At 63.4% G+C, this 57,671-nt stretch carries 43 protein-coding genes, 8 pseudogenes and 1 other annotated feature; of the genes and pseudogenes, 31 read left to right on the top strand and 20 right to left on the bottom strand.

Going from position 1 to position 57,671, the window contains the following annotated elements:
• Positions 1 to 256: 256 nt before the first annotated feature.
• From DKT77_RS19150 to tnpB, 17 genes are all read left to right on the top strand, one after another.
• Positions 257 to 826: a Pvc16 family protein gene (locus tag DKT77_RS19150; protein ID WP_238548036.1), complete on the top strand. Its 570-nt coding sequence runs from the start codon at positions 257 to 259 to the stop codon at positions 824 to 826.
• Positions 823 to 1,569, top strand: coding sequence for a hypothetical protein (locus DKT77_RS19145; RefSeq protein ID WP_109813249.1), 747 nt, complete (start codon positions 823 to 825; stop codon positions 1,567 to 1,569). The genes DKT77_RS19150 and DKT77_RS19145 overlap by 4 nt, the downstream gene beginning before the upstream one ends.
• 75 nt (positions 1,570 to 1,644) lie before the next feature.
• On the top strand, positions 1,645 to 3,114 hold the full coding sequence (locus DKT77_RS19140; RefSeq protein WP_109813248.1) for a phage tail sheath family protein: 1,470 nt from the start codon (positions 1,645 to 1,647) through the stop codon (positions 3,112 to 3,114).
• 20 nt (positions 3,115 to 3,134) lie between these two features.
• Complete coding sequence (locus DKT77_RS19135; RefSeq protein ID WP_109813247.1) at positions 3,135 to 3,566, top strand: phage tail protein; 432 nt, start codon at positions 3,135 to 3,137, stop codon at positions 3,564 to 3,566.
• Positions 3,566 to 4,015, top strand: a complete 450-nt coding sequence (locus DKT77_RS19130) for a phage tail protein (protein ID WP_109813246.1) — start codon at positions 3,566 to 3,568, stop codon at positions 4,013 to 4,015. The genes DKT77_RS19135 and DKT77_RS19130 overlap by 1 nt, the downstream gene beginning before the upstream one ends.
• Positions 4,015 to 4,176, top strand: a complete 162-nt coding sequence (locus DKT77_RS21245; protein ID WP_238548035.1) for a DUF5908 family protein — start codon at positions 4,015 to 4,017, stop codon at positions 4,174 to 4,176. The genes DKT77_RS19130 and DKT77_RS21245 overlap by 1 nt, the downstream gene beginning before the upstream one ends.
• 1 nt (position 4,177) lies before the next feature.
• Positions 4,178 to 4,849, top strand: coding sequence for a CIS tube protein (locus DKT77_RS19125; RefSeq protein WP_109813245.1), 672 nt, complete (start codon positions 4,178 to 4,180; stop codon positions 4,847 to 4,849).
• 1 nt (position 4,850) lies between these two features.
• Complete coding sequence (locus tag DKT77_RS19120) at positions 4,851 to 6,539, top strand: phage baseplate assembly protein V (RefSeq protein WP_109813244.1); 1,689 nt, start codon at positions 4,851 to 4,853, stop codon at positions 6,537 to 6,539.
• Between the two features lie 30 nt (positions 6,540 to 6,569).
• Positions 6,570 to 6,857 carry a PAAR domain-containing protein gene (locus DKT77_RS19115; RefSeq protein ID WP_109813243.1) on the top strand — a complete coding sequence of 96 codons (288 nt, stop codon included), beginning with the start codon at positions 6,570 to 6,572 and terminating at the stop codon, positions 6,855 to 6,857.
• A gap of 5 nt (positions 6,858 to 6,862) precedes the next feature.
• The gene (locus DKT77_RS19110; protein WP_109813242.1) at positions 6,863 to 7,279 is read left to right on the top strand and encodes a GPW/gp25 family protein; all 417 of its coding nucleotides are present in this window, start codon (positions 6,863 to 6,865) and stop codon (positions 7,277 to 7,279) included.
• Complete coding sequence (locus DKT77_RS19105; RefSeq protein ID WP_109813241.1) at positions 7,279 to 10,923, top strand: baseplate J/gp47 family protein; 3,645 nt, start codon at positions 7,279 to 7,281, stop codon at positions 10,921 to 10,923. The genes DKT77_RS19110 and DKT77_RS19105 overlap by 1 nt, the downstream gene beginning before the upstream one ends.
• Complete coding sequence (locus tag DKT77_RS19100) at positions 10,920 to 13,955, top strand: hypothetical protein (RefSeq protein WP_146205048.1); 3,036 nt, start codon at positions 10,920 to 10,922, stop codon at positions 13,953 to 13,955. Before DKT77_RS19105 ends, DKT77_RS19100 begins: the two co-directional genes overlap by 4 nt.
• An 11-nt stretch (positions 13,956 to 13,966) precedes the next feature.
• The gene (locus DKT77_RS19095) at positions 13,967 to 17,350 is read left to right on the top strand and encodes a carboxypeptidase-like regulatory domain-containing protein (protein ID WP_109813239.1); all 3,384 of its coding nucleotides are present in this window, start codon (positions 13,967 to 13,969) and stop codon (positions 17,348 to 17,350) included.
• A 4-nt stretch (positions 17,351 to 17,354) separates the two neighbouring features.
• Positions 17,355 to 18,701 carry a contractile injection system tape measure protein gene (locus tag DKT77_RS19090; RefSeq protein ID WP_109813238.1) on the top strand — a complete coding sequence of 449 codons (1,347 nt, stop codon included), beginning with the start codon at positions 17,355 to 17,357 and terminating at the stop codon, positions 18,699 to 18,701.
• The gene (locus tag DKT77_RS19085; protein WP_238548034.1) at positions 18,638 to 23,830 is read left to right on the top strand and encodes an eCIS core domain-containing protein; all 5,193 of its coding nucleotides are present in this window, start codon (positions 18,638 to 18,640) and stop codon (positions 23,828 to 23,830) included. The genes DKT77_RS19090 and DKT77_RS19085 overlap by 64 nt, the downstream gene beginning before the upstream one ends.
• Positions 23,827 to 25,206 carry an ATP-binding protein gene (locus DKT77_RS19080; protein ID WP_238548033.1) on the top strand — a complete coding sequence of 460 codons (1,380 nt, stop codon included), beginning with the start codon at positions 23,827 to 23,829 and terminating at the stop codon, positions 25,204 to 25,206. Before DKT77_RS19085 ends, DKT77_RS19080 begins: the two co-directional genes overlap by 4 nt.
• A gap of 269 nt (positions 25,207 to 25,475) precedes the next feature.
• Positions 25,476 to 26,084, top strand: coding sequence for an IS66 family insertion sequence element accessory protein TnpB (gene tnpB, locus DKT77_RS19075; RefSeq protein WP_109813235.1), 609 nt, complete (start codon positions 25,476 to 25,478; stop codon positions 26,082 to 26,084).
• Positions 26,085 to 26,337: 253 nt separating this feature from the next.
• On the opposite strand, the gene DKT77_RS19070 is transcribed toward tnpB, so the two are convergent.
• The 6 genes from DKT77_RS19070 to phbB all read right to left on the bottom strand — a co-directional run bounded on the left by DKT77_RS19070 (position 26,338) and on the right by phbB (position 34,706).
• Positions 26,338 to 27,354 carry a TauD/TfdA dioxygenase family protein gene (locus DKT77_RS19070; protein ID WP_109813234.1) on the bottom strand — a complete coding sequence of 339 codons (1,017 nt, stop codon included), beginning with the start codon at positions 27,352 to 27,354 and terminating at the stop codon, positions 26,338 to 26,340.
• A gap of 881 nt (positions 27,355 to 28,235) precedes the next feature.
• Complete coding sequence (locus DKT77_RS21240) at positions 28,236 to 28,742, bottom strand: transposase (protein WP_238548032.1); 507 nt, start codon at positions 28,740 to 28,742, stop codon at positions 28,236 to 28,238.
• A gap of 265 nt (positions 28,743 to 29,007) precedes the next feature.
• Positions 29,008 to 30,786 carry a PHA/PHB synthase family protein gene (locus DKT77_RS19060; protein ID WP_238548031.1) on the bottom strand — a complete coding sequence of 593 codons (1,779 nt, stop codon included), beginning with the start codon at positions 30,784 to 30,786 and terminating at the stop codon, positions 29,008 to 29,010.
• A gap of 71 nt (positions 30,787 to 30,857) precedes the next feature.
• Positions 30,858 to 32,039 carry a beta-ketothiolase BktB gene (gene bktB, locus DKT77_RS19055; protein WP_109813232.1) on the bottom strand — a complete coding sequence of 394 codons (1,182 nt, stop codon included), beginning with the start codon at positions 32,037 to 32,039 and terminating at the stop codon, positions 30,858 to 30,860.
• 21 nt (positions 32,040 to 32,060) lie between these two features.
• A complete protein-coding gene (locus tag DKT77_RS19050; protein ID WP_109813231.1) occupies positions 32,061 to 33,956 on the bottom strand; it encodes a propionyl-CoA synthetase in 1,896 nt (631 codons plus the stop codon).
• A 24-nt stretch (positions 33,957 to 33,980) separates the two neighbouring features.
• On the bottom strand, positions 33,981 to 34,706 hold the full coding sequence (gene phbB, locus DKT77_RS19045; protein ID WP_109813268.1) for an acetoacetyl-CoA reductase: 726 nt from the start codon (positions 34,704 to 34,706) through the stop codon (positions 33,981 to 33,983).
• A gap of 145 nt (positions 34,707 to 34,851) precedes the next feature.
• Here phbB and DKT77_RS19040 point away from each other — a divergent pair, with 145 nt between their 5' ends.
• The 5 genes and pseudogenes from DKT77_RS19040 to DKT77_RS21590 all read left to right on the top strand — a co-directional run.
• Complete coding sequence (locus DKT77_RS19040) at positions 34,852 to 36,276, top strand: helix-turn-helix domain-containing protein (protein ID WP_109813230.1); 1,425 nt, start codon at positions 34,852 to 34,854, stop codon at positions 36,274 to 36,276.
• Positions 36,277 to 36,875: 599 nt separating this feature from the next.
• Positions 36,876 to 37,228, top strand: a pseudogene (locus DKT77_RS19035) (transposase); the annotation flags it as partial.
• A 50-nt stretch (positions 37,229 to 37,278) separates the two neighbouring features.
• A pseudogene (locus DKT77_RS19030) lies at positions 37,279 to 38,513 on the top strand (IS3 family transposase).
• Positions 37,566 to 37,682: a sequence feature (AL1L pseudoknot), on the top strand. It overlaps the preceding pseudogene by 117 nt.
• A gap of 44 nt (positions 38,514 to 38,557) precedes the next feature.
• Positions 38,558 to 39,334, top strand: a pseudogene (locus DKT77_RS19025) (IS3 family transposase); the annotation flags it as partial.
• Between the two features lie 41 nt (positions 39,335 to 39,375).
• A pseudogene (locus DKT77_RS21590) lies at positions 39,376 to 39,516 on the top strand (IS3 family transposase); the annotation flags it as partial.
• A gap of 412 nt (positions 39,517 to 39,928) precedes the next feature.
• On the opposite strand, the gene DKT77_RS19010 reads toward DKT77_RS21590, so the two are convergent.
• The 6 genes from DKT77_RS19010 to DKT77_RS18985 all read right to left on the bottom strand — a co-directional run bounded on the left by DKT77_RS19010 (position 39,929) and on the right by DKT77_RS18985 (position 43,242).
• Positions 39,929 to 40,462 carry a hypothetical protein gene (locus tag DKT77_RS19010; protein WP_109813228.1) on the bottom strand — a complete coding sequence of 178 codons (534 nt, stop codon included), beginning with the start codon at positions 40,460 to 40,462 and terminating at the stop codon, positions 39,929 to 39,931.
• Positions 40,463 to 40,535: 73 nt separating this feature from the next.
• Positions 40,536 to 40,673 carry a hypothetical protein gene (locus tag DKT77_RS21235; protein ID WP_238548030.1) on the bottom strand — a complete coding sequence of 46 codons (138 nt, stop codon included), beginning with the start codon at positions 40,671 to 40,673 and terminating at the stop codon, positions 40,536 to 40,538.
• Positions 40,674 to 40,805: 132 nt separating this feature from the next.
• On the bottom strand, positions 40,806 to 41,558 hold the full coding sequence (locus DKT77_RS19000; protein ID WP_238548029.1) for a transglutaminase-like domain-containing protein: 753 nt from the start codon (positions 41,556 to 41,558) through the stop codon (positions 40,806 to 40,808).
• A gap of 85 nt (positions 41,559 to 41,643) precedes the next feature.
• Entirely contained in the window at positions 41,644 to 42,492 is an 849-nt protein-coding gene (locus DKT77_RS20760) for a hypothetical protein (protein ID WP_146205047.1), read from the bottom strand.
• Between the two features lie 52 nt (positions 42,493 to 42,544).
• A complete protein-coding gene (locus DKT77_RS18990) occupies positions 42,545 to 42,931 on the bottom strand; it encodes a hypothetical protein (RefSeq protein ID WP_109813225.1) in 387 nt (128 codons plus the stop codon).
• Positions 42,928 to 43,242, bottom strand: a complete 315-nt coding sequence (locus DKT77_RS18985) for a hypothetical protein (protein ID WP_109813224.1) — start codon at positions 43,240 to 43,242, stop codon at positions 42,928 to 42,930. The genes DKT77_RS18990 and DKT77_RS18985 overlap by 4 nt, the downstream gene beginning before the upstream one ends.
• A 272-nt stretch (positions 43,243 to 43,514) precedes the next feature.
• Here DKT77_RS18985 and DKT77_RS18980 point away from each other — a divergent pair, with 272 nt between their 5' ends.
• The 3 genes from DKT77_RS18980 (at position 43,515) to DKT77_RS18970 (ending at position 44,748) form a co-directional block, all read left to right on the top strand.
• Positions 43,515 to 43,940 carry a hypothetical protein gene (locus DKT77_RS18980; RefSeq protein ID WP_109813223.1) on the top strand — a complete coding sequence of 142 codons (426 nt, stop codon included), beginning with the start codon at positions 43,515 to 43,517 and terminating at the stop codon, positions 43,938 to 43,940.
• On the top strand, positions 43,937 to 44,350 hold the full coding sequence (locus DKT77_RS18975; protein ID WP_238548028.1) for a hypothetical protein: 414 nt from the start codon (positions 43,937 to 43,939) through the stop codon (positions 44,348 to 44,350). Before DKT77_RS18980 ends, DKT77_RS18975 begins: the two co-directional genes overlap by 4 nt.
• 209 nt (positions 44,351 to 44,559) lie before the next feature.
• Entirely contained in the window at positions 44,560 to 44,748 is a 189-nt protein-coding gene (locus tag DKT77_RS18970; RefSeq protein WP_109813222.1) for a hypothetical protein, read from the top strand.
• Between the two features lie 58 nt (positions 44,749 to 44,806).
• Here the strand turns inward: DKT77_RS18970 and DKT77_RS18965 are convergent, their stop codons facing one another.
• Positions 44,807 to 45,541, bottom strand: a complete 735-nt coding sequence (locus DKT77_RS18965) for a Crp/Fnr family transcriptional regulator (protein ID WP_109813221.1) — start codon at positions 45,539 to 45,541, stop codon at positions 44,807 to 44,809.
• Positions 45,542 to 45,930: 389 nt separating this feature from the next.
• Positions 45,931 to 47,136: pseudogene (locus tag DKT77_RS18955) on the bottom strand (IS3 family transposase); the annotation flags it as partial.
• A gap of 137 nt (positions 47,137 to 47,273) precedes the next feature.
• Here DKT77_RS18955 and DKT77_RS21230 point away from each other — a divergent pair.
• Positions 47,274 to 47,390: pseudogene (locus DKT77_RS21230) on the top strand (DUF3489 domain-containing protein); the annotation flags it as partial.
• A gap of 540 nt (positions 47,391 to 47,930) precedes the next feature.
• Here the strand turns inward: DKT77_RS21230 and DKT77_RS18940 are convergent.
• The 3 genes from DKT77_RS18940 to DKT77_RS18930 form a co-directional block, all read right to left on the bottom strand.
• A complete protein-coding gene (locus DKT77_RS18940; protein ID WP_109813218.1) occupies positions 47,931 to 48,671 on the bottom strand; it encodes a CAP domain-containing protein in 741 nt (246 codons plus the stop codon).
• A gap of 478 nt (positions 48,672 to 49,149) precedes the next feature.
• Positions 49,150 to 49,587: a hypothetical protein gene (locus DKT77_RS18935; protein ID WP_146205046.1), complete on the bottom strand. Its 438-nt coding sequence runs from the start codon at positions 49,585 to 49,587 to the stop codon at positions 49,150 to 49,152.
• Between the two features lie 77 nt (positions 49,588 to 49,664).
• The gene (locus DKT77_RS18930; RefSeq protein WP_109813216.1) at positions 49,665 to 49,877 is read right to left on the bottom strand and encodes a hypothetical protein; all 213 of its coding nucleotides are present in this window, start codon (positions 49,875 to 49,877) and stop codon (positions 49,665 to 49,667) included.
• On the opposite strand from DKT77_RS18930, the gene DKT77_RS18925 reads away from it, so the two are divergent.
• Together DKT77_RS18925 and DKT77_RS21585 are read left to right on the top strand one after the other, a co-directional pair.
• A complete protein-coding gene (locus DKT77_RS18925; protein WP_109813215.1) occupies positions 49,876 to 51,459 on the top strand; it encodes a fused MFS/spermidine synthase in 1,584 nt (527 codons plus the stop codon). The genes DKT77_RS18930 and DKT77_RS18925 overlap by 2 nt on opposite strands.
• A 43-nt stretch (positions 51,460 to 51,502) precedes the next feature.
• Positions 51,503 to 51,628, top strand: a pseudogene (locus DKT77_RS21585) (IS6 family transposase); the annotation flags it as partial.
• Between the two features lie 144 nt (positions 51,629 to 51,772).
• Here the strand turns inward: DKT77_RS21585 and DKT77_RS18915 are convergent.
• The 3 genes from DKT77_RS18915 to DKT77_RS18905 form a co-directional block, all read right to left on the bottom strand.
• Entirely contained in the window at positions 51,773 to 53,233 is a 1,461-nt protein-coding gene (locus DKT77_RS18915; protein WP_109813214.1) for an alanine/glycine:cation symporter family protein, read from the bottom strand.
• 218 nt (positions 53,234 to 53,451) lie between these two features.
• Positions 53,452 to 54,135, bottom strand: a complete 684-nt coding sequence (locus DKT77_RS18910; RefSeq protein ID WP_109813213.1) for a UPF0149 family protein — start codon at positions 54,133 to 54,135, stop codon at positions 53,452 to 53,454.
• Positions 54,136 to 54,239: 104 nt separating this feature from the next.
• Positions 54,240 to 54,995 (bottom strand): DUF938 domain-containing protein, encoded by a 756-nt coding sequence (locus DKT77_RS18905; RefSeq protein WP_238548027.1) that lies wholly within the window; start codon positions 54,993 to 54,995, stop codon positions 54,240 to 54,242.
• Positions 54,996 to 55,414: 419 nt separating this feature from the next.
• On the opposite strand from DKT77_RS18905, the pseudogene DKT77_RS18900 reads away from it, so the two are divergent.
• The 3 genes and pseudogenes from DKT77_RS18900 to DKT77_RS18895 all read left to right on the top strand — a co-directional run.
• Positions 55,415 to 56,449, top strand: a pseudogene (locus DKT77_RS18900) (IS110 family RNA-guided transposase).
• A gap of 269 nt (positions 56,450 to 56,718) precedes the next feature.
• Positions 56,719 to 56,847 (top strand): transposase, encoded by a 129-nt coding sequence (locus tag DKT77_RS20755; RefSeq protein ID WP_146205045.1) that lies wholly within the window; start codon positions 56,719 to 56,721, stop codon positions 56,845 to 56,847.
• Positions 56,844 to 57,671 (top strand): IS3 family transposase (locus DKT77_RS18895; RefSeq protein WP_109813263.1); only part of this gene is annotated, 828 nt, incomplete at its 3' end. The genes DKT77_RS20755 and DKT77_RS18895, both read left to right, overlap by 4 nt.

Raw genomic sequence — 57,671 nt, 5'->3', positions numbered from 1 at the left:
GTCACTCCATGCAGGTGGAAGACCTGCATTGCCAGGTCAACGCCTATGATCGAGACCTCCTCAAAGGCCAATTCTTCATGATTGGGTCCGGATCAATCTGGCACAAGTGCCAGCAGGAGGGGCTACCCAACCTGTCATCAACGCCGCTGCACCTCGCGACATGATTGTTTTCCGAATCGGTTTACGCTGCTACGCTTGATTCGCGGTTAACGAATGCTTTTAGTCCCATAACATCCTGCGACAACAGGCATTTAATGTGATTCATGAGGCGATCTCTTATGTGCGTCGCGAGGTTCGTGACCGTCTGGCACTAGCCGACACGGACGTCATAATCGAGAGCGCGCGTGTCCTGACCCAACGCAACCAGGCGCAGGGCGTGTCGATCACATTGGTCAATGTCGAAGAGGAAATCGCGCTGCGAAACGAGCCCGCGACGGAGCGGGTGGCCGGCGTTCTGAGGCGGCGGGAGCCACCCGTCGCACTGAATCTTTACCTGCTTTTTGCCTTCGAGTTCCAGGCCTACGAAACCAGCCTCGCGCGGCTCTCGGAGGTGATCGGGATATTCCAGTCCCAGCGCGCATTCACTCCCGCGACAGCCTCGGGCGGCAACCCGCTGCCACCGGGAATCGAGGGTCTGATCTTCGAGATGCACAATATGAACTTCGAGGCGCTGAACAATCTGTGGGGCGTGATGGGCGGCGCATATCACCCATCAGTCGTCTACAAGATGCGGTTGCTGCGCATCCAGTCGGATGCCGGGGCCGATGCGCCGGAGGTAACCGCGCTACGGCTCGAGACGGGGCTGACACGGAGGGTAGGTTCGTGACCCTTTCGGTGAGTTGGCACCCGTTCGTGACCGTGTGTTTCGAAGACGCGGTCGGCAACCTGCTCACCGGTCTCACGGCGTCTCCCTTGCCCGGCACGCGCGAACGTCTGGCGCGCCATGCGCTCACATTTCGGGACTGGCCCGACCGTTTCACGCTCTATTCCCGGCGTTACGATGCGCGGCCGGATCCGCTGAAAGGGCCGATCTCGGTGCGCACCCGCTTCGCTTTCGCGCTCAATCCCGTAAGCGCCGAGTTTTCCCGCCTGTTCGAGCCCGATTTCGATGCAGCGCGTGGTCCCGTCCTCTACGTGTCGAACCTGACGTCGGCTGGCGGCATCCGCGCCAGCGGCACGGCGCTGCAACAGGGCGCCGCAGTGACTGCGGGCGATGCGGTTACCCTTGCGGGCCAAACCGCGACGATAGGTGTCGATCTGGGCGGCGGGGCGCCCGATGCGGTCGAGGCGCAGATGGTTCCGGGCGGCGCGGTCATCGACCGGATGGACGTCGCAGCGGAACCCGGCGCTGCAGAGGCGACCATCACCCTGACACTCGAGCACGCTGCCACGCCGCGTCTGCGCGCGGTATCCGATCCCGCTGGATCGCTCGACCGCGGCATTTACGCCGATGCAGAAATACTCGCGCGCGCACCGCGTGGCATCGTCGAACTCTTCTGGGAGACGCGCCAGGAGGCCGTCCCCGCACCGGATGGCGTGGTTTACCGCGTCGTCTTCGACCGGCGCTGAGCGCCACCCAGCCCGGTGCGCCCGCACCGGCCAAGCAACGGCCCCCGCGCGGGTCTTGGAAAAAGGGAGTGAGCGATGTTTTCCGTGCCCGGCGTCATAATCCAGGAGCGCAGTACAATTCCACCCGCGGTGGCCTCGGTTGCCACGGCGATCCCGGTCTTCATCGGTCGTACGCCGGTGGGGCCCGTGAACGAGGCGACCCGCATCACGACAATGCTGGAATACGAACAGACCTTCGGCAAGGCACCGATCCAGCCCATTGTCCTGACGGCTTTGAAACGAGTGGCGCAGGGGACGAACGCGCTCCTCGGGGTCGACATCGCACTGAATGCGCCCCTCGATCCGCTGCCGGTCGAGATGATGCACTACGCCCTGACCGCTTTTTACGACAATGGCGGCGGAACCTGCTGGATCTACTCGACAGGGAACACGGCACCGACACAGGCAGAGTTCATCGCCGCGATCAACGCCATGTCGGCGGTGGACGAACCCACCCTGATCGTCTGCCCCGAGGCGTCGCGGCTCGCCGCGGGCCAGACAGAGGCGGTGATCCAACAGGGTCTGATCTCGGGGCTTGATACCAAGGACCGCTTCATGATCGGCGACGTGCCGGGCGGCTATCCCGACGGATCGCCTTCCTTCGGCGCCCATGCGGGCCGGTACGTGAACTCCAGCAACATCGGTACATTCCGCGGTAATCTCTCGCCGACCGACCCAAAGGCGCTGCAATACGGGGCCTGCTACTGGCCCTACCTGCGCACCAACATCCCCTGGCGTACCAATGAGTCGCAGATCACTCTCGCTACAGCAGAGCAGCAGGTTATCCCCGCAGACGGCGCCGCGCCCGGCGCCCCCACGGATATAGCCGGTATCGCAGCAGACGCGCCCATCAACCACAGCACCGTACGCGATGACGAAACGGCGATCTACAACGCCGCAAAGGCCTTCGTCTCGGGTCTCTTCGTCACGCTCCCGCCCTCACCCTTCGTTGCAGGCGCCTACGCCACGATCGATGCCAACAAGGGTGTGCATTTCGCACCGGCCAATATCGGGCTGAACCGGGTTATCGGCCCGGCCGTGCGGGTCTCGGATTCGATCAACGCCGATTTCAATGTGGACCCGACCTCCGGCAAGTCGATCAACGTCATCCGGGCCTTCACCGGGCGCGGCACATTGGTCTGGGGCGCACGCACGCTCGCGGGCAACGACAACGAGTATCGCTACATTCCGGTGCGACGGCTGATGCTGATGATCGAGGAATCGATAGAGAAAGCCACGAATCAGTTCGTTTTCGCGCCGAACGATCGCACCACCTGGGTGCGGTTGCAGACGATGATCGAGAATTTTCTTTTCACCCAGTGGCGCATCGGCGCGCTGCAGGGCGAGAAGACCGAGCATGCCTACCAGGTGCTCGTGGGACTCGGCGTCACGATGACTGCTGACGACATCCTCAACGGGATCCTCCGCGTCGTGGTACGCGTGGCACCCGTGCGTCCCGCCGAGTTCATCGAGATCACCTTCGAGCAGATGCTGCCCTCCTCCTGAGCGGCTGAAAGGACCACGACATGGAACAGTTTCCCCTTCCCAAATACCATTTCATGGTCGAGGCGGGCATGGACCGCATCGGCTTCACCGAGGCTTCCGGTCTCGATATCGAGACCGAGATCATCGAGTATCGGGACGGTGCCGATCGCAACTACGTCAAGCAGAAGATCCCAGGGCTGAAAAAGACAGCCAACGTCGTGCTAAAGCGCGGCATGATGAAGGCGGACAACGCCTTTTTCGAATGGGCGAGCCAGGTCTACTACAACAAGGCCGAGCGGCGCGACGTGACGGTCTCGCTCCTTGACGAGACGCACCAGCCGGTGGTGGTTTGGAAACTGCGCGATGCGTGGCCCGCCAAGATCACCTCCACAGATCTGAAGGCCGACGGCAACGAGATCGCGATCGAGACCCTCGAACTCGCCCACGAGGGCATCACAATCGAGGCGGCTTGATGGCACTTGAGACGCCTCCTCTCGCTTTCCACTTCTCCGTGGGCTTCGCGCTTGACGGAGCAGCGGAAGGCGACATGCGCTTCCAGGAGGTTTCCGGCCTCGACATGGAACGCGAGGTCGAGACCCTTGCCGAAGGGGGCGAGAACCGCTTCCAGCACCGTCTGCCGGGGCGCGGGCGTCAGCAGAACCTCTTGCTCAAGCGCGGCTACGTGCCCGAAGGGGGTCTGAAGGACTGGCTGGAGGATACGCTGCAGGCAAGCTTCGACCTCTCGATCCGGCCCGTTGACGTGACAGTTCACCTGCTCGACGCCGCACATGAACCGCTATCGAGTTGGGTCGCCTCGCGTGCCTGGCCGGTGAAGTGGTCGGTGGGCGCTTTCAATGCCGAGACCAGCGCGCTCGCCATCGAGACGCTGGAACTCAGCTACCGCGACCTGAGGAGAGTCTGATGCCGCTCGTCATTTCCGAAATCGTAATCCGCGGCGAGATCGGCGCCCCCCGCGAGGTCCCGGCCCAGTCCGAGGCCGAGCGCCGCGCCGAGCGCGCGCGTCTCGTGGAGGAGGCTGTCGACGAGGTCATGCGCGCGCTCAGACGCCGGGAGGAGCCCTGAGATGCTCACCAAGCTCACCATACTGCCGTTCGAGCACTCCGAAACCTTCCAGATCGAGAAGCCTGCCGGCCCGCCCTTCGAGGTGCAGTTCAACCCTGAAAGCTACACCGACGAGACCAAGATCGAACTCGCGCCAACCGAACCTGCCCATGGTGACGTTGGACAGGAGGCGAAGTTCAAGTCGATCCAACCCAAGACCTATGCCTTCAAGCTCATGATGGATGGCACCGGCTATTCCGAAGGCTACGAAGGCAAGAACTCGGTCACCGAACAACTCGAGGCGTTCCGCAAGACCACGGGCTTCTCGGGCAACACCCACCGCCCGCGCTTCCTGATGCTGGTCTGGGGAAAGCTCTCGGCCGTGTGCGTACTCGAAAGCTTTACCATCACCTACACGCTTTTTGCCTCCGACGGTCTGCCGCTGCGGGCCACGGTCGACGCCACCTTCAAGGAGCACAAGGACCCGAAGACGTCGGAGCGTGAGAAGAACCTTTCCTCACCGGATATCGACCATGTGCGTGTGGCCCTTGCGGGTGACCGCCTGCCCTCGATGGTTTTCGACGTCTATCGTTCAACCCGCTACACCGTCGACGTGGCGCGCGCCAACGGTCTCGACACCATCCGGCGCGTCGACGAGGGGCGTGCCGTCGTATTGCCGCCGTTGGGAGGGTAGAATGCCGGACGGGCGCGTGATCTCGACCGGTTTCGTCCGGCTCGGCCTCACCTCGAACGGGAGCGCCGTCGACGGAACGGTGAAGGTGCTGAGCGTCAGCACGCTGCGCATGCTCGACCGGGTCCCACGCGCCCAGATCACGATCCAGGATGGCGACCCGGCGACACAGGACTTCCCGGTAAGCGCGTCGGAGACCTTCGCGCCGGGGGCAAAGATCGAGGTGCTTACAGGCTACGGCGACGGCGACGCCAAAGTCTTTTCGGGCATCGTCACGCGCCAGCGGCTGACCGCGGGGCGCGGCGGCGACACGTTGCTGGTTATCGAGCTGAAGGATCCCGTCGTGGCCTCCACGGTGGCGCGCGTAAGCCGCGTGTCGGTGGACAGCACAGATGCCGACGCGATCCGCGCCGCGCTCGAGGCGCCAGGCGTCACGGTCGAGATGGAGGATGGCGAGACGCAGGCCCAGATCGTGCAGGCCCAGGCGACGGGCTGGGATTTCGCGCTTGCCCGGGCCCGCGCGATGGGCCTCGTCATCGATTGCGACGGGGGCACCATCTCGATCAGAAGGCTCGACCTGTCGCAGGCACCAAGCGCGACGCTGGAATTCGGTCAGGGCATCTTTCGCTTCGACATCGAACTCGACGCAGAGGCCCCGCTCGCAGAGGCTGTCGTGACGGGCTGGAGTCCCGCTGACCAGGAGACGGTGAGCGCAGAGGCCACGGACCCATCGACGGCGGTTGACGGCCTCGCCGATGTGCTGGGCGGCAGGGATGCAGTGCATGACGCGGGCGGGCGCAGCGCGGCGGCGCTTGACATGCAGGTCGGCGCGCGGCTGACGCGTCACGCTCAGGCCGGGCTGCGCGGGACGGTGGAGGTCCAGGGCCGCGCCGATATAGCACCGGGTGCGGTGGTCTCGCTCAAGGGGTTCGGTCGCCGTTTCGAGACGCAGGTTCTGGTGGGGGGCGTGCGGCATGAGATTGGGCGGGGCGACTGGCTGACGACACTGGAACTCGGCCTTCCGCTGCCCTCCGCAGCTGCGACGCCGCAGGCCGCTGCAATCCCGCCGATTGCGGGGCTGCAACTCGCCACCGTCGAGGGGCTGACCGATGGCGAAGGGGAAGACGCGATCACGGTCACGCTTCATGTCGCGCCGGACACGCCTCTGCGCGCGCGCCTCGCGACCCTTGAGGCGGGTGACGGCCGCGGGCTCGTGATGCGCCCCTCGATTGGAGACGAGGTTGTCGTGGGCTTTCTGGGGGACGATCCGCGCGATCCGGTGGTTCTGGGGGCGCTTCATTCATCAGCCCATCCTGCCCCGGTGCCCGGCGACGACGAGAACGCGGTGAAAGCCTACGTTTCCCAAAAGGAGTCCCGGCTGGAATTCAACGATGCGCGGCCGGCGATTACGCTCTCGACCGCAGGCGGCGCTTCGCTGGTGCTGGACGACGACGCGGGCAAGGTGATCCTCACCGATCAGAACGGCAACGAGATAGAATTGTCCGCGAGCGGCATCTCCATCGCGGCGGGCAAGGCGTTAAAGCTTGATGCCGGGACCGATCTCGAGGGCAAGGCAGGTACGAACCTCGGCATGGAGGCCGGCGGACAGGCCGCCGTTTCGGGCAGCGCGGGGGCCAGTTTCGAAAGCAGCGCGATCTGCGTCGTGAAGGGCGCGCTGGTGCAGATCAATTGACGGAAAGAGAGAACGAGGGAGGAAGAGGCGATGCCACCGGCGGCGAGACTGGGCGATTTTCATGCCTGCCCGATGACTACCGGACTGGTGCCCCACGTGGGCGGGCCGGTCATGGGTACGGCGGCTACCGTAATGATCGAGGGGGCACCCGCAGCCACGGTGGGTGACACCGCGGTCTGCGTTGGCCCGCCCGACACGTTGCTGGCAGGGTCCGGCACGGTGCGGGTCGGCGGCAAACCCGCCGTTCGGATGGGCGACAGCACGGCGCACGGCGGAACGATCGCCCTTGGCGCCATGACCGTCCTGATCGGGGACTGAGGGCCATGGCGGCCGAGGATCGCTTCATCGGGCGCGGCTGGAGCTTCCCGCCGCGTTTCGAAGCGTCAGGCAGCGGTCCGGCGGCGCGCGGCGCGGTGGTAATGGCCGAAGGGATCGAGGACATCCGCGAGGCGCTGCGGGTTCTCGTCTCGACGGCGCTGGGTGAACGGCTGATGCGGCCGGAATTTGGCTGCTCGCTCCACGAGCGGGTCTTCCACCCCATGAACGCCTCGATGCTGAGCTATGTCGAGGCGCTGGTTCGCGGTGCGATCCTGTACCACGAACCGCGCATAGACGCCGAGCGTGTCGAGGTAACGGCACGTGTCGACGGTGTGCTCGACATCCATGTGGACTTTTCGGTGCGGGGCGCGAACTCGCGCTTCAACCTGGTCTTCCCGTACTATCTCGAGGCGCGTGCCTGATGGCCGGGCGCTGCAATACGCGCTCGCCGCTCACCCGCGCGGGCACGACGCAGGGCGGACGCGATGCAGCGGAGCTCGACCCAGGTTTCTTCGGTATCGACGAACGCGAGACGCCCGATCTGATCCTCACTGCCGCGCGGCTCTCACAGGAGGTTATTCGCTACGGCGAGATCGGCGGCGACGCGGGCGACTGGCAGCCCTTCTTCACCACGGACGCGGCGGCAGCCCTGTCCGCGCTCGCGCGCCTGCCGGTGACCGAGGCGCGCGCCGCTTTCGCCGATCTGCAGGAGTTCCTTACAAGCGATCCCGACCGCCCGCCCGCCGAGATGGAAAGCCAGCTTCGCATACTTTTTCACCTGCCCGTCGGCCTCGTTGCGGCCTTCGGCACGGCTCTTTCCCGGCTGGCGCGGGACCACCCGCTGCGGGGCCGCCTTGAAGCCCTCGTGGCAGCAGAAATGGGCGGGCCGCTTGACACGCTCGTGGCCTTCTACAAGGGAGCGATCGGAGCAGGCCTGCCTTTTGCGGCGGACACGGCGGTCGACCCTGGCGATCTCGGCACCGGGGCTCCCGGCGACGCACGCCCACCGCTCTCGCGCACGGTCGCTGCGCTGGTCGTTGGCGCGGGCCCGCTGACCACAAGACCCCTGCCCGCCAGTGTCACCGCACCCCTCGGCACCCCCGACTGGGCGGGCTTTACCGTCGACGTCACAGGCGATGCAGCGCCTTGGCAGCAGGCAGCCTCGCTTTACGGGCAGGTCTACGACGTGCTGACCTACAACCTGCTGGTGGATGATCTCGAGCGCCTCTTCCGCGCTGTCGAGCGCGCCGCGATCGCAGCTACGAGCGCGCTCGAAACGCGGCTTGCGGGTGCGATCCCGGCTGGCGAGGAGCCAACGCCTGACTATGCCCTGTTTCTTGCCTTCCTCGCCATGCTCGACCCGGCCCGCGAGGCACTGAACGGTTTGACAGGGCGGCATCTCGACTTCTACCTGCGCGACGTGCTGCGCCTTGCTCCCCGACCCGCCGCACCTCAATCGGTCATCGTCCATCCCGAACTCGCGCGCGGGACCAACGCGCATCTTCTGGGCACAGGCACCGCGCTCAAGGCCGGCAAGGATGCGAGCGGTGCGGAGGCGCTGTTTGCGACGACCGACGATCTTGTTGTGAATCGCGGACAGCTGACCGATCTTCGCGCTGTGCGGCTGCACCGGACGGTTCAAGGCGGCTCAAGTTATGATACCGCCTTCGCGGCGGCTGTCGTGAACAGCCTAGATGGACTGGGCGCGGAGCTTCCCGACGCGACGACCGGCTGGCGGCCCTTCGGCCCCCGACCCTGGCGCGCCGACGGCACGCCCGCCCTGCCCTTCGCGCGTGTGGGCTTCGCCGTGGCCGACCGGCGTCTCTTCTGCCGGGAGGGAACGCGTTCGATCCGGCTAAACTTGCAATTCGACACGCCGGTGGGCGGCGGGCTTCGGGCGGCGATACGAGTCCGCCTGACCGGCCCCGAGGGGTGGTTCGAGACTGCCGCGACCCTTAAGACCTTTTTCAGCGTTCCCCGATACGGGCAGCTTTGGTTCACGCTCGATGGCGACGCACCCGAGATCGTGCCGTTCGATCCCGCGCTCCATTCCGAGGCCGAAGGCGCGGGTTACGCGCCGGGCCTGCCAGTGGCCGAGTACCGCTTCGATTTCGACGGAGAGACCGACCAGACCGCCTGCGCCTTCGCACGCCTGCGCGCCGCGCGCGTCGAAACCGTCAACCTGCGCGTCAGCGCAAGCGGGCTGCGACGCTTCACAGCCCAAAGCGACGACGGCACGCTCGACCTGTCGAAGCCGAGCCCGGCTTTTGGTGCGCGTCCCAAGGGCGGGGCGGCTCTGATCCTCGGCTCCGCCGAAATATTCGCGAAGCCGCTCGACCGGCTCTACGTCCGGCCCGAATGGCAGGAGACCTATTCCTCGGGAGCCTGGTTTCTCGGTGCGCCGGCTTCCGACTACACTGCCGACGTCGCCTATCTGAAAGGGGGCGCATGGGCGGGCGCGTCCGCGCAGGCGAACCTGCGGATCACCGCAACCACCCCGACGCGGCGGCGTCTCGCAGATATCGACATTGCCCCTGGCGACGGGCCGATGATGCTTGAGGATCCGCCCTTCCGGCCCGACAGCCGCGCAGGCTACCTGAGGCTCAAGCTGCGCAACGGCTTTGGTCATGAACGCCACATGTCCGAGCAGACCCGCGCTATGGTGTCGATGGCGAACCCCTGGAGCGCGGCATTCATAGAGAACGGGGCCTTCAACTACCGTGAGGAACCCGACGGGTCGAAGCTGCCGCGCGACCCGTTCACACCGACATTGACCGCGCTGACGCTTTCCTACCGCACGCAAGCGGGCCCGCCCGCGACCTTCTACCATGTGTGTCCCTACGGTGTTGCCGCGCGCGCATCGGAGGACTCGCCCTTGCTGCCGCCCCTCGACCATGAGGCTGCTCTTTATCTCGGCATCGACGGCTTCGAGGCCCCCGCGCGACTGACGCTGCACGTGCAGGTGGCAAGCGGCACGGGGGATCCGCTTCTGAGCCTGCCGGTGCTGGCGGTGCACGCACTGGCCGGCGACGATTGGGTCGCGCTCGCCCCGCAGGCGGTAGACGACAAGACCGGCGGCTTCGCGGCGTCGGCGATCATGGGACTCGCGGTGCCGCGCGAAGCCAACCGCGACCATTCAGTGCTGCCCGGCGGCCGTCACTGGCTGCGCCTTTCAGTGCCGGACCGAGCTGCTGCGCTGAACGATATCCTGTCGATCACCGCGCAGGCAGTGCGGGCCACGCATCTGACACCGGAGGCCGACCCGATCTTCGCCGCCTCCCCACTGCCACCGGGAACGATCAAGAAGCTTGCGAGCCCCGATCCGGCGATCAAGGGCGCGGCACAGCCCTACGCAGGCTTCGGCGGGCGCGCGGAGGAGGGCACCGCAGCCTTCCGCCGCCGCGCCGCCGAGCGGCTGCGGCACAAGGATCGTGCCTCGACCATGTGGGATTACGAGCGGTTGGTGCTCGAGGCCATTCCGGGCATCTACCGCGTGAAATGTCTTCACCATACCGAGTTCCAGCGCGAGGCCGGTGCGGTCGTGGCCGAGAACGAACTCAAACCCGGTGGTGTGGTTGTCGTGACGGTGCCTTGGACTGTCGGTCGGCCGCATCTCGATCCGCTCCGGCCCTTCACAGATCAGGCGACGCTTGGGCAGGTCGACAAGCTTCTTCGGTCTCGCGTCTCGCCGTTCGTGCGGCTGGAAATCGCCAATCCCCGCTTCGAAGAGGTGCGTATGACTTTCGACGTGGCGTTCCACGACGATGTGGCCGACGTGGCCTTCTACCTCGCCGAAGTTGACCGTGCGGTCACGGAATTCCTCGCGCCCTGGTCCAGCGGGTCAGGCGCGGACATCACTTTCGGCGGCACACTCAGGAAGTCGAGCGTGATCGATTTCGTCGAAGAGTTGCCCTACGTCGACTACCTGCAGAACGTTACGATGGCCCACCGCCCCGACGCGAGCATGCCCTGGGCGCCCATGGACCTTGAGACCGTGACGGCGACCACGGCCCGCTCGATCCTCGTCTCCGCCGCAAAGCATGTCATAGCTGAGGTGGGCACATGAGGGATTCCTTGATCCCGACTGTGCTGCCGCGCGAAGCCGATCTTCCTGTGGAGATGGATTACGAAGCCCTGCGCGCAATCGGCATGGAGCGCATACGCGCCATCGCGGGCCGGGTCTGGACCGATCACAACGCCACCGATCCCGGCATCACGCTGCTCGAGGCGCTGGCCTACGCCATCAGCGATCTCGGCTACCGCACCGGCCTTCCGACGGTCGACCTGCTCACGCGGCCCGATGGCACCATCGGCCCCGCAGCTGAGACCGGGCTCCATCCGCCGCACGAAGCGCTGCCCTGCGCGCCGCTCACAGTGGCGGACTGGCGGATGCTGATGGCCCGCGTCGCCGATGTGCGCAACGCTTGGCTCGACCCGATGCAGGACCCGGCGCGTCCCACCGCCTACCGCCTCTCGGAGGTGCCGATCTACGCCGATTGCCGCCATGGCGAACTCACCGAGGCAGCGGACGTGGACGGCCACCCGACCCATCCCGTGCGCCTGTCAGGTCTTTATCGGTTGCGCGTGGCACTGGAACGCGACCCGGTGCTGGGCACGCTCGACGAGACCGGGCTCGACCACCGCTTCTCCGCTGGGCCGCTCAAGGGTGCATCGGTGCACATCTCGTCGGAGCCGGAGGTGCTGGCCGCACTCGGCACGGGCGCGGCGGCGACGGGGCTAGACGGTTCGCCCGTAGTCGAAGGCACGGGGCCCTTCACGGTCCGCGCGCGCCTTTCTCGAGAGGGCGGCGGCACGATCGACCTCGACCCACTCCGCGTCACGGTGACCAACGACCGCCCGCGCCCCACCGCCGATCCCTTGGTGATCGACGCGGCGACGCTCGCCGCGGCGCTTGGCGCGCCCGACCCGGGACTGATGCGTTTCTGGGACAAACAGCGCCGTCGCCGCGCCGCGCTCGACCGGGTGGCCAGCGTCTTTCACGCCAACCGCGCGCTCTGCGAGGACGCGCTCGACATCGACACCGTCGCCGCCTTCCGCGTTGGCGTCTGCGCCGATATAGACCTTGCTCCCGATGCAGATATCGAGCGCGTGCAGGCTCAGATCGCCCATGCCATCGAACTCTATTTGTCGCCGCCACTGGCTTGGCGAAGTCTTGCGGACCTTTTGGACGAAGGCCGTCCCGCCGACGAGATCTACAACGGACCTTACGTCGATTACGGTTTCACTTACGGCGGCGCACCGGTTTTCACCAAGCACGGCTTCCTCACTGCTGAGGAGCTTGCCGCGAGCGACCTCAGGACTGAGGTTCACAGCTCCGACGTGATCAATCTCGTGGCGGATCTCGACGGCGTGCGCGGGATCCGCGACCTTACCTTGCGCGCCTATGACGCCGAGGGCCGCGCGGTGGGGCCGACGCAGCGCTGGACCCTACCAGTGCCGCCGGGGCACCAGCCGGTACTCTACCTAGCGGGCACGAAACTGGTCCTCTACAAGGACGATCTGCCTTACCGCGCCCAGAGCCTCGAGTTCCGCCGTACGCTGACCCATCTGCGCGAGATGGCCGATGCGGCACTCTACGTGCCGCAGGAAGAGGTGATCCCCGTTCCCATCGGACGCTACCGCAACCCCGGTGCCGCCTACTCGGTTCAGAACGATCTGCCGCAGACCTACGGGATCGGGCCCGCGGGCCTGCCCCCTACCGCGCCGCCAGAACGGATCGGACAGGCGCGTCAGCTCAAGGGTTGGCTCGCCCATCTCGACTGGCTGATCGCCGACTATGCGGGTCAACTAGGCGCCGCGCGCCGCCTTCTTTCACCAGATCCCGCCCTCGCACAGAGCTACTTCCCCGGCTTGAGCACTGACGCGGAAGGAACGCTCGGCGAGTACGAAACCGAATTCTTCCGCGATCCCGCGCGCCTTGCGGATCCGCTCGAATGCGCCCGCCTCGCCGAGACCGAGGAAACCTTCCTCGATCGCCGCTCCCGTGCGCTCGACCATCTGCTCGCCCGTTTTAGCGAACGCTTCACGGATTATGCGCTGATGAGTTTCGATCTTGACGGTGGCAGCCTGATGACAGCGCGCGAGGTGATCGAGGACAAGGCGGCCTTCCTGGCCGAAGCGCCGCGACTGGGCCGCGAGCGGAGCGCGGGGTTCGACTACCGTCCAGAGGACCCTGCGCGCATCTGGGACACCCGCAACGTGCCCGGCCTGCAGGCGCGTGTGGCCCGGCTGCTCGGCATCGCCGATCCGACCCGCCGCGACCTGCATTGCGCCGCGTTGTTCGGAGAGCTTTTCGAATATTTCTCTTCGGGCGGCACCCGTGTGCGCATCCGCGATGGCGCCGACAAACCGCTTTTCGTGTCGGACGAAGTGTTTGGGGGCGTGCCCGCCGCGCGCGAGGCAGCGCGCCCCATCTTCGAGACCTTTCGGCGCGCAGAAACCTTCGTTGTCGCAGAGGAGGCGCCAGGGGCCTTCTCGCTGACGCTGCGTGCCGGGAGCGGCGCCAAGCTGCGCCACCGCACGACCTTCGCGACCCGGCTCGAGGCCACGCGGCGGGCTCGGGAACTCGTCGCGCGGCACGACACGCTCCTCCACACGCTCTGCGACGATGAAGGGCTTCATGTCATAGAGCATGTCCTGCTGCGCCCCCGTGCCCCGGAGGACCGGCTTATGCAGGTCTGCCTGCCCGAGGATTGCGCCTTTTGCGGCGAAGAAGACCCGTATTCCTTCCGCGTCCATATCATACTGCCGTACTGGCCCAGCCGCTTCCGCGATCCGGGGTTTCGCAGCTACGCCGAGCGGTTGATCCGCGAAGAGACGCCTGCCCATATCCACCCACGCATTTGCTGGGTCAGCGACGCCGACATGCGCGCGCTCGACCGGGCGTGGCGCGGCTGGCTGGAGACCCAGGCCGATGCCGCGGCGAGCGAAGAGGCGCGTGTCGAAGCGCTGTCCCGGCTGATCGGCGTGCTGGAGGGCCTGAGCACCGTGAACCCCGCAGCGGTGCTGCACGATTGCGACGAGGGCGATGCGGGCCCGATCATACGCCTTGGCGCGACCAATCTCGGCCTGTTCTAGGAGGAGCTGCCATGTCTCTCGACCATTTCCCGGTATTCCAGGATAATCAGGCCCTCACCGCGCGCCACCTCAACGATCTTCGCGCCTTCCTCGACACCGAGGACCGGCTGACCAGGCGCGCGCTGGTAGGCATAGGCGTCATGTGCGGCTTCGGGATCGACGTGGACCAAGCCGGGCGTGTGCATATAGGTCGGGGGGTCGCGGTCACCTCGCACGGGATGGTGATCGCCCAAGCAGCCACCGTCTGCGACCGGGTGCGCCCCTACGAACTGCCCCTGCCCGAAAGCACCGATGCCACACCCGCCGATATTGAGGCCGCACGCTACCCTTACCTTTTCGACGAGGAAGGGCAGGTCGAAACCTGGGAAATGATCCCGACCGACACGGTGATCCCCGAGGACGAGCTGACGCCAGACGCGCTCAGCTCCGAGTTCCTGAGCGACAAGACGGTGATGCTGTTTCTGGAGATGACCGAGCGGTCGCTCCGCAACTGCGACATCAACGACTGCTCGGACCGGGGCGCCGAGATGCAACTGGTGCTGCGCCGCCTGCTGGTGCGCCGCAGTCACGCCGACGCAATGGTGGCCGATGCCGCGCACGGCCCCGCAGATCCCGCGACACATCAAGGCCACGCCCTGCCCTTCCTGCGTATCGAGGACATCGGATTTGCCCGCCTCGGGATCGGCAGCTACCCGGTACTCTTCGCACGGCTACTGCAGATTTTCTTCCGCGCCTCGACGCAGGTACCGGGCGCCCTGCGCGAGCTCTGGGCCGCGTACAGGCACCTATTGCGCGAAGATTTTCCCGCGGCCGACTTCCCGGATACGAACGGGCCGTTCCCGGACGACTATTTCGGGAACTTCTGGGGCAATGTTGCGGCCGAGCCATTCCTCGCGCTATCGGCCTATCACTACCTGCTCGATCTTGCAGCAAGCTATAACGAGGTGGTCGCCGCGGCACGCGCGTTCGACGCCGCTTGCCTGCCCCGCGCGGCCCGCTTTCCGCGCCATGTGCTGCTGGGTGACGCCGACCCCGCACCCAGACCGGCGTCCGAAGTCGTCGGCGCGCCATCGGATTTCGCCAGCTACGACCCGCTGGCTGCCAATGGCGGGTTCGGTCCGATGCCGCGCCCCGACCGGCGGCGCACGGGCTGGACGGCTGCAGCACACGGCCCGGAGCTTGCCGATCTGCGCGCGGCGTTCTACCGCCTGACGCTTCTGGCGCAACGCTTCCAGCTGCGGGGCCTCGTGGGCCGCGAGATCCGCATCATGCCCAGCCGATACGATACGGCGCCCCTCGGCGCGCGTGCGATCCCGCACTACTATGCCTTCGCGACCGGCGACGATCTGCACCGCGCCTGGAATCCTGCCAAAACCCGGGGCGGACTTCTGAACACCGTCTATGCCTACCAATACAGCCCCCGAACGGGCGCGCATCCGCTCCTCTTCCGCCTCGACGACCAGGAATTCTACGCGGTCGCAGGCCATGTCGGACGGCGGCTCGATACCGCCATTGCCGAGCTTGTCGAGACCAAACGTGTGCTCGGTCTCGATTTCGCCATCGAGCCGGTCTGGACAGGCCTTTCCATTGCCGGGCGCGGGCAGCAAATGGACGCCGCTTCGGCCCGGGTCGCCCTAGGGGCCATGCAACGGCTGATCCTGTGCCGCATGGGCGATTTCGAGGTGGTGATCCTCGGTCTTCTGGCTGCACTCGTGGCCTTTCTCGTGGCAATCCTGCGCGCCATCGGCCAGCAGGCCACGGCCGACCACACCGTGCCCCCCATGGCGACCATGGGCATGGCCTCCGTCGCAATGGTCGATTATGGGCCCGGTGAAGCCAGCGTGAGCAGCAGTAGCACCGCGCGGGTCTTCGCAACGGCCGACGGCGGGCCGGAACTCGCCGCGGGCGATATCGAGAACATTCTGCGCATGGCCCGTACCGACAGCCTGCGCTCCGCCGAGGCTCCGGAACTCGCCCGCATCGCCCCCGAGGAGCGGATCGCGGTGAAGGAGAAATCGGCCGAACTGATGCTGCGCCTGCGCCGCGACGGGCTGACAAAGGGACAGGCGGCAATCGTCACGATCCCCGCAGACGCCGCCGCGAAGGGCGAGGCCACCATCGCCGGCCTCTATGGCAAGATCGCCGCCGCACCGGGCGACGGCAATCTCTACGAGAAGGTCCGCGCCGAGGTCGCCAGCATCGACCTGCCGGAGGGCACCGACCGCGAGGCGGCTGCGGCGCGCGTCTACAAGGCCGTGGCGCTCACCGAAGCCACCGAAGAGCTGATGGCGGCGAGCGCAGTCTCCTCGCTGCAAGAGTTCGACATTCAGGGCTTCGACGCGAAGATGGCGCAATTTTCCGACCGCTTCGACGATTACGCCGTGAATGCCCCCGTCGATCCCGGGGCGGTGGGCCAGAAGACCGCCGGCGACAACCTGATGATGAAGGACTACTCGAGCGCGGTACGCGCACAAGCCACGGCGCTTTCGGGCGCGGGGCTTATGGGCGAGTTGATGCGCCGGATGCGCGCCATTTTCGAGGACCTGACGCTCTCGGGCTACGCACAGCGCCACCCCGGGCTCGAACATCGCGGCGGCGTGCCGAAAGGCGGCACGCTTGTCTTGATCTACGCGCTGCGCAGCGACCTCGAGCAGCTTGGCGCGCTCGCCGACACGGAGCTCAAGGCGCTTGCCCGGGCGATGGACTTGCCGCTCGGCGGCGCCAGCCTTGCCGAGGCGGCCAAGCGCATGGTTGAAACGGCGGGCGGCACCACCGACGACCCGCTGTCGCAGTTCGTGGTTCTGGGCGACCTCTGCCTGCCGTCGAAATGCTGCGACGCTGATTGCTCAGATCTCGCCTTCGGCGAACGCCTGCGCGGGAAGCTCTTCGATCTCGACACGCCCGGCCCTATGGCCGTGCCGCCGCTGACTGCGCCATTTGGCGTGCCTGAGCCGCCTGAAGGAGACGAGGAACCGCCTCTCGCATCGGCCGAGGCCTACGCGAAGGGCCCGAGCCTCACCGCCCTTGGCATCCTCGGCGCCGGAATGCAGACTGGCCATACGCCAATCCTCTCGCAGCCACAGGCGATGGTCTACAGGTCCGCGGCGCAGCCAATCTCACCCGACCTCGCGGGCGGCAGCGGCATCCTCGCAGGCGATGTCTCGGGCTTTGGGCCGCTGGCGCATGTCAATATCGAGAACGCCACTGTCTTCGCTACCAACCGCGACACGGGCGAGACGGTCGTCATCCCGGCACCCGGCGGCTCCTTCGCCGCGCGCCTACCCGCAGGCAGCTACGAGGTGACGGTGGAGGCTGACGGCTATTCGCCTGCCGAGAGCGAAACGATTGACGTCGGCCGCACCGAGGTGGTGCTCCGGATGAAGCGGGACGCGTAGCGCAATGGCGGAAAGCGGCAGCGGCGGTTTCTCGGGCTCGGGGCGCAACCTCCACCGCGTGCGCCGTCTTTCCATCGCCCTCACCGGACCCGAAGAAGCCGCCCTGCTCGAGGCACGGGCATATCTCGCCGCCGAGGCAGAGCGGCTCGAAGAGGCCTTCGCGCCAGTTTTCGACGCCCATGCGCCCCCGCACGACTTGATCCGTCTTGAGCGACTTGAGATTGAACTCGCATCCGACGCGGCGCTCGATGCAACGAGCCTCGCCGCGGCCCTTGATCGGGCTCTTGCGCGCGCGCTGCCTGAGCACAAGCGCTTCGACGCGGACGCTTCTGGCGCACGCGCGCCTTCACGGGGCGACCCGGCGGGATGGCTCGCCGAGGCGCTGGCCTTTTTCCTGCAACGGGGCGTTTTTCCATGGTGGGCACCCGCTGCGCGGATCGCGGAGATTGACGCGGCACTCGCGGAACTGACCGACGCCGAAATCGCCACAGTTGCACGGCACCTTGCGCCGGTACTGCTGGCGGCGCCGGCGGCGACACGATTTCTGCTCCAGGTCGCACCCGCCGCGGCGCGCCGCATCGCCATCGCCCTGCCCCGTGCCGGCGGGGGTTCGGTTCCAGCGTCCGCCTGGCCCACCTTGTCCGACTGGCGCGCCGCGGCCCTCGCCCCTGCCAGGGGCGAGGCGAGCATCGGGCCTCGCGAGGCGCTCGTGGCGATGATCCGCCGCGCCGCCGGAGCGGCCACGACCCCACCGAATGATGAGATGAACAACGTGGTCACTGACACGCGACAGCCTCACGCGAGGCCCCTCGTCGAAACCGTCGAGGACTGGCCGACTCCAGGTGAGGACGCGGGGCCCCTCGCGATTCCCCATGCGGGCGTCGTGCTGGCCGGTCCCTTCCTGCCCGCGCTCTTCGACCGGCTGGACCTGCTCGCCGACCGAACATTCCGCGACATCGCGGCTGCAGAACGCGCCGGGGCGATCATCGCCGCGCTGGCGGGCGGCCCGCCGAACGACGAGCCGTCCATGGCGCTCGCCAAGCTGATGACGGGCCGACCGCTCGAGGCGCCCCAGCCTCGCGTCATCAATACCACCGAGGCCGAAAAGCAGGCCGTCGACACCTTGCTCGCATCAATGGTCGGGCACTGGACCGCGCTCGGCCATGCAACGCCAGACGGTTTGCGCGAGACCTTCTTGCGCCGCCCCGGTCATCTGATCCTTGGAGCAAACGCGGACCGCCTCAAGATCGAGCCGCGCGGTACCGACGTGCTGCTCGATCGGCTGCCTTGGCCGCTTTCACCGCTGCGCCTGCCGTGGATGGCGCAGCCCCTGGTCGTGGACTGGCGCTGATGGCCTTGCGCGCGCCGAAACGGGCGGTGAAAGCGGCCACGGCTCCCGAAACAGGTCGCACGCGGCCCTTCTTCACGCCCACACCCGTGCAGGCCCGGCTGCGCGTCGGTCGTCCAGGAGACCGTTTCGAAACAGAGGCCGACCACGCTGCCGATGCGGTCGTTCACGGGCGTGGCCCGCTCTCAACCAGTCCCGTCGCCGCGCAGCTGACGCCGACAGAGGGGCTTGGGGCGCAGCGTACGCCAATGGACGAGGAAGTGCAGAAGGCGGGCACAGAAGAAGAGGAGGTTCAAACGCACGAAGGGGAGGAAGCTCAGGCGAAGGCCGACAAGCAGTACGTGCAGGCAGCGGAGGAGGAAGAGGCGCAGACCAAGGCGGAGGAGGATGAGGTTCAGGCAGCGGGAGAAGACGAGGCACAGACAAAGAGCGAGTTGGATGAAGTTCAACCCGTCGAGGAGCAAGAGGCCGTGCAGGCGCGGGGCCCGTCGGCTGCGCCGGGTGATCCGGACCGGGTGTCACGCGGGCTGCGCGCCGGACGCGGCCAAGGCAGCCCCCTGCCGGACGACGTTCGCGCGCGGATGGAGGCGCGGTTCGGTGCCGGGCTATCAGGCGTGCGCGTGCATACCGACGCGCTCGCGGTGCAACTGACCCGCGCGCTGAACGCGCAGGCCTTCGCCAACGGGCACGACATCTATTTCAACGAGGGGCGCTATGCGCCCGGCACACCCGACGGTGACCATCTCCTCGCGCATGAACTCGCCCATACCGTCCAGCAGGGCGCGACGGAGGTCGACACGGTGCGGCTCTCCCCCGAGACGGACGAGAAACTGACGATGCACGTTCGCCCCGAAGCGCTGCAGGCCATCGCGCTTGCGCGCGGCGAGATCGGCAAGGTGAACTCGAAGCTCATGGGTGCGAATGGAGAGCGCATCGGCGCCGACCGTTTGCTCGAATATTTCCGCACCGCCTTCGGCGGCGACACGATACATCCGCAGATCGTCCGCCGGATCACCATGGTCGAGAAGCCTGGCAAGGCGCAGAAGGAGGACGCCCTGCCTCATTGGTGCGGAATTTTCACTTGGTGGGCGCTCAAGACCGCGGGTGTGCCGCTGCCCGACTGGACGATCGGAATGAACATCCTCGACTCCGTCGAGGCCCGCCCGCCCGGCACCCTGCCGAGGAAGGGCGACATCGCATGGCGCACAAAGAACCAGCATTTCGCGCTGGTCTCCGGGGTGGACGCAGGCGACGTGGCTGCAGGCACCCCTGTCAGCGACACGCGGATCGCCACGGTCAACGGCAACACGGCCGGCGCGGACAATCTCGGCGGGCAGATTCAGGAAATCTGGGGGCCGGTCTCGGAGTGGCACGTCTTTTTCGACCCGATGGCCAAGCTGCCAATGCCCGATGTCGCGCTTGTCGAGACCTCGCTCGACCCACTCGAGATTGGCCCCGTCGCCGAAGAGGGCGCGGCAGCCACTGCACCTGAACCACTCGAACAGACCGGGGCACCCCAAACTGCCGCCGACGCGCTGCCGGTTCCTGCAGAGAAGGCCCCCGACGACGAAGTTGGCCTCATGGTGCCATCCGAACCTGCCATGCCGCCACCGCCCGCCCCCGACAAAATAGCAGCCCCCGATCTCTCGGGCGGGTCCGAGGCGGCGGTTACGGCGATGGCGAGCGCCGCACCCGCCGCCATGGTGGAGACCGCGACGCAGGGCTTCGGCGCCACGATCACTCAACGGCTCGGGTCGGAACAGAAGGCCGCCGCCGACAACGCCCCCGAGATTGCCGTGCAATCAGGCGGTGCGCTCGACCTTACGACAACCTCGCCCGAGCGGATCGGCAAGGCCCGCGCCGAGATCGGCGACGGGGTGAAGGGCGAGAGACCCCGCGACCTCACGCCCACGCCGCAGGAGAACCGCGCCCCGGCGCCGTCGACCGCCGAAGGTCGCCGCGAGATGGACCACCAGCCCGAGGGCGGGTTCCTTGCATGGCTGCGCGGTGCGATCCGGGGCCTCATACGCGGCATCCGCACCACCGATGATGGGGTGAACACCTCCGCCGGTCCGCGCGAGCGGGTGGCCCTGGAAGGCGACGCCGACACCGGTCGGCTCGCGCGGCAGCAGGGCGAGGCGCAAAGCCAGATGCGGCAGGAGCGTGATCGCCGCTCGGCGGCCTTCCGCAGCCATCCGGGCCAGTCGAACGTGCAACCCCGACAGTTGGACGAGCGACGCCGCCCGACCCTTCGCCAGGCCCCCGAAACGACGCCGGAGGAGGTCACGCCTTCCGAAGAAGCGACGGGCTACCGCGATGCACGGCTCGGAGACACCGTCCGGCCGCTCGCCGAGAAGAAGGTCGCCGAGCAGATCGATGCGAGCGGCAGGGCCGCCGCCGAGAAGGCCCGCGCTGCCGCGAGCACCCGCGACACCGAGCGAGACGCCAAGGTCGCCGCCGCCCGGTCGGAGGCTGCCGAAGCGAGCCGCAGCGCCGATGCCAACCAGACCCGTATCGTAAACGCGGGCCGCGCCGATATCGCCGCCAAGCAGGGCAAGGCGATCGGTGACGCCCACGCGCAGGTCGCTGCCTTTTCCGAGGACGCCACGAAAGAGCAGACGGCCAAGCGCAATGCGATCGGCGACCATGTGCGCACCGAGGAGGGCAAGGCACACAAGAAACTCGACGACGCGGAGACGGAGGCCGCAAACAAGAAACGCGAGAAGGAGAAGGAGGCGGGCGAGAAGAAGAAGAAGCTCGAAGAGGACCAGAAGAAAGACAGCTGGTGGAGCCGCGCGGCCAATGCCGTCAAACGTGCCGTGAAGGCCGTGACCGAGGCAATCGACGCCGTCTTCACGGCCCTGCGCAACGCGGTCAAGACTATCATCGAGGCCGCCAAGAACGCCGCCATCGGGCTCATCAACGCCGCGCGAAACTGGGTCGTGGCCCGTCTCAACGATTTCCGGGACTGGGCGAAAGCTCAGGTCGACACTTATCTGCGCGACCGTTTCCCGGGCCTCGCCGACGCGCTCGACGGTGCCATCGACACCGTGGTCGACACCGCCATCGCAGGTGTCAACGCCGTGGCCGACGCCGCGGTCGCGGTGGTCGAACGCGTGGCCGGTGCGCTTGCCGCGGCGCTCGACCGCATTCTCGGAGCCTTCCAGACCGCGCTGACGGCCGCGGTCGGCGTATTGGGCGCGGTGCTGACGGGGGACTTCGCGGGGGCGCTCCGCATCGCGATCCAGGCGGGCTGCGATATCGCGGGGGTCGACTCGGGGCCGATCTTCCGCTTCATCGACCGGGCGGGCGGGAAAATCATGGCGATCCTGAAGGACCTGCCGGGCTTCTTCTCGAACCTCGTAACCGCCGTCGGGCGCGGCATCCGCAAGTTCGGCACCAATATCCTGCAGCACTTGCAGACCGGTCTCATCGGATGGCTGACCGGCGCGCTCGGCGGGGCGGGCATCACGCTGCCCCAGAATTTCGACCTCAAGGGCATCTTCGGGCTTGTGACGCGGGTGCTCGGCCTCACCTACGAGAATGTCAAGGCACGCGTGGTCCGCAAGTTTCCCGCAGCGGAAGGGATCTTCACACGCATCGAGCAGGGCATGGAAATCATCGGCCGCATCCGCCGCGAAGGGCTTTCGGCGATCTGGGACATGGTGCACGAACGGCTGAACAATCTTTACGAGATGGTCATCGGCACGATCCGCAACTGGGTGGTGTTCAAGGTGATCAAGGCGGGCATCCTTTGGCTGATCTCGCTGCTGAACCCCGCCTCGATGCTGGCCCGCGCGCTCAAGCTGATGTTCGACCTCGTGATGTGGCTGGTGCAGCGGTTCGCCCAGATCCGCGATTTCGTGATGTCTGTCTACGGAGCGGTGACCAACATTGCGGCAGGTATGCTCGACCCCGCCGCGAAGGCGGTGGAGAACGCGCTGGTCCGCTCCTTGCCGGTGGTGATCTCGCTCATCGCCAGCGTGCTGGGCCTCGGCGGCATCTCGGCGGCGATACAGCGCGTCGTGCAGCGGGTCACCGCGCCCATCAACCGCGCCATCGACTGGGTGATCGACCGCGTCGTCGCCTTCGCCCGCAGACTGGTCAAGGGCCTCAAGAAGGGCGCGCGGAAGGTGCGCGACAAGGTTGCCGCTCTTCTCTGGCCCAAGAAGCGCTTCAGGGTGAACGGCGAAAGCCACAGCCTGGAATTCAGGAAGGACGGCACACCGATGATGCGTTCCTCGCCGAAGGACGTGAAGGCGGTCATCAAGGCGTGGAAGGATTCCTACAGGAACGGCGTCCCGGCGGACAAGCGGCGCGACCAAAGCGACGCCGAGGCGTCGCTCGCGCGGCTTGCGGCCATCTCCGGGGAAATCAAGAAGCTCGAACTCAAGAGCGAGAAGGTTCCTGCCACGCGGATGCGTGCCCTGATCGATGCACAACTCGACATGTCCGAAAAACTCAAGAAGCTGATCGGCTATGACACCGTCGCCGCAAGAGCCATCGCGGCAGGAGAAAAACGGTTCCTGATGGAAGGCCGCGTCGGCACCTACGAGTCGATGCTCAAGATGAAAGGGGACGCGCTGACCCCGGATCACCAGCCCCAGAACACCGCGATTCAATGGCTTTCCAAGCGGACCTATTTCAAGAAGGCCCCGCGCAAGATGATGATCGAGAGGGCCAAGAACCGGACTGCCAAGGGATACGCGATCAATCTCAGCCACCGCCGCCACGTCGCAGGCCGCACTTACGGCAAATCACCCGACGACATGATTGCGCGGGTAAAAGGGGTCGAAGCCAATTTCGCGGGCCAGAAGAACGCCGCCCGCAACGATACCGGCCTGACGTCGCGCGAACGCGCCGAACGGCTGGTTCAGATCGACCGGCACATGCGAGTTCAGGCCGTGGATCACCTGCAGATCGAATTGCGGGCCGATGTCGCCAGGATGAACGAAGTCGTCGCGCTGCCGATCACGCACAAGGCCTATTCCGATCTGCCGCCCCTTTTCGAGAAACTGCCGTCGGCCGAGGCAGAAAAGGCGACCAAGACTCTGTCCAACCAGATCCGCGCGCGGATCAAATCGGGTCAGGCCCTGATCGCGCGCCAACCCATGCGGGAGCTCAGGGAATGAAGGACCAGGCCTCCATCTCCACCGCGCCGAACCTAGACGCCGGGCTCGACTTCCTCGCGCGGCTCGTCTCGGCGCGCGTGGCCGAGACCGAAGGGCGCGATCCGGGCGAGCTTCCTTTGCCCCAACTCTTCGATGACGGCACGCCGCTCGCCGCGCTCTGCCAACAGCACGGCGTGGGGTTTGACACCTTCACAGTGCTGATGCTCGCCCTCGCCCCACATCTGCGGCCCCAACTACTATCGGATGCGTTTGCCGCGGCGATCGCGCGGCCCGGCGACTTCCCCCAGATGGGCGGGCGGCGCCATGCCGAGAGCCGCGCCATGCTGCCCACAGGCGAAACGGCGGCCTTCCTGCTGGCAGGAGACGATATCGCAGCAAGGGCGGACCTGCACCGCCTCTTCGAGCCCGACCACTGGCTCGCGGCCGAGGACCTCGTTTCGCTTGAGGAGCCCGCGCCGGGTGCGCCGCGGCTGTCGGGCACGCTGGAGCTGAGTGGCTCCGCCTTTGATCGGCTTGTGCTCGGGCGCAGCGCAGCCCCTCGCTTTTCTGCCCGCTTTCCGGCGCGCCGGGTCACCACGCGGCTCGGCTGGGAAGACCTGGTGCTGGCGGACCCTACGCGGGCGGGACTAGATGCGCTCGACCGCTGGCTCAGGCACCGCGCCGCGCTCGACGGCGCGGCCGCAGCGGGGCGGCACCTGCGCCCAGGCTTCCGCGCGTTATTTCACGGCCCCCCCGGTACGGGCAAGACGCTCTCGGCGGGGCTTCTGGGGCAGAAGGCCGGGCTCGAGGTCTACCGTGTCGATCTCTCCCTCGTGGTGTCGAAGTATATCGGCGAGACGGAGAAGAACCTCGGCACACTCTTCGCGACCGCCCGCGCCCGCGACTGGGTTCTGTTCTTCGACGAGGCCGACGCGCTGTTCGGCAAGCGCACCGCCGTCACCGACGCCCACGACCGCTATGCCAACCAGGAGGTGAGCTACCTGCTGAGTCGCGTCGAGGACTACGACGGGCTCGTCATTCTCTGTTCGAACCTGCGCAGCAATATCGACGACGCGTTTCTTGGCCGCTTCGATGCCATCGTCGCCTTCACACCGCCGGGCGTGTCCGAGCGCGCCGCAATCTGGGCAGGCGCCCTGCCCGACGTCCCGGCCCCGGCCGATCCCGCAGCTTTCTCCGCCGCCATGGCCCGTTTCGAGCTTTCGGGCCGGGCCATCGTCGGAGCGGTGCGTCATGCGACCGCGCGCGCTCTCGACGCGAGCCGGGCGACACTCACCTATACCGACGCCGCAGCGGGCGTGGCTCACGAGCTGGAGAAGGAGGGGCGCATCTTCCGCAACCTCGTCGAGCCCGAAATCGCCGCCGAAACCGCCGACTGACCCAAGCGTCAGATCATCGCGTGGAGTCAGCCCGTCAGGTCATCCTGCACCTTGCCAATGAAATCGCGGGCGGCGACCTGTGCGCCCAAAATTGAGCATTGGCCTGCGGGAGCCGTCACCGTGGACGCGGCAGGCTGGTATTCGGCCCAAGCGCGTAGAGGATAGCTGCCCACTTCTCGCGCAAGTAAAGCGAGGCCAGGCCGCCACCCGATTGTGAGACGCCGGTTCTGCGATTTCATTCCCGGCAACAGGCACGGCGTGGTTTCCCAATGAACGCACATTCGAAAGTTCTCTCGAACGAGCGCGCGACGCAGCGAAGGAACCAGAAGTCACCGGATGAGCTGAAGGCGGAAAACGTCGCTGAGACGCTCGGCCCAGGCGCGACTGAGAGCGCGGTGGCCACGCGGTATGGGCTTCTGCCCAACCAAATTTCGGTCTGGGGGCAGATGGCGCGGGACGGTAGGCTTGTGCATCCAGCCCCCAAGGACGCGGTGGAGTTCGTGTCGCTGATGGTTGCGCCGCCACAGTCGACCGCCGCCTCTTGTCCAGGCGCCAGCGCCAGGATCGCGGTGGGCATTGTCACGGTGCGGCTCGAGCCCGGCGCCCTCGGCAAAACGGATCGCCGCGGTGGTGCGGACGCTGGTAGGATACTCTCTGACCAGCTGGGAGTCCTGACCGCGACAATGCACACGGGTTTCTGCAACGGCCTCGACGGCCTCGACGCGTTGGTGCAGTCGGTGCTGAAGGAGTATCCCTTCGCAGGGGCCGTCTTTGTCTTCCGTTCGAACCGGGCGGACAGGCTCAGGCTGATGTTCTTGAACAATGAGTCAGTGCGGCGCAATTTATTGAGTGGATGGCCCCTTGGTGGGTTGGTCTGACAGCAGCCAATGTGGCAAATCGCGATGCCGGGATCGGAAGCCATCCACTCCATCAATGGCGTTCGCTTGCCCAGTCATTAACCGCTCCAACGCCCTCGGCACAGCCGAAGACCGTCTGCGTGGCATAACTTCAGAAGGTTAGCGGCAATATCCTCTCTGGCCGAAATTTCGCCCCAACGCCCATCCAAACTTGACTCGCTGATCTCATCCACTTTGTCGCGCTACACCGCGCGGGACCATTCCCGTCCCCTTATCAGTTTCGCATGGGAATGCCTTCATCCCAGCGAAAGCCAACCCCTCCTCCCTGCCAAACCCCTTCGCCGACCGGGTTTGGGCCATCGATGTTCACATGCATCGGCAAGCCGAAGGAAGGGGCAAGGTCCCGAACTCCCTTCACGGTGCTGCGGTGCATGATCCGCAGCCCTTGTTTCTCCGCCGGAATGTGCGCCTCTGGGGCTGCCCTGTGCGCAACGGCCAGATTGTCGATAAAGACGCAGTCGTTCTCCTGATATTCGTAAGCCACCGCATATCCGTTCGTCAGGCCGGCATTCAGGACATCGTTATAATCATGGCACAGCTGTTTCAGTTCCTCGGCCTGCAGCAAGCGGAAGCCATCACGGTCGGGCAGTTTTTCGAGAACTGCGCCGGTCATGCCCAGATGCAGCCAGATGCATTTCTGCCCGGAAACCGAGTGCTCGTGCACCAGCGGATGGACGACACCGGAAGCGGAGTTCACGGACGACAGGCGGGTCCAGCGTTCTTGGCGATCTTGGGAAAGCGCTTCGAACGCAAGGCCTTGGTGCGAGAAGTGTGTGCCACCGCCACGCTCGGCAGGGCGGATGATGTGGTAGCCCGAATGGGAGAACGTCGCGGGCAGGAAACTGCCGTCATTGTGCCATTGAGGCCCGACATCGGGGATGCCATGCCGCGCATCGTTCGACAGCCGGAAGATGTGAGGATTTCCCCCGGGCGTCTCCGGATGCACGCCGTGGGTGCTGTGCAGCTCCCTGCCGCCCCAGAGGCAGCTGGCACGCAAGAAATCCTCCGCATCCAAGGGCGCATCATTCTTAAAGACGAGGAAACCGCGATGCGCCATTTCACGTTCCAGCACATCGACAAGCTCGGGCGGTAGCGCGTCCTTAGAGGACAGATCGATCCCCGAAACCTGGGCGCCGATCGGATCGAGGGCCGTGATCTTGCCGCCGAACCTTTCGACGATAGCGGCATTTTGGGGGTCTACAGGTGGGAGTTTCGTGGCGTTCTGGGTCAAAGGTCACCTCCTTCACTGCCTATTCGTTCAACCTAAGAATGCGTCCGCGCGTGTAAAAGTGCATCGGCCCAAAGCAATGCAGGGATGATGCAAGGTGATCCATTGAAACGATGACAGATACGCTGGAATCCCGGTTTCGAAGCTGACTGGAGCGTGACCGGACTACAGCCGATGACCCTTTACAGGTGGCACACGCGAACGCATTCCGGATTGCCTGGTCCGCGCCGTCCAGCGGCGGCTGAATACCTTGCGTCGTGAAAGCGCCGGTGCGCCGATCCTCGCGTGCGCAAATACCAGCGCGAACGGGGAACTTTCCAGCGAGGCCCTGCCCTGGCTGACGGCTCCGCACCCTGCCGCAAAGCTCGCCGTGCCAACCGTCGCGGCCATGGAAACTGTCGCAGCCACAGCCTTCGCACCTCAAGATCCGGGCAAAATTCCTTATGTTTTGAAAAAACATGCAATTTTAGTCCAGTAATGGAGTGCGCCCCTCGCGTTGGACGGGGTTACGCTACGGTTTTGGCAAGGGAGCGGGCGTTGCGGTCTTCGAACTGGCGGCGCTGAGATACCCAAAGGCTGGATGCAGGCGACGGTTGGCATAGGCCCCGAGGAAGCGTGGCACGCTGTCGGCGACATCCTCCAACGTCTCAATCCAATCAGATACGAGCCTTCACCTTAGGCGTCTTCATGAAACTCTCGGCCTGCGCGCTAGTGCAGAGATTGGGACGTCCGCTCATCGATCCGAAGAACCCACGCTTTGCAAGAATGTCGCGATGCAACTCTGGCACATACTGGGCGCATTCAACCGGTCGTTGCAAAACCCGATCTTGGAGGTGTTGATGACGGCAGGAAGACGGAAAGCCGAACGCTCGACGCGACGCAAGTTATCCTCGCCAGGTCGGCCGCCAGTCTGGCAGCGTGAGCATCTGTGCCGGTTCTGGCGGGGTATTGCGACGGAGCTGTCCAGCGAGGAAGCCGCCACGATCACGGCATCTGCTGGCCAACCGACGAGGTCGGCCTGGAAGCGCGATCGCGGGACACCCATCAGCCTGCAACCCCGCAGGATCGAGAGGTTGGCAGGCCGCCGGTGGCAGATATGTTTGCGCTTTTCGGCGAGGGTCTGGAGCGTAGCCCCCCTTTAGAAACTCGATTTCCAGCGCCTGGCGGCCGACAAGGCTTTCGAGGGCGGCGACCCGTGCCTCGTAGCCCGTCAGCGATTCCGCGGCGGCCGCGTCTTCATCGAGCGCACCGGCCTCTGCTTTTTCGGTCCGGATCAGTTTTCGTAACACGTCGTGGCGCCGACCCAACGCGTGAAGCGTCTCGCCGACATGATACTCCGCAACAACCTGCCGCTTGAACTCGGTGCTGTGGCTACGATGGCGTCTTGGCATGGGCTTCCTTCCTTTAAAGCCCGCGCCCGTTCAATTCTGCTCTTCAGAACTGTCCACCCACAAGGGCGCAAACCCCAAATACTCTTAATATCGAGGAGATTACCCCCATAACGAACCATTCAAGCGCCGAGGCCTGCCGTCGATCTGGGTTGACTGTCAATGGGCCGATTTACACACCTGAAATCCGCGATAGGCGTCCTATCACTGGCTGACTTGAAGCAAATGGTGGCCTGAACACGGCCAACCATACGGGCCTCACTTCCGATCAATCAGGCTCGGCCGTAACGAAGCTACCCGGTGCGCGCTCAAGGGATTTGTAGCGCCCTCGCTTGGGGACCTTGCGGGGTTGTACCATCTCGCCGCTTCTGACCGCGAGCCACGAGGACCAGCTGGGCCACCATGAACCTTCATGATTCACGCCCTGCGCCAGAAATTTATCGGGCGACGGCGGATAGCTGTCAGAGGTCACATATCCGTATTTGCAGCGCGCGTCGGGGGGATTGATTACACCGGCAATATGGCCCGATCCGCCCAGAACGAACTCCACATCGGTTTCTAGTATTTGCGTCGCGGGGTAGATCGACCTCCACGGCGCGATATGGTCGTCGCGGGTGGCCAGGATGAACATTGGCGCCCGGATCCTGGTGATGTCGATTTTCAGGCCATCCATCTCCAGGCCGCCGGGTTCACGCAACTTGTTGCGCAGGTAGACCTCCTCCAGGTACCAAAGCAGCATCGCCTTTGGCAGCCGGGTCGAATCCGCGTTCCAGAAGAGCAGGTCAAACGGCCGGGGCTTGTCACCGCGCAAATAATTGGCCTCATAGAAGGACCAGATCAGGTCGTTCTCGCGCAGCATCGAGAACATGTCCTGTAGATGGTGCGCTTCCAGATAGCCCTTCTTCTCCATATGCTCGCGCAATACGGCAAGACGGTCATCGTCGATGAAGACACCGATCTCGCCCACGTCCTTGAAGTCGACCATGGTCGCCAGCGTCGTGGCACTATTGATGCGGTCATCGCCCTTTGCGGCAAGGTAGCCAAGCATCGCGGTCACGAGAATTCCACCGATGCAGAAACCCAGCACATTGGCCTTTTCTTCCTTGGTGATGTCGCGGACCACATCGAGCGCGGCTAGCGGACCCAGTTTCATGTAGTCGGAAAAGTCGAGATCGGCATGGGCCTTGGTCGGGTTGGCCCAAGAGATTACGAACACCGAATGCCCCTGATCCAGCGCGTAGCGGATAAGACTGTTTTCGGGTCGCATGTCCAGGATGTAGAACTTGTTGATCCACGCCGGCACGAACAGCATCGGGACCTTGTGCTGGGTTTCGGTGCGCGGGTGGTACTGGATGAGTTGCATCAACTCGTTTTGGTAAACCACCTCGCCCTCGGTCGTTGCGAGATCGACGCCAACTTCGAAGGCATCCATATCGTTGGTCGCGATGTCGAGGCGACCATCACCCCGTTCGAGATCGTCGAGCAGGTTCTCGATTCCGTCGAGGATGCTCTGGCCGCCGGTTTCAAAAAACTTCGCGCGCGCGGCGGCATTGGTCGGAAGAAAGTTTGCCGGGGACAGCGCGCTGATCGCCTGCCTTGTGTAGAACCTGACGCGCAGATCGTCGCGTCCGTCCTCCGTCAGCTTATCGATCAGGCCCTCGACGGCTTCCTCGAACGCCAGAAAGCTGTCGCGGTAACTGCGCGACACCGGGTCATCGGACCATTCCGAGGCCTTGAACCGCCGGTCCCTGACCGGCGCGTCCTGCGGCACCAGGATGCTGGTCCACACCTTCGAGAGGTCCGAGGCCGCCTTGAGCTGTGCCGCCCAAAGGTCCTGAGGATGAGTGAGCGCGCGGTTCCAGACATTGCCATACGCCTTGGCAAGTGTATTGGCATCCATCAGTGAATATTCAGAGCCGGAGGCTTTCGCCACGGACCGGGCCTGAAGCTTCGAGGCTGCCTTCAGAGAGCGCTGCGTCAGCGCAATCATTCGCGTGGCCAGATCGGTCACGTCTGGGACGGTGGCTTGCGTCTTCGGCTTTGACATCGGGAGCTCCTCCTCGCTCGATCCGTTTGGCATGGCGATCGGGGCGCCGTTTTTCAGCGCCCCGACAGCGCTCAGTTCAGGCGCTCGAACGCCAGCGCGATACCCTGACCACCACCTATGCACATGGTGACAAGACCATACCTACCCCCTATGCGCTCCAACTCGTAGAGCGTCTTGATCGAGATGATCGCGCCGGTCGCCCCGATCGGGTGGCCAAGCGCGATGGCCCCGCCGTTGGGGTTCACCTTGCTGGTGTCGAGGCCGAGCCCGGCATTCACGGCACAGGCCTGAGCGGCGAAGGCCTCATTGCTTTCGATCACGTCGAACTGGTCGGCCGTCATATCGATCTTCCGCAGCAGGTTGGTCACGGCCGGGATAGGGCCGATCCCCATCACCTCGTGGCGCACGCCTGCGATGGCATAGCCCAGAAGCCGCGCGCGGGGCTTGAGGCCGGCCGCCTGCGCGGCGTCGGCAGAAGCAAGAACCAGCGCCGCGGCACCGTCATTGATGCCGGAAGCATTGCCGGCCGTCACAGAGCCATCTTTTCTGAAGGCCGGCCGGAGCTTGGCAAGGCTTTCCATCGTCGTGGAACCCTTGATGTGCTCATCGACGGCGAATGGAACCATCTCGCGGCGTATCTTGACCTCGATCGGCAGAATCTGGCTTTCGAAGTAGCCGGCCTCAACCGCCGCCGCTGCGCGGCGCTGGCTTTCGACGGCAAATGCGTCCTGTTGCTCGCGGGTGATCTGGTTCTCGGCGGCGACGTTCTCAGCCGTAACGCCCATGTGTCCGACCCCGAACGGGTCGTTCAGAGCGCCGATCATCATGTCCGTGAAGGACACATCACCCATCTTCTGGCCGGTGCGGATCGACTGCGTCGCATGGGGTGCTCGGGACATGCTTTCCGCCCCACCGGCGAGCGCAAAATCCACGTCGCCCAGCATGATGTGTTGTGCGGCGTTGACGATGGCCTGCGCGCCAGACCCGCACAGGCGGTTGACCGTAAGGCCCGTAGCCTCTTCAGGGATACCCGCATCGACGGCGGCGACGCGGCCCATGTACATGTCTTTTGCTTCTGTGTTGATCACATGCCCGAAGATCGAAGCTCCGATCTGACCGGGTTCGACGCCCGAGCGTGACATGGCTTCCTTCGAGACCGCGGTGGCCAACGCTGTGGGCGCGGTTCCCGCAAGCGAGCCTCCGAAGGTGCCGATTGCGGTGCGGGCTCCGTCAAGAATGACGACGTCTTTCATGGAACTTTCCTCTCGTTCAAGTCAGGCAGTGGGGTGACCAAGCCCGGCAATTCGGTCAGCAATGGCGTCGAGAACTGTCGGGTCGTCGATCGTGGCGGGCATCTTCCAGTCCGTCCCGTCTGCGATGGCGACCATCGTACCGCGCAGGATCTTGCCTGAACGGGTCTTCGGCAGCGCATCGATCACGATGCAGTGCTTGAACGCGGCGACAGGACCGATTTCCTGGCGGACCAGCTTGACGCATTCGGACTGGATGTCCTCTTCGGTGCGGTCAGCACCCGCGTTCAGACAGACCAGACCCAGCGGCGACTGGCCCTTGAGCGCATCGCCGATCCCGATCACGGCACATTCGGCGATGTCCGGATGGCTTGCCAGAACTTCTTCCATCGCACCGGTCGAAAGCCGGTGGCCCGCGACGTTGATCACATCGTCGGTGCGCGCCATGATATAGACATAACCATCTTCGTCTATCATACCCGCATCTCCGGTTTCGTAGTAGCCCGGAAAGGCGTGAAGATAGCTCTTGCGAAAGCGGTCTTCGGCGTTCCAGAGCGTCGGCAACGTGCCTGGCGGCAACGGCAACCTGATCGCGATCGCGCCCAGCGTGCCCGGCCCGACCGGGTGACCGGCATCGTCGAGAATCTCGATGTCGTACCCAGGCATCGGCAGGGCCGGAGAGCCGGGTTTGATCGGCAGTTGCTCGATACCGAGAGGGTTGGCCGCGATGGCCCAGCCGGTTTCGGTCTGCCACCAATGGTCGATCACGGGTTTCTGCAGATGTGTCTGGGCCCATTTGATTGTGTCCGGGTCGGCCCGCTCACCGGCCAGAAAAAGCGCCTGCAACCTGCTCAGATCGTATCTGGCGACATGGGTCGCCTCCGGGTCTTCCCGCTTGATTGCACGGAGCGCGGTCGGGGCCGTGAACAGCACTTTCACATCATGTTCTTCGATGACGCGCCAGAACGTGCCGGGATCGGGGGTGCCGACGGGCTTGCCCTCGAAGACAAGCGTCGTGCAGCCTGCCAGAAGGGGCCCATAGCAGATATAGCTGTGCCCGACCACCCAGCCCACATCCGAGGCCGCCCAAAATACGTCCCCAGCCCGCACGTTGTAAAGGTTCTTCATGGTCCACAGCAGGGCAACCATGTGTCCGCCGGTATGGCGCACCACACCCTTGGGCTGGCCCGTCGTCCCGGAGGTGTATAAGATATAGAGTGGGTCCGCACCACCCACGACCGTGCAGCCAACGGGTACTGCAACCGCCGTGACCTCGGCCCAGTCAAGATCGCGGCCCTGTGTCATCGCGGCCTCGGCCTGAGGGCGCTGCAGGATCAAGCAGACCTCCGGCTTGTGATCCGATTGCTTGATCGCCTCGTCCAGAAGCGGCTTGTAAGCGATGATACGCTTGCCCTCGATCCCGCAAGAGGCACTGAGAATGGCCTTCGGGGTCGCATCATTGATCCGCACCGCCAGTTCATGGGCAGCGAAACCGCCGAAGACGACCGAGTGGATCGCACCGATCCGGGCGCAGGCCAGCATCGCCTCCAGCGCTTCGGGGATCATCGGCATGTAGATCACCACGCGGTCGCCCTTGATGACGCCTCGCGCGGCCAGAACACCGGCCAATCGGGCAACGCGATCCTGAAGCTCTGCATAGGTGATCGTCGTCTTGCTGTTTGTGACCGGGCTGTCGTGGATGATTGCAGCCTGGTCGCCGCGGCCTGCCTCGACATGCCGGTCGACCGCGTTGTGGCAGGTGTTGGCCTCGGCATCCGCGAACCAGCTATAGCCCGGCGCGTTGCTGCCATCGAGCACCTTCTGCGGCGCCCGCTCCCAGTCTACCGCTTGCGCGGCTTCGGCCCAGAATGCCTCTGGATCAGCTTTCCAAGCGGAATATGTCTCTGCGTAAGTTCCCATGGTTCGTCTCCTCCCTCGAATAGGTCAGCTGAAGAACTGGCCACCATTGGCCGAGATCGTTGAGCCGTTGATGAAGCCTGCGTTGTCAGACGCGAGGAACAGGACGCAGCGGGCGATTTCCTCGGGCTCTCCAAGGCGGCCGACCGGGATTTGCGGCAAGATGTGCTTGTTCAGAACGTCCGCATCGATGGCTCGCACCATCTCTGTTCCGATGTAGCCGGGGCACACCGCGTTCACGGTAATTCCGGCCCGCGCACCTTCCTGGGCAAGCGCCTTGGTGAATCCAAGATCACCGGCTTTGGCCGAGGAATAGTTGGACTGACCTGCCTGTCCCTTCTGCCCGTTCACCGAAGAAATATTGATCACCCGGCCAAACTTGCGCTCGCGCATGCCCGCCCAGACGGGATTGGTCATGTGGAACAGACCATTGAGGTTGGTATTGATGACCGCATCCCACTTTTCCTTGGTCATCTTGTGAAACATGCCGTCACGCGTGATGCCGGCATTGTTCACAAGCACGTCGACCGGCCCAAGATCGGCCTCGACCCGCGCTATGCCCGCCACGCAGGCGTCATAGTCGCCGACAGACCACTTGTAGGTGGCGATGCCCGTCTCTGCAGTGAACAGGGCGGCGGCTTCGTCGTTGCCGGCGTAATTGGCGGCGACACTGTAGCCCGCCGCAGAAAGGGCCTTGCTTATCGCCGCGCCAATCCCGCGCGTGCCGCCGGTGACCAATGCTACTCTTGCCATGTTCTCTATCTCCACAAAGGGTTCCGGATCTCGCGATGTACTGCCTTGCGTTGGGCTTAGCCACGCAACAGGCTATGCGTCGAGGATTGAACGTGTTACCTTGTGAAGGTTCGCAATACGAACGATGCAAAATGCGAAAAAGTGAATGAGCGAAAACCAACGCAAGATCTTCGCCGGCGCGCGCATCCGTCACTTGCGGCAGACACGGAAAATGACCCAAGCAAATTTCGCCGCAGCGCTTGGAATTTCCACCAGTTACTTGAACCAGATCGAGAACAACCACCGGTCTTTGTCGGCCTCGGTGATCCTGTCTCTGTTCAACAGTTTCGGCTTCGATCTGTCGGAACTTGCGCTGGACGAGTCTGGAAAGATCGCGGTCGACCTGCGCGAAATCCTCACCGATCCGATCTTCGCGGATACGAACATCATGCCGCAAGAATTGAAGATTGCGGCGTCGAACACACCGAACATGGTGCGCGCGTTTCTCGGCCTGTACCAAGTGTTCCAGAAAACGCGCGAGCAGTTGGGCCAGCTCGACACCACGCTTTCGGAGTCCGAAGCGCCGGTCGCGCCCATGCCCTACGAAGAGGTAAGGGACTACTTCCACTACAAGGACAACTATATCGACGAACTGGACCGCGCTGCCGAAGCCTTTGCGCGCACGATCACGCGGACCGACCGGCAAAGATATGTTCTTCTGGCCGACTACCTGAGCGACGCGCATGGCATTCGCGTGGTCGAGACAAAGAGTGCGGCCGAAGCCGGATCCATTCGCCGCTATGATCCCGACTCTCAAACGCTGCATCTCAGCGCGACGTCGAACGCGGCCACTAACCTTTTCCAGATGGCCTACCAGGTCGGGTTGCTGGAGCAGGGTGCGCTGATCGAAAAGCTTCTGGACGAAGCCAGTTTTCATTCACCGAGCGCCCGTGAAGTCTGCCGCATGACCTTTGCCAACTATTTTGCCGGCGCCGTCGTGCTTCCGTACCAGGAATTTCTGGAGGCCGCGGCCGACACACGCCACGATCTGGACCGCCTGGCCTTCCGCTTCGACGCCAGCCGCGAACAGGTGTGCCACCGCCTCAGCATGTTGCAACGGCCCGGGCAGAAGGGGGTACCGTTCTATTTCCTGCGCATCGACCGGGCTGGAAACATTACCAAACGGCACAGTGCGACCAGTCTGAAATTCACGCGCTTCGGAGGGTCCTGCCCGCTGTGGAACGTCCATGCATCGTTCGAAGGGCACGGGGAGATACTGCGCCAATTGGCAAGTACGCCTGACGGCCTTCGCTACGTTTGCCTTGCATTCAGCAAGACGATCCCGACCCCTGAGTTCCGTAAGACATCGCGGAAGTACGCGATCGGTCTTGGGTGTGAAGCGAAATATGCAAGTCAGCTTGTTTACGCGGATGATCTTGACGTGACGGACCCGAGGCGGTTCGAGCCGATCGGCACCGGCTGCCGCATCTGCGAACGCTCCAATTGCAGGCACCGGTCCGTACCGCCGCTGGCGCGAGACATAAAGGTGGACCACAACACCCGAAACATCGTGCCGTTTCAGGTCGATTGAGGCTCAGAAAGGTAAGGTAACTTGCCCGAACTCAGATTTCGCGAAAGGAAACCTGTCAAGACGCCCCTCAACCTTGCGGGCGCCGCTCTGCGCAGCGCATGGCAAGATCCATGCTGAGATCAAAGCCGTTGCCCCGACGAGCGGCAACTCTGACTATGTCCGAGCGCGCACCGGATAGCACATCACAAAAGAGCCGAGACCGGTGCGATTGTAGGACTTCTGTGGGGCGTTGATGCTGGGTTGGGTAGCCCCTCCTGACGGCACTTGTGCCAGATTGATTCATGAAGGATTAGGAGGAATTGGCTATGAAGGAAGTCTCGATCATCGGCGTCGACCTGGCGAAGCAGGTCTTTCAAGTGCACGGAGCGACAGCGCAAGGCGAAGCCGTGTTTCGCAAGATGTAACCGCCGGACGTAATCTCCCCGAAAGCGCCGTTTGAATTTTCCTCAGACGAGAGCGTCAGGGCCAATTCCGAACTTCATCTATTCGGAATTGGCTCTGTCGCGGGACATAGGCCTGATGCTCCGAACGCAGATTGGACCTGTCGCGGTTTGGTGCCGCTCCTTTGATAGCATAATGTGCAGCAAAGGAGACGAGCTATGGGCACGGGAAGAACGGATGAATTCCGCAAGGATGCAGTGCGAATTGCGCTGACGAGCGGGCTAACACGGCGACAAGTTGCGGATGATCTGGGCGTTGGGCTTTCGACGCTGAACAAGTGGGTGAACGCGCACCGTGACACGGATTTGGTATCCCCCGAGGATCGCGAGCTTGCGCTGGAGAACGAACGGCTTCGGCGCGAGAACCGCATCCTCAAGGAGGAGAGGGACATCCTAAAAAAAGCCACCCAGTTCTTCGCGAGCCAAAAGCCATGAGGTTCAGCTTCATTGAAGAACAGCGCGGGACCTTCCCGCTCGACCGGCTTTGTCAGGTCATGAACGTCAGCCCACGCTGAACCGCCCCGGGTTTACCGGAGATTAAAACTCTCAAAAGGTGAGCCTCATGACAGACAAGAAACATACCCCGAGCTACACGGCCGAGTTCCGCGCGCGCGGCGTTCGGCTTTTCCGCGAACACCGTTCTGATTACAGCAGCGACAGTGCTGCCTACCGAGCAATTGCCTCGAAGCTGGGTTGTTCGTCTTTCAGCCTGCGGGAGTGGTGTCGGCGAGCCGCGCGTGATGCAGGCGATCTGTCCGGACCGACGAGCGAGGAGAAAGCACGGATCAAGGCCCTGGAGCGCGAAAACCGTGAACTCAGGCAAGCCAACGAGATCCTGAAGAAGGCCAGCGCATATTTCGCAGCGGCGGAGCTCGACCGCCCGTTCCGCAAATGATCGCATTCATCGACGATCAGCGTGGCGTCTTTGGTGTCGGGCCGATCTGCCGGGTTCTGGGGATCGCACCATCGACGTATTATGCCTTCAAGGCTGTGGAGCGCGATCCGGACCTGGCATCGGGTCGGGCCAAGCAGGACCGACTGGACATGGCGGCGATCAAGCAGGCCTTCGATGGAAGCCGGGGACGATACGGCGCGCGCAAGGTCTGGCATCAGTTGCGCCGCGAAGGGCACGACATCTCTCGCTGCACCGTGGAGAGACTGATGAAGGTGATGGGATTACAGGGCGTTGTCCGCGGCAAGAAGGTTACCACGACCAACCCCGACACGGCCCAACCTTGCCCTGATGACAAGGTGAACCGCGCCTTTGTGGCGGACATGCCGAACCAGCTCTGGGTCAGCGATTTCACCTATGTCTCGAGCTGGCAGGGCATGGTCTACGTGGCCTTCATCATCGACGTCTTCGCCCGCAAGATCGTCGGCTGGCTCGTCTCGACCTCGATGACGACCGGTTTCGTCCTCGATGCCCTGAACCAGGCCATCTGACAGCGGGCGCCGTCCGAGGCTGACAAGCTGATCCATCATAGCGACCGCGGCAGCCAATACCTGTCGATCCGATACACCGAGCGGCTCGCCGAGGCCGGCATCGACACCTCGGTCGGCAGCGTCGGAGATTCCTACGACACCGCCTTGGCAGAAAGCATCATCGGCCTGTTCAAGACCGAGGTCATCAAGTTCCTCGGCCCTTGGAAGTCCGTTGGTCAGGTCGAATGGGAAACCCTGAAATGGGTCGACTGGTATAACAACACCCGCCTGCACAGCGCCATCGGCTACATCACGCCGCACGAAGCAGAGGAGTCATTCTACGCAAACTTGAACGCTGCCGAAAAAGCAGCCTAATCATTGAACAAGAAACTCTCCGGTAAACCCGGGGCGGTTCAAGCGGATTGCGGGCTTTCCGCAACCGGCCTGCCAGCCGCAGGCAGCGCACGGATATGGTTGTGCTGGCGCATATCAAGGAACAGTCGCGCTTGAGCCTGGGCAGCTACGGCAGGCCCCGAATGACCGAAGAACTGAAGGAGGGCGGCATCGATGTGGGCCATCGCCGGGTTGGGCGTTTGATGCGCGAAAACGGGATTACCGTTAATAGAACGCGTAAGTTCAAGGCGACCACAGACAGCGATCATACGTTCAACATCGCCCCGAACCTGCTGGATCGCGACTTCAAAGCAGATCAGACGAACCAGAAATGGGCGGGTGACATCAGCTATATCTGGACCCGCGAGGGCTGGCTGTATCTGGCCGTCATCCTCGATCTGCATTCCCGGCGTGTCATTGGTTGGGCTGTCAGCAATCGCATGAAGCGTGACCTCGCGATCCGGGCCTTGAAAATGGCCATCGCTTTCCGAGCGCCACCCAAAGGCTGCATCTTCCACAGCGATCGCGGAAGCCAATACTGTTCGCATGACTACCAGAAGATCCTGCGCCAGCATGGCTTCAAAGTCTCCATGAGCGGCAAAGGTAATTGTTATGACAATGCGGCCGTCGAGACATTCTTCAAAACCATCAAGGCCGAACTCATCTGGCGGCGGTCATGGGCAACCAGGCGGCAAGCTGAGATCGCAATCTTCGAATACATCAACGGCTTCTACAATCCGCGACGACGCCACTCAGCACTGGGCTGGAAAAGCCCGGTCGCCTTCGAACGGAAAGTGGCTTAAACGAGCACTTGGAGCGGCACAAAAGCGTGACAGGTCCAAACAGGTATCATGAGAGCCTCGGCAACCTGACACCCGCCGACGTCTACTTCGGCCGAGCCGAGCAGATCCTGAAACAGCGAGAGGAGATCAAACGGAAAACCATGCTCGCCCGGCGCTTGCGCCACGAAACTGAAACCGCATAACCTCAATCAGCGGTGAGCCAGAGCCTCCAGTCTGGAAAGCGCTCAAGCGTCCCAAATTATCTGACGACGGACACTTCAACCTGTGCGGTCCGAGAGAGACCGCCTCACCGTATCGGTAGGTTGTGGTGTGAAGGATGTCGCGGCAGGCAAAAATTTTGGGGTCCAGTGTGGTTCGAGTAAGACGGCACGCACGTCGAAGAGGATCAGCGACGGCGTGAGGCGCCCGGACTGACGGGCACTGCGTTTCGCCAGGCGTTCAATCCCTTGCAGCGCCGACAGATCCGCTCTCCGAAACCTTCGCTCGAGAACAAGGTTTCACACCGCAGGCATCGGCGTTCTTGCGGAACGTCGCGCCGGGCCCTTACGGTCATAAACGATGGCATTGCGACTTCGGCCATGGTCCTGGCCAACATCAAATCTGTCCAGCTGCCTGGCGGCTGCGCGATAGCGACGGTGTTTCCGATCCTGAAGGCATTCCTTCGTTTTCGGCGTCCCGGATTGACGCATCAACCCGCGTTCTTTGGGCGGTCGTTGCCGACGCCGGCACATTCAATTCGGGATCAGGCGTCCCACGTTCAGTATAGAGATGTCGCAAATGCGCCTCTGAGACTCCGTCAGCCTTCATCACAAGACGCACCATCGGATCTGATAACATTTCCTCGAGAAAGAGGTCGGACAGTGCCTTGCCCGTCAGCTTATCCTTGGCGCGTGCTTGGTCGAGGTCGGCAAGGGAAACGGTCAGGGCCCGCGCAAGCCCGGGATGCGATATCCGAGGATGAAGCTTCACGAGGACAGAGGCCTTCCAGACTGCGGGATCCTTTTGATCCGGGGGTGAAACCAACTCCGTTTCGATCTCGTATTCTCCCGCCGGAAGCGTCTCGTCAAAGCCGGGCACAGTGAACGGTCGGGCGAACACCGCGACGGTCTTGCTCGTCAAATCTTCCATCGACCTATTCCTCCATGCTGCTGCGGGTGGTCCGCGCCCCATTTGAGGACGGGGCGCGTGGCCTGTGCAGGTCTCAAGATGTCTTGGATTTCGTTGGCGCTTCCTTGCCGGCGGCCTTCGGCTCGTTCGCTTTGGAAGGAGTCTTCGCGGTCTCCGGAGGCTTCGGCTTCATTGCAGCCGCAGCCCTGGCAGTCAGGTCCTTGAAGGACATGTCATCGATCCTTTGATTGGCCGACGTCAACTCCTCGTCCATGACGGACCGGGAGGCTTGGCGTCGGTTCTATACATATGGGGAATGGTCACTCATTTTACGACGGCGCACTTCGAAGAAAACGAAAGTCGATTAGGTCAATTCCTCGGTCCAGACCTTGAAGTCCGTCAAGGTGTTGTCCCCGAATGTCTGGGTCAAAGGCACATCGGCGGCATCGCGGCCGCGCGCGATCAGAATTCTCGCAAACCTCGGCTTGTTGTTGCGCGGGTCGAACATATGCCATTCACCAGCGAGAAAGACTTCCATCCACGCGGCGAAGTCCCCCGGCGGATGAGGCAGCGGTTCACCGATATCACTGAGATATCCGGTGCAATAGCGTGCTGGAATATTCATGCAGCGACACAGGGCGATGGCGAGATGGGCGAAATCGCGACAAACCCCCTGCCCCTCCGCCATCGTTTGAGATGCGGTGCGCGTCGCTTTCGCTTGCATATAGTCGAAGCGCACATGCCCGTGCACGAAATCACAGATCGCTTGAACGCGCGACCAACCGGGTTCGGTCGTCTCAAAGCGGCGCCAAGCCTCTTCCGACAAGAGGTCGGTATCGCAGTATCTGCTTCCCAGAAGAAAAACGAGGCTTTCGAACGGAAGATCCTGGACCGCGTGTTGTTGGGCGCCAGGGGAAGTTGGATCGAGTTGCCCCGTGTCGCGAAAGATACCATCCGTCGACAACGAAAATTCACCAGACGGCGCCAGCAAACGCGTGCACCAGTTGCCGAAGCCATCCCGATAGCTTTCGAGGGGCACGCTCGGAGACGTGACGAGATAATCTGCCCGTTCCAGATCCCCGAAGCGCGAATAATGCACGTTCAGCATGGCGATCATTGGCGTTGGCTGCTGAAATTCGTAGCGCAATCGACAGCCGATTTGCACTCTCAATCCCCGCGCGTCGCGGAGAGACATTTCTGATTCAGCGTCCAAGGATGCATTCCCCTTCCGATAGCTGAAAGCCCCGGTCGCAGCTCCACCGGTTGCCGGATCGGTGAAGATGGGCGTTCTCAGGCAAATCGATGGCCACGCACGCGTCGTTCAGCATCGCGTATCCCCTTTCACAGCGCCATCCCGGTCCGTAGGAGGCCGTATCAAGATAGGCGTTCATCGGCAGGACAATGGCGTCACACTGCTCGCCGGTTCTTACGAAGCCTCTCTCGCAGACCCAGGCGGCGCCATAGCTCTCGTTGGTCAGGTACGCGTTGTCTGGCACGGCAATCAGAACGCATTTCCCACCGACGGCCGCGTACCCGCGATCGCATGCCCATCCTATGCCCGCGCTGTCTCCGGTCAGATAGGAATGCTCAGGTAAGACGAGGGGAACACAAGCGTCGCGTTCCTGACGGTACCCGCGTTCGCATTGCCAATCGTAGCCGGCAGGCCGCAGGAAAGCATTGGCGGGGACAGGGACGGCAGCGCATACCGAACCGTCGACTTCTTGATACCCGCGACTGCATGCCCAGCCCGTCCCATAGGACCGCCCAGTTGGAAAGGCATGCTCAGGGATATCGATAGACAGGCACTCACCGCCTGCTGCTCGATACCCAAGATCACAGACCCAGCCGTCTCCATACGTGCGCATCTGGGCGTTCGGCGGCATCGGGCCCGTCGCATCCTGTGCAATGACGGGAAAAGCGATGGAAGAGATCACACTTCCCACGAAAACCATCCTCGCGATAAGCCGTGAAAACGCGCGATGGACCGGTTGCTTTTTGTGTTTCATCACGAGTTCAGGTGCAAACGGAGATCTGTCGGGTGCCTCAAGCATCAGCGTTCCGTTCAGCCGCCCCGCGCGAATGTTGCTGCAGGGATGGCACGGGTCACCCTTCATCGGCCGCTTTCTCAGAAGGATCCAGCAAACCATCGGCATCAAGTTCTGCAAGGCACGACTGCGCTATATCCCGATCCGGCCCATCGGTTCCCGGCATGGTTGCCCAGCCCGCTGTCATCAGCGCATCGCGCCGCTGGTAGGTCGAGGCGGCCCGGATCGTTGCCATCTTGTCCGCACTCGCCGGGTCGGACAGCGCCATATCCAGACAAACCGGCACCATGGAGGCGACGACATCGTCGCGGGCCATTGCCATCGCCCTATCATTCGCCGTTCCACCGGTCACCCAGCCACCCCAGGTGAATCCCGCGATACCGACGAAGATCGCACCGATCAGCGCGCCATAGATGCCGGGTTTGAGCCATTCGGGCGTATTCATTTCAAGTCCTCTTGCGGGGAAAGCGCCGCATCGCTGCCATTGGTGTTCAGGGTCATGGCCTTATCCCGGTTCAGCGCCGCTTTTAGGTCGTCTTCAGAAGTCGCGCGTAGTTCTGTGCGTCCGGATCGGTCCCCCCCGGGATGCACTGTCAGATAGGTCGCTGTCCGCCTGTAGGCCTCGAAGCTCAACCCCTCGAGACGCTCTTCTTCGACAAGGACCTCGTAGTCGCCAGCGGGCAACTCGCCCAGGTAACCCGGCAGGGTGAATGGGTTCAAAAACGTCACCATCGATCTGGTCGACCGCATGTTCATCTCTGGTCTCCGCGATTTAGGCTGATCTGTCGCACAAAACTGCTGAAGCCCCTTGGGGTTCGGGTCATCAGTCGAACGGTGTCAAACCACATATATGTCGGCTTCGTTGGACCCGCGCTGACGCAGGTTAGCGCCGGGCTCGGAACCGGTTCAAAGCTGCCCGGAACTGCTGCCGACACTGACTTGTGTAAGCGTGTCATGGGCGGGTTGCGGCTATCGTTTGGCCGAAACAGGCGCGTCCCGCGTTCTTGCAACCAAGGAATGGAAAGACGATGGCCCAATCCAATGTCCTCAACCCGCACCCACCCGAGTTCGGGCAATTTCTCTATGCGTCCGTCGGCGAGGATCGAAACGGATATGTCGTCACGGTCCTTTCCACGCTCGCGCGGCTCGGCCTCGACCCATGGAAAGAAACCGCTGACCTGGTCGCGCTGGGGCGCGGGGCCGCGCAAGTCCGGCTGGGGACGCTGCTTGCCCAATTTCGCGATGTTCCCGCGCTTGCAATCGATCACGACAGTGTCGCGCGAAACCTGAGCCAGTTGCTTCCTGAAGGGCACGCGACAAGGATCCTGAGGCCAGTTGCCTCGACAGTCACCTCCGGCGGCCCGAGTGCAATCGGCGTGATCTGGGCGGTACTCGCGATCGTATTCGTGCTGTCTCAGATACTGATGGCCGGCGGATGGGAATTTGGCGAATGACCAACTTCACGCAGGCCGCTAGTACAGTAGTCTATTTAGGGCTTAAAGCTCAAACCCTGTCGTCTCTGGAACAGTGCGTGCTCTGGGACATGGAAGAGCACTTCTGGACCAGCGGCGCCGAAAACGCGCGGGCGACGACAGCAACCTATGCCGTGATGATTTTCCCCTATCCGTCAGGAATTCTCAAGGGTGACCAGATCTGGACCCATCTCAGACAGAATACCGGTTGGCGCTCCGTTGTCATGGCCGACCGGCGCGTTACGCGGTGTCGTGACATCGTCATTCTTACCTATCGCGTCTCGGCAGAAAAACCCGATATTCCGATCTACAAGGCCCTTTGTAGCTCCACCTACCTCAACGATGACGAGAGCTGGTTGAGGATTTCCCACCAACAAACAGCGGTGACTTGACAAAAGACAGGCGCAATCGACGCGCGCCGGAGTCGGACTAACCTACGTCAGTCCGGGGAGGCGTGACATCGTTAAGGTAGGAATTGCTACCGAATATTAGGTGGCGCAATTTTCCGAGCACCCGAGGAGCGTGTTGGCTAGCCGCCCCGACAAGGTCGGCTTGTCGGCACGCTTCTTTTTCTCGGAACGTCCTTGAAAGGACAATCCCAATGACTCCCGAACAGAACAAGACCGCCGACAAGATGAAATCCGTCAAGGCCGCATGGGACAAGGCGCCCGCAGGCCCCAAGAAGGATAATGCGCTGAAGCATTACCAGGCAGCCGAGAAGGCGAACACCGCCAAGAATGACGCCGAGACCAACAAGGAACTGGATGCGGCGACCCACGCCCTCGTGTGACATGCAGCGTCTGAGTTGATCCCCGGGGCCGCCTGCCACGCAAAGGAGGGCGGCCCTCCTATTTCAGGAGCGGCCCGGTCTGGTCCAGATAGGCCGGATCGAACTCTGCAAGTTTCACCAGCCCTCCGTAATCGTCAAACGTCACATGTCCGTCCCGAAAGGTCACCAGTCCATTCTCGCGAAGCTGGCGCAGGACGCGGTTCACATGGACCGCGCTCAACCCCAGCGTGTCGGCGAGGTGATACTGCGTCAGCGGGCAGTCGAAGCCGTCCTTGCCGCCCATGCCGACAAGCGCAAGCCGCGATCCCAGTTCCAACAAGAAATGAGCCATGCGGGCATCCGCGTCACGCCGACCGATTCCGACGAGATGTTCCACCACCATCGCCTCGTCCCTTGACGCCGCCCAGAGAATTGCGGTCGCCAGGCGCGGGGTCAGCGCGAAGGCTTCCAGCAGGTCTCTGGTCATCACTTCGGCAGCCTCGATGTCCACGATGGGTTCGAAGCTGTGGTCCGAGGTGCGCAACAGAACGCTTCGCAACCCGAGAAAATCCCCCGGCACCTGGAAATCCACGATCTGCCGCGTCCCGTCGGTCTGCCGCTTGTAGGAGCAAACCCAGCCGCCTGACAAGATGTAGGCCGCCTGAGCCGACTGGCCCTGATGCACCATTTCCCGCCTAGCGACAAAGGTCCGGCGGCGCTGGTGCAGTCGTTCAAGGACGGCCAACTCGACCTGAGATAGGGCGACGAACGCGGAAAGCTTACGTGTCAGGGGGCTGTGTTCAACTGATGTCATCGGGCCTCTTGGCTAGTCTGGACCCAAAAGCGGAATTCGGCTCGGACAAAACTCTGTATCAGTTCAGCATAGACCACATCCTACGAGAAGTACGGACGCATCTGAGCCTCAACTTCCACCGGTTCGTGATGCCGAGGAAGGAACCCGAAATGTACACCGCAAGCGAACATGCAGGTCAGGCTGCCCTATCGATCTTTGAGGCGCTGCTGCTTGCCATGAGCGATCGCCGACTGCTGCTGGAGGACGAGATCGTGGGGGTTCTTCGCGACGCCGCAGTAGTCCGTGAGAGCGCGGTCGGCACCGACCATGAGACGGAAAACCACCGAGCTGTCGCGGACCTGATCTGGCGTGCTGCCGGTTCCGTGGACACCGGGGTAGGTTTGCATAGCGCGATCCTCGAACACCATGGGGCTGAGATAGCCCAGCTTCGAGTGGCGTCGTCTCGGATTGTAGAAGCGCTCGATGTAGTCGAACACGTCGGCGCGGGCGGCGTTGCAGGTGCGGTAGACCTTGCGTGCCGTCCGTTCGGTTTTCAGCGATGAGAAGAAGATTTCCATCGCCGAGTTGTCCCAGACATTACCCGCCCGGCTCATTGAGCAGGTGATGCCGGTGTCGAGCAGCAGGCGTTGGAACTGCTCGCTGGTATGTTGCGAGCCCTGGTCCGAATGGTGGAGCAGCGCTGCGGCTTTCCCGCGGCGCCAGACGGCCATCATCAGGGCATCCATGACCAGCGCGGCATCCCGGTCCGCCTTCATGGACCAGCCGACGGTGAGCCATTGATGCGCCACTGGTTCAAGCACAATGGCGAACCCGGGAGAAGAGGTCCAGCACGACTGAGACGTAGAGCCAGCCCTCGGCGGTCCAGATGTAGGCGAAGTCGGCCAGCCACTTCTGGTTCGGCCGGTCGGCATGGAAGTCCCGGTCGAGGATATTGTCGGCGATGACCGAGCGTTCGCCATCGTCCTTCGGCCTCCCGCGTCGCTTCGGCCGCGCTCTCATGGCGTTCTGCCGCATCAGGCGCTCGATCCGGTGCAGTCCGCAGGCCAGTCCGTCCTCGAGCACGTCGCGCCAGACGCGGCGGGCACCATAGGTCCGATCGCTGGCCTTGAAGCTCTTGTCGATCTCCACGACGAGCTTCGCGTCGTAGCTCGCCCGGGCGCTGATCGGTCGTCTGAGCCAGGCATGGAAGCCCGACCGAGAGACGCCCAGCACCTCGCACATCCTACTGACCGGCCAGATGTGCCGATACTTCGCAACGAACGCGAACGTCATGTCGCTTCCCGCGCGAAGTAAGCGCTCGCCATTGTGCTTGAACCAATGACGCACATGGCTCGCCCTTTTTTTAGGATGTCACGCTCCGCCTTGAGCTTGGCGACCTCTTTCTTCAGGGCCGCGATCTCGGCCAGATCAGCGCGCTGCTGCCCGTTGCCGGGGAAGGCCGTTGCAGGTGCCAAAGCCGCTTCGCGCATCCAGCGACGCAGCACGCTCTCTGCAAGTTCCAGATCCCGGCATGCCTGAGAAACCGAAACACCCCGCTCGGTCACCAGCTTGACCGCCTCGATCTTGAACTCGCGGCTGAACTTCCGTCTCGTCATATCCACTCTCCAGTTCCATGGTCACGATCTTATCTTCGTGTCCACGAAACCGGCAGCAGCTCAGTGGTCGATGGCTTCCGTACGCGCTTTTCCCGCCCCATTTGGAATTCGCTTACGGTTGGGAACGATGGCGCATATGGCAGGCGCACACCGTACGTGGCGCAATGTCCGGCGCGTTGAAAGAGCGGCTGGGGATGACGGTCACCTCCGAACCGCATGACGCGCGCGGTCGGGTCTATCGCCTGACAGCCTGACGGCACCGTTCGGTTGCTTGAGGGAAGCAATCGGCCAGTTTCTCTCGACGGAACGGTCCACCGTCGCGCGGCAGTCAGTTTGGCCAGAGGACCTGCGCGTCCGGCGACCCCGGCCAGCCAGAATGTGGGATGTCGATCAGGATGGCGTCCGGGCGCTTCACAAGCTGTCGCGCTGTGGTCTCGCACTCGGCACGCACATATCCGCGCCGTGTCGCGGGCGCAGTCGGTTCCGTCCGAAGGAAGAATTGCCAGACGGTCATGGCGACAACGTTGGCAAGAATTACCTAACGAAATGTTAAACGCGAAACCGTCCTCACCGACAGCGCCGTCAGGATCGCCTTGTTTACTCGGGGTGCCCTGTGCGCAGGTGTGCCCTTCCCCCAGCAGACATCCTGAACGCCCCCTGAGCCCGACACATCACCCAAAGCGATTGACGTCGCCGGCCAAAGCGCCATCCGGTTCGCGCAGTGTGCACTCCACCGCATCGTTTCTCGTTCGGCCCTTTGGACCTGATCCGACTGTGGGCGACGCCGGGGGCGGCTAGGGCCTGAAGTCAGGCGCGCCGCCAGGGTCCGGAGTCTCGGCGAACCAGACATGGTAAACAGGCGGCCCGCTGGTAGTGGCCGGTGCGACCCCGACACCCACCGCTTTCCAGTCCTTGCCGCGCCAAGGCCCGGTGTTCTCGATCACTGGCGCATGACCAGAGGACGCGAGCCAGCCATCGACCACCTGTGACATTTCCGGAAAACCGTCCGCCGAGATTTCATACGCCGTGGCGCAATAGCCCGAATTCAGTCTCCTCGGGGCTTCCCACATCACTTCGGGTCGGCTGTGATCGGCCGGATAGGGTGCATCCGACCAGCTATGGGAATTGCTGCCGGGGGCTTGTCCCCCCTTTCCGAGGATGTTCACTGACGTATCCATGGCATGGCGCCCGGCCACCAGCGTGAGCCCGCGCGACAGCGGCACACGCGGCAGGCCAAGCGTTTCGCGATGGCGCATCAGCGCCTCGTAGAGTTCCGCCTCCTGCGCATTGAGGTCATCCGCAGGTCCCGGCGCGTAGATGTTGAATGGCAGTGCGGCTGCAAGCGCCGGATCACCGGCAACGGTCAGCCGACCCGAACAGCTGTCGCCCCGAGTGGCCCGCTCTCCTCCGCCGCAGGCGGTCAGCGCGAGCACCGCCGCAGACGCCCAAACCGCCACCAGAATGCGCGGCTGCCTCGAAACAGGGGTATCGGGATAGAGCGTGGTCGCGCGGGCAATCCTTACGGGGTTCATCATGAAAGACCTCTGGTTTCTGTTCACGGCCGATTTTCAGGTGGCTTTCCGTATAACAGCAGGAGCACCAGAGCTTTCCAAAAAAGTTAAGCGCCTTCCACCCAAGTTGGACGTTGATGCTGTAGCCGCCCACAACTAGAAAAGTATGGTCAGAAAGGTCCCGTGTTGAGGCTTCGAAGCGGGCCGAACCGCGCGGCACAAAGCCACTGCTTTTGGCCGCAATCACAGCGGCTTAAGAAGCGCCGACCTATTCAAGCACAACATGTGGCAGGGCGTGGTTTTCACCGATATCGGTCGTTTGTGACCACCCTCCCCCGCCCAACTGGATTTCAGCGGCTTGGCCATGACAAACCTTGGGCCGATACCCCCGGGATTTCGGGAGGGTTTCGCCCCGGCTCCCTCTGCGCCCGTTCCGGCCCGGGGCAATCATGTCCAGAACATGGACCTCGCGAGCACCGGGATAGTATTCGTAGAGGAAGACCTAGCCCTCTATGGGGAGCAGCCGCACCCTGCCCTGGAACACCGGTTCGGCCTCCGGCAACATGCCCAGTGAATCGACCAGCCGCGGCTGGATACTTTCGAGAAAATCGAGCAGAGCCGAAACGCTATCCGTATCAAATTGATCGACGAGCGCCACCAGGGCGGCATCGACACTTGGGGCGAAGAGAACAGCTACGGGCTGCACGGGTCCCGAAGATCGAGAAACCTGGCGCAAGGCGCGGTCTCGAAGGGCCGCGAAACACGTCGCATCGGCGAGAATCCCATGTCCGTCGGCGATGGCGCGACGGCTGTCATCAAGGCGCCGGTTCAGGTCGATCTGCGCCATCACCGCATCGAGGAGATCGAGCTTCCCGGCAGCGAAAACCACTTTCAGTGGAAAGGCGAGGAAGCTTTCGGCCAGCGCCCGGACATCCACCATAGAGAATGTCGCGGCGACCTCGTACGCTGACGTGTCGAGCCATACGAGGAAATCTGGCCAGACCGGATACCTATCCGCTACCCCCACACAATGGCAGCGATATTTTGCTCTTTCTTGCCAAAGCTATCGGCGTTGATCGCCGTCGTGCTGAGGTGCGCATGGCCCGCCCATTCCTGCAGAATGTGCAGCAGGACGCCGTTGACCGTGGTGTTGATGCCGAACCCGTGGCGCAGCCGGACCTTTGCTTTGGTGGCCTCTCCTCCGGGGGCACCCTCACTGGTAGGCGGCATGCCCATTCGAGCACGCACGCAAGGCCTTTTGTTGTTGGTGCTGGAAGAACATGGTTTCGAGGGTTACCTGCCACGTCGCGGCGTCACGCTGGGCAGGACCGCTTATCTGTTCTTGAAAACGACATGGGAGGCTTCCATCCGCTTTTCTATCACTATCGCCCTGATCCTCGTCCTGTCCGCCGTGGGGCTGACCTACGAGATCGCCGCGGGCCGCGTGCTCGCACCGTTCTTCGGGACCTCGCTGCTGACCTGGACGACCGTGATCGCGACGGTTCTGGGCGGATTTTCCTTGGGCAGCGCCCTTGGCGGGATCGTGGCGGAACGGCCGCGGGCCGTCGCCCTGCGCAATGTCCGCAGCGCGCTTATCGCGACGGCGGTGCTGATGGCCGTGTCGCCTACCTTGCTCGGCTTGCTGCACGCTTTCGGTGCGCGCGGCATCGATGGCATGATGCTCAGCGTGTTTATCGTGTTCTTTCCAGCATCCGTCTGTGTGACGCTTCCATCGCCGTTGCTTGCGAAGATCGCGATCGAGGCGCGGCCAGGCCGGGAGGGATCGTCGCTGGGTTTCGTGCTGGCGGCAGGGTCGGTAGGGGCGATTGTCGGAGCCATCCTCGCCGGGTTCGTGACGCTGCCCCTGATTGGGTCGACGGCGACTTTCGCCGCCTGCGGGGCGGTGGCGCTGCTTTGCCTGCCGGTCGTGCGCGGTGGCGGCCCGGGCAACCCAAGCGTGACCATCGCGGCTGCGGGTTTTGTCGGCTTTGCAGGTCTCGCCGGATCCCCGGCCTGCCAGTATGAATCCGGGCTGTCCTGCTTGCATGTCGTGGAGCAAGGCCCCGAAGTGCTTTTGGTCTCGGATGGTACTGTGCAAGCCGCCGAGCGGGTCACACCGGTAGAGGGTGAGGATGGCACGGTCGGGCTTGCCCTGAGCTATACCAAGTGGCTCTGGGCCCGCATGGATCGCGATCTCGGGCCGGATGCATCGGTTCTTTTCATTGGGGGCGGCGGTTACACGCTGCCGACAAAGCTGCTCGCCTCTCGGCCGAAGGCGCAAGCGGTCGCGGTGGAGATCGACCCCCTGGTGACGAAGGTGGTGCGCATGCACCTGCCGAACGCAGCGAAGATGATCGCGCGGACCGGTCATGACGCAATCGACGATGCGGGTGCGGAGGGACGGCTCGAGATCGTTCACGCCGACGGGAGGGTCTACCTGGAAGAAACAGACCAGCGCTTTGACGCCGCGGTGATGGATGCCTTCTCATCCGGTTCGGTCCCGGCGCATCTGGTCACGCTCGAGACATTTGCCCGGCTTGAAGAAATTGTCGATGGACCGGTCTATGTTAACCTTATCGATGCCCCCGACGGTCCCCTCGCGCGCGGCGTCCATGCAATCCTGAGAAAGCTTTTTCCGCGGATCGAAACAGTTCAGGGCGACATCAAAGAGAATGGTCGAACCAACATCCTCTTCGCGGCATCCGATCTGGGTCTTGAGCCTCTGGACGGCTTGCCCGATGATTACGGACCCACGCAGATCTCCGGCGCGCGTGCTTTTACCGATGATCGTGGCTGGGTCGGACATCGGTAGATCTAAGATAGAACTGCGTGCCAGATGGTCAGTCCCGGCATTTGCCAAAGCCACTCTGAGCGGACTCGAGACGATCAGGACCATCAAACGCGGCCATATCTACCACCAACAACCCGGCGTCAGAGACGAGATCGAATTCATCGCAAGCCTCTTCGAGACCGCCGCGTGACCAATTGTGCCATCAGGTAAACCTGCAACACGCGCAAATTAGCGTAACAGTCCCCGCCAAAAAGCTCGTCACCATCGCCGACGCCCAGTGCAAAAGCCGTCACAAATGGACTGCCGCGACGACCTGACAGATACAGTTGCTAGCCTAGGTCGAACCGACTGGCCCGCGACCAGCCGCAGCGGCCGGTGCGTCTGGCCAAGCAGACGGGTCGGTATCGAGGTCCGGGAACTGCGCTGGATCGAAGACCGGCTTGGCCACACCCGCCGCCAACTGGGTCCTGAAGTCGGTGATGATGCGCATCGCCACCGGGAAGAGCATCATCAATGCCAGCAGGTTCACTACAGCGAGAATTCCCATCATTGGGTCCGAGAACGCGAAGACTGCCGTCGCTCCGGGCGCCACGGCGCCGAGGAAGACAATGCCCATGATGGCCACCCGCAGCACAAGCACCGCCATCTTGTTCTCGGTCATGAAGATCAGTGCGTTTTCGCCAAGGTAATAGTTGTACATGATCGACGAGAACGCGAATAGCAGGATCGCGAAGGTCAGGAAGTACTGCGCCCATGCGCCCACATGTTCGACCATGCTTTGCTGAGTGAGCGCCACGCCGTCGATGCCTTCCGCGCCGGGCTGGTAGACATCGGCGAGCAGGATCACGAACGCCGTACATGAACAGATCAAAATCGTGTCTATGAAAACCGAGAAGCTCTGGGTGATCCCCTGGCTTACCGGGTGTTTCACATAGGCCGTCGCGGCCACGTTGGGCGCCGAGCCAAGCCCGGCCTCGTTGGAAAAGAGACCGCGCCGCAGCCCTTGCGCGATGGCAGCACCCATTCCGCCGGCGACTGCCTCCCGAAGCCCGAACGCATTGGCGACAATATCCCAGAGCACGGCAGGGAGCGAGAAAACATTCAGCACGATCACGACCAGCGCCATCCCGATATAACCAATTGCCATCACGGGGATGATCACATCGGCTGCCTTGGCAATCCGGTGTATGCCGCCGAACACGATGACGCCTGTCAGCAGCGACAGGGCGATTCCCGTCCACAGCCGTGGAACGTCCATCGAATCAAGCGCCGCACCGGCGACGGTATTGCCCTGGAACGCATTGAACCCTATGGAGAACGAGGCAATCAGGCAGACGGCGTAGATAGTCGCCAGCCAACGGTAGTTTTCGCCAAGGCCGTGCACGATCGCCCGCGCCGGACCGCCGCGATAGTCGCCGTTTTCGTCCGTGCGCTTGTAAAGCTGGGCCAGCGTTGCCTCGACCAGCGCGGTGCACATGCCGATCAGTGCGATGACCCACATCCAGAATACCGCACCGGGCCCGCCGGCGGTGATCGCCACTGCGACGCCGGCGATGTTGCCGCCGCCGACGCGCCCGCCCACGGAGACGAACAGCGCTTCGCGTGCACTGATCTTGGTCGGATCGTTGTCCTCGTCACCCCCCGTCAGGACATTGAACATCCGTTTGAAAAAACGGAACTGCACAAACCCGCTGGCGACTGTGAAGAACACGCCGAGAACGACGAGAAACGGGATCAGCGACCAACCCCACGTGAAGTCATTGATCGCTCCGAAAAGCGTGTCGAGAAGCCCCATTTCCACAACCCCTGTACCTGCGTTCCGTCACGCTAATTTATTGAGAGTGTTACTGGCAACCCTGGAGGCGGCCAACGCCACACCAGTCCGCACTGCGATCGCGGGTTCCTCAAGAATATTGCATGCAGTACGAATGGCCGGTTTCGAGAAGCCGCCTCGCAGCGCTGATCCCCGTTGCCGAAGTCCATCTTGAGCCGGGATTGCCTCAGTGCCAAAGCTCAGTTCCGGGCGCAGCATTGCTTGTATTTGCGGCCTGAGCCGCAAGTGCACGGAGCGCTGCGTCCAGACCGGGGACCTGCCCTGAACGGCGCATGGGGCGGATGTGCGGGGTCTTCGTGGTAAAGCTCGGGCCGCGACTGGTGGAGTATTGTGGCGACGCAACTCGGGATCAGGTCCAGGGCCTCTATGTCGATCGCGCCGGTCTCATCCCCCGAGAACTTGCTTTGGCCCATGTAGATCTCCTGCAGCGCCGTTAGGAAGACCATCGTGGTCCTCGTTTCTTGGTCGGGCCGATCGAGCAAACGCTCCCAGGCGTCCGGTCTCAGTCCGAGGGCGCGCGTAAAGCCATCGACCCAGGGTTCCCGCAGGATCTCGTCACTGTTGGGATCGATCTCGTAGATCGGTTCGATCCAGGGCGAGCGGATCATCGCCTCGGCGATGTCGTTGTAATGCGCCATCACGGCACCGACCGTGTCAGTGGCGGTCTTCTCGTCGGGAAACTCCGCCGTTTCGGTCTCGCCCCAGACGCCCGGCATCCATTCGGAGGGCGGAATCATCTCCGTGCAGGCGAGAACGCCGGTGACGTAGCCAGCAAGCTCGCTGAGCGTCATGGGCATGGTGTCGACCGGCAGCGCGTGCAACAGTGCGCTCAGACGGTCGAGATCTTGATCGGACCGGTCCATGGGACGTTTCCAGGCGAGGCCCAAAATACATGGGCTTCCTGACGCAGGCTCGCAAACCGGACAAGTCCGAACCCGGAAACGACCGGGAAATCGGCCTTGCGACGTCAGCGGTGACGCTTCTTATCGCGACCGGGATGGCGATAGACCAGCAGCCGGTTGTTTGCCGGCATATCCTGGGCTGGCTCGACGACGAAGCCTGATCCTTCGGCTACGGCGTCCACCGCCTCGCGGTCACGCAGGCCCCATTCGGGATTGCGCCTGCGCAGGTCTGCGTCGAAACGCGCGTTGCCGTCGCCCGTGTACCCACCGCATTCGTTGAACGGGCCGTAGATGAGGAGCAATCCTCCGGCAACGAGCCGGGCGGCAGCGCCGCCCACCAGCCCGAGCGTTGCAGACCAGGGCGCGATATGCGTGAGGTTTGCGACGAAGACGGCATCTACAGGGTCCCCGGGCCAGGGTGGCTGGCTGGCGTCCAGCAGCACCGCTGGCAGAACGCGCCCCGACAGTTCCGGGCAGAGCATGCGCCAGCGGTCGATGTTGGCGAGACCACCCGCCGTGGCTTCGCTCGGAACCCAGGTCACTTGCGGCAGAGCCCGCGCCATCCACAGGGCATGTTCGCCCGAGCCCGAGGCCACTTCCAGGACCCTGCAGGGGTGCGCCGGGAGAAGCCCGGCCAGCGCCTGACGGATCGGTTCCCTGTTGCGCGCCGTCGCGGGGGCGTGCGCAAGACCGGGAACCGATGCCGCGGTGGCAGCGGGGTCGGCAAGAGGATCCGTTCGGGCGAAGCTGGGCATGGTGAAAGTCTCTCGTTTCAGCGCGCCGCAGTCTCCCATCGCCGCAGGTCGGGGAAGCCGCAGCATCGGTGCGCCATGCAGGTATAGCGTGATCCCGGGCAGCAATCACGACCTGTGTCTCGTCCGGCGTTCGAGGCGCGATGCCAAATGTGTCGCGAAGCAGGCCCCGCAGGGCCAAGCAGCGACGAGAGGGACGGCGCGGGGCGGCCAACAATTGCATGCGCGGCAAAGGCGCCTCGGCCGGCAGTTCATTGTTGCCGCAGTGCAAACCGCCAACGGCCTGCCATCCGTGAACACCATCCACCCCGGTACGGTGGCTGCAATGAAAGGGCCGCATACAGAAGGTGTGAAAGCAGTGGTGCGGCCGACGGAGAACAGCCGCTTTGAAGTAGTCCGGCCCAGAGCATGCGTAATTGGGCTAACCCTGAACTGAGGTCGAGCTCCCTATAGGATCACAGGAAATCTGTGAACAAGGGAGATTTCGAATGGAGTATTATGCGGGCTTGGATGTGTCGCTGCGGTCCTGCGCGGTTTGTGTTGTCGACAGCAATGGCACGGTTCTGCATGAGCGAGAATTGCCTTGCGAGATCGGGGAGATATCCGGCTATCTGACCGCGCTTCCCGGTTCAATCGAGCGCGTCGGGTTCGAGTCAGGCACCTTGAGCCAGCATCTGTTCTACGGATTGAAGGCAGAAGGATTCGACGTCGTCTGCATGGAGGCACGCCAAGTCAGCGCCGCGCTGTCCGCGATGCGCAACAAGACGGATCGAAACGATGCGCGCGGCATCGCTCAAATCCTGCGGACTGGGTGGTTCAGCCCCGTTCACATGAAGAGCCGGGAGGCACACGGGGTTCGAGCCCTTCTGAGCACGCGTAAGGCGTTGCTGAGCAAGACCATCGATCTGGCCAACGAGGTGCGAGGTTTGCTGAAGATATTTGGCATTCGCCTGCCGAAGACGGTGAAGCATGGCAGTTTCGACGGTGTTGTCCGGCCGATGATCAAGATGGACGAGGTACTGGCCCATGCCATGCTGCCGCTGCTGGATGCTCGGCTGGTTCTGTATCAGCACTTCCTGGAGCTCGACCGACGGGTCAAACGCGCCGCCAGTCAGGATGAGGTCTGCATGCGCATGATGACTGTGCCCGGTGTCGGCCGGATCGCGGCTTTGACTTTCAAGGCGGCGGTCGATGACCCTACGCGGTTCAAACGGTCTCGCACCGTGGCCGCCCACTTTGGCCTGACGCCCCGACGATACCAGTCTGGCGAACACGACAACCAAGGCCGGATATCGAAGGCCGGGGACCGAGATGTGAGAGCAACGCTCTAAGCTGCCGCCAATGCGTTGCTCATGCGAACCATGGCCGGGTCGCAGATCAAGTCCTGGGGCATACGCTTGATGCGCACCAAAGGACGCCGCCGCGCGGTTGTGGCTGTTGCGCGCAAACTGGCCGTTCTCCTCCACCGCATGTGGGCCGATGGCTCCGAGTCCCGTCCAGAAAAGGTGGAGGGCATGGCATGATCTGACCGCCCAACATCGATCTGAACGGGATCGTCCTCACCGGACGAGGTTTGTGGATGGAGCCGAAAATGTCTGCTGCGCCACCAAGCGCGTCTAAAAGCGAGGTTCTCCACAACCAATCCGACACATGCGTGCAGCGAAGTCCCACGTGGCATCAACCAGACTGCAAAGAGAAGCGTGACCCGGATGTGAGGTGGTCCCCGAAAACTGGACACTGACGTAGGCTTTGAATTGCTGTCTGCTGATCTTCACCAAGAAGGAGATCGAAGATGTCGAAACGAAAACAGCATGCCGCTGAGTTCAAGGCGAAGGTGGCGCTGGAAGCGCTGAGAGGCGAGGCGACCGTGTCGGAGTTGGCGAGCCGGTTCGGCGTGCATCCAACGATGATCAATCAATGAAAACGTGCGCTGCTCGAAGGCGCGTCCGGTGTCTTCGAACGTGGCGGCTGCAAGGCACCCGTCATCGACGAGGATCAGGTTCGGGATCTACATGCCAAGATCGGAGAGCTGGCGGTGGCCAACTCTTTTTTGGAAAGAAAGCTCAAACCCTGGGGCGGGAAGTGAGGCGTGGCATGATCGAACGCGACCATCCTGACCTGTCGATCGGCCAACAGTGCGCGCTTCTGTCGATACCGCGGTCATCTTTCTACTACACGCCGCAGGGCGAGACCGAGCAGAACCTCGCGCTGATGCGGCTGATCGACGTGCAGTTCCTGGAGACGCCCTTCTTCGGTGTGCGTCAGATGACGTGGCACCTGCGCAACGAAGGCCACGCGGTGAACGAGAAGCGCATCCGTCGGCTCATGCGCCTGATGGAGTTGATGCCAATCTACCAGAAACCCAACACCAGCAGGCCGACGAAAGGTCACAAGACCTATCCCTATTTGCTGCGCGGGCTGCGGGTGGACAGGCCAAACCAGGTTTGGTGCGTGGACATCACCTACCTGCCGATGCGCCGCGGGTTCCTCTATCTGGTCGCGATCATGGACTGGCACACCCGAACGGTTCTGGCGTGGCGGATCTCGAACACGCTGGACGCCGACTTCTGCGTCGAGGCGCTGAACGAGGCTATATATCGGTTCGGGCCACCTGACATCATGAACAGCGATCAGGGATCGCAGTTCACATCGTTTGAGTGGACAGACCGCTTGCGCCGCTCGGGCGTCCGCATATCGATGGACGGCAAGGGCCGCTATCTGGACAACATCTTCATCGAACGACTG

Source organism: Meridianimarinicoccus roseus (assembly GCF_003172915.1).
GTDB classification, from domain to species: Bacteria; Pseudomonadota; Alphaproteobacteria; order Rhodobacterales; family Rhodobacteraceae; genus Meridianimarinicoccus; species Meridianimarinicoccus roseus.
The sequence above is the reverse complement of the archived record's forward strand: the minus strand, read 5'-3'. Positions and strand labels throughout refer to the sequence as shown.

Excerpts from the sequence above, each read along its gene's own strand:
- DKT77_RS19140 (WP_109813248.1), top strand. The coding sequence starts at position 1,645 with ATGTTTTCCGTGCCCGGCGTCATAATCCAGGAGCGCAGTACAATTCCA.
- DKT77_RS19135 (WP_109813247.1), top strand. The coding sequence starts at position 3,135 with ATGGAACAGTTTCCCCTTCCCAAATACCATTTCATGGTCGAGGCGGGC.
- DKT77_RS19130 (WP_109813246.1), top strand. The coding sequence starts at position 3,566 with ATGGCACTTGAGACGCCTCCTCTCGCTTTCCACTTCTCCGTGGGCTTC.
- DKT77_RS21245 (WP_238548035.1), top strand. The coding sequence starts at position 4,015 with ATGCCGCTCGTCATTTCCGAAATCGTAATCCGCGGCGAGATCGGCGCC.
- DKT77_RS19125 (WP_109813245.1), top strand. The coding sequence starts at position 4,178 with ATGCTCACCAAGCTCACCATACTGCCGTTCGAGCACTCCGAAACCTTC.
- DKT77_RS19120 (WP_109813244.1), top strand. The coding sequence starts at position 4,851 with ATGCCGGACGGGCGCGTGATCTCGACCGGTTTCGTCCGGCTCGGCCTC.
- DKT77_RS19115 (WP_109813243.1), top strand. The coding sequence starts at position 6,570 with ATGCCACCGGCGGCGAGACTGGGCGATTTTCATGCCTGCCCGATGACT.
- DKT77_RS19110 (WP_109813242.1), top strand. The coding sequence starts at position 6,863 with ATGGCGGCCGAGGATCGCTTCATCGGGCGCGGCTGGAGCTTCCCGCCG.
- DKT77_RS19105 (WP_109813241.1), top strand. The coding sequence starts at position 7,279 with ATGGCCGGGCGCTGCAATACGCGCTCGCCGCTCACCCGCGCGGGCACG.
- DKT77_RS19100 (WP_146205048.1), top strand. The coding sequence starts at position 10,920 with ATGAGGGATTCCTTGATCCCGACTGTGCTGCCGCGCGAAGCCGATCTT.
- DKT77_RS19095 (WP_109813239.1), top strand. The coding sequence starts at position 13,967 with ATGTCTCTCGACCATTTCCCGGTATTCCAGGATAATCAGGCCCTCACC.
- DKT77_RS19090 (WP_109813238.1), top strand. The coding sequence starts at position 17,355 with ATGGCGGAAAGCGGCAGCGGCGGTTTCTCGGGCTCGGGGCGCAACCTC.
- DKT77_RS19080 (WP_238548033.1), top strand. The coding sequence starts at position 23,827 with ATGAAGGACCAGGCCTCCATCTCCACCGCGCCGAACCTAGACGCCGGG.
- tnpB (WP_109813235.1), top strand. The coding sequence starts at position 25,476 with ATGAACGCACATTCGAAAGTTCTCTCGAACGAGCGCGCGACGCAGCGA.
- DKT77_RS21240 (WP_238548032.1), bottom strand. The coding sequence starts at position 28,742 with ATGCCAAGACGCCATCGTAGCCACAGCACCGAGTTCAAGCGGCAGGTT.
- DKT77_RS19060 (WP_238548031.1), bottom strand. The coding sequence starts at position 30,786 with ATGTCAAAGCCGAAGACGCAAGCCACCGTCCCAGACGTGACCGATCTG.
- bktB (WP_109813232.1), bottom strand. The coding sequence starts at position 32,039 with ATGAAAGACGTCGTCATTCTTGACGGAGCCCGCACCGCAATCGGCACC.
- DKT77_RS19050 (WP_109813231.1), bottom strand. The coding sequence starts at position 33,956 with ATGGGAACTTACGCAGAGACATATTCCGCTTGGAAAGCTGATCCAGAG.
- phbB (WP_109813268.1), bottom strand. The coding sequence starts at position 34,706 with ATGGCAAGAGTAGCATTGGTCACCGGCGGCACGCGCGGGATTGGCGCG.
- DKT77_RS19040 (WP_109813230.1), top strand. The coding sequence starts at position 34,852 with ATGAGCGAAAACCAACGCAAGATCTTCGCCGGCGCGCGCATCCGTCAC.
- DKT77_RS19010 (WP_109813228.1), bottom strand. The coding sequence starts at position 40,462 with ATGGAAGATTTGACGAGCAAGACCGTCGCGGTGTTCGCCCGACCGTTC.
- DKT77_RS21235 (WP_238548030.1), bottom strand. The coding sequence starts at position 40,673 with ATGTCCTTCAAGGACCTGACTGCCAGGGCTGCGGCTGCAATGAAGCCG.
- DKT77_RS19000 (WP_238548029.1), bottom strand. The coding sequence starts at position 41,558 with ATGATCGCCATGCTGAACGTGCATTATTCGCGCTTCGGGGATCTGGAA.
- DKT77_RS20760 (WP_146205047.1), bottom strand. The coding sequence starts at position 42,492 with ATGCTTGAGGCACCCGACAGATCTCCGTTTGCACCTGAACTCGTGATG.
- DKT77_RS18990 (WP_109813225.1), bottom strand. The coding sequence starts at position 42,931 with ATGAATACGCCCGAATGGCTCAAACCCGGCATCTATGGCGCGCTGATC.
- DKT77_RS18985 (WP_109813224.1), bottom strand. The coding sequence starts at position 43,242 with ATGAACATGCGGTCGACCAGATCGATGGTGACGTTTTTGAACCCATTC.
- DKT77_RS18980 (WP_109813223.1), top strand. The coding sequence starts at position 43,515 with ATGGCCCAATCCAATGTCCTCAACCCGCACCCACCCGAGTTCGGGCAA.
- DKT77_RS18975 (WP_238548028.1), top strand. The coding sequence starts at position 43,937 with ATGACCAACTTCACGCAGGCCGCTAGTACAGTAGTCTATTTAGGGCTT.
- DKT77_RS18970 (WP_109813222.1), top strand. The coding sequence starts at position 44,560 with ATGACTCCCGAACAGAACAAGACCGCCGACAAGATGAAATCCGTCAAG.
- DKT77_RS18965 (WP_109813221.1), bottom strand. The coding sequence starts at position 45,541 with ATGACATCAGTTGAACACAGCCCCCTGACACGTAAGCTTTCCGCGTTC.
- DKT77_RS18940 (WP_109813218.1), bottom strand. The coding sequence starts at position 48,671 with ATGATGAACCCCGTAAGGATTGCCCGCGCGACCACGCTCTATCCCGAT.
- DKT77_RS18935 (WP_146205046.1), bottom strand. The coding sequence starts at position 49,587 with ATGGTGGATGTCCGGGCGCTGGCCGAAAGCTTCCTCGCCTTTCCACTG.
- DKT77_RS18925 (WP_109813215.1), top strand. The coding sequence starts at position 49,876 with ATGCCCATTCGAGCACGCACGCAAGGCCTTTTGTTGTTGGTGCTGGAA.
- DKT77_RS18930 (WP_109813216.1), bottom strand. The coding sequence starts at position 49,877 with ATGCCGCCTACCAGTGAGGGTGCCCCCGGAGGAGAGGCCACCAAAGCA.
- DKT77_RS18915 (WP_109813214.1), bottom strand. The coding sequence starts at position 53,233 with ATGGGGCTTCTCGACACGCTTTTCGGAGCGATCAATGACTTCACGTGG.
- DKT77_RS18910 (WP_109813213.1), bottom strand. The coding sequence starts at position 54,135 with ATGGACCGGTCCGATCAAGATCTCGACCGTCTGAGCGCACTGTTGCAC.
- DKT77_RS18905 (WP_238548027.1), bottom strand. The coding sequence starts at position 54,995 with ATGCTGCGGCTTCCCCGACCTGCGGCGATGGGAGACTGCGGCGCGCTG.
- DKT77_RS20755 (WP_146205045.1), top strand. The coding sequence starts at position 56,719 with ATGTCGAAACGAAAACAGCATGCCGCTGAGTTCAAGGCGAAGGTGGCG.